General features: G+C 69.0%; 54 protein-coding genes, 1 tRNA gene and 6 pseudogenes (2 of these 61 running past the window's edge). 21 read left to right on the top strand and 40 right to left on the bottom strand.

The genetic code is table 11. The annotated features are described in order from the left end of the window. Window positions 1–530, top strand: the 3' portion of a protein-coding gene (locus tag OG470_RS05890) for a phosphatase PAP2 family protein (protein ID WP_328421533.1). Its footprint begins 67 nt before the window's first position; the window shows 530 of its 597 coding nt (coding positions 68–597); the start codon falls outside the window, past its left edge; it ends in the stop codon at window positions 528–530. A 356-nt stretch (window positions 531–886) separates the two neighbouring features. Here OG470_RS05890 and OG470_RS05895 read toward each other — a convergent pair whose 3' ends face one another. The 4 genes and pseudogenes from OG470_RS05895 to OG470_RS05910 all read right to left on the bottom strand — a co-directional run. Continuing rightward, window positions 887–1780, bottom strand: a complete 894-nt coding sequence (locus tag OG470_RS05895) for a HupE/UreJ family protein (RefSeq protein WP_328421535.1) — start codon at window positions 1778–1780, stop codon at window positions 887–889. Between the two features lie 146 nt (window positions 1781–1926). After that, entirely contained in the window at window positions 1927–2328 is a 402-nt protein-coding gene (locus OG470_RS05900; RefSeq protein WP_328421537.1) for a (2Fe-2S) ferredoxin domain-containing protein, read from the bottom strand. Beyond that, complete coding sequence (locus OG470_RS05905) at window positions 2325–3137, bottom strand: HAD-IC family P-type ATPase (RefSeq protein ID WP_328421539.1); 813 nt, start codon at window positions 3135–3137, stop codon at window positions 2325–2327. Before OG470_RS05905 ends, OG470_RS05900 begins: the two co-directional genes overlap by 4 nt. A gap of 172 nt (window positions 3138–3309) precedes the next feature. After that, window positions 3310–4026: pseudogene (locus tag OG470_RS05910) on the bottom strand (HAD-IC family P-type ATPase); the annotation flags it as partial. Between the two features lie 358 nt (window positions 4027–4384). Here OG470_RS05910 and OG470_RS05915 point away from each other — a divergent pair. Continuing rightward, a complete protein-coding gene (locus tag OG470_RS05915) occupies window positions 4385–4771 on the top strand; it encodes an ArsR/SmtB family transcription factor (RefSeq protein WP_442931050.1) in 387 nt (128 codons plus the stop codon). Window positions 4772–5090: 319 nt separating this feature from the next. Here OG470_RS05915 and OG470_RS05920 read toward each other — a convergent pair whose 3' ends face one another. The 4 genes from OG470_RS05920 to OG470_RS05935 form a co-directional block, all read right to left on the bottom strand. Then, a complete protein-coding gene (locus OG470_RS05920; protein WP_328421541.1) occupies window positions 5091–5765 on the bottom strand; it encodes a DUF305 domain-containing protein in 675 nt (224 codons plus the stop codon). Window positions 5766–5833: 68 nt separating this feature from the next. Continuing rightward, on the bottom strand, window positions 5834–6289 hold the full coding sequence (locus tag OG470_RS05925) for a hypothetical protein (RefSeq protein WP_328421543.1): 456 nt from the start codon (window positions 6287–6289) through the stop codon (window positions 5834–5836). Between the two features lie 147 nt (window positions 6290–6436). Next, window positions 6437–7012 carry a permease prefix domain 1-containing protein gene (locus tag OG470_RS05930; RefSeq protein WP_328421545.1) on the bottom strand — a complete coding sequence of 192 codons (576 nt, stop codon included), beginning with the start codon at window positions 7010–7012 and terminating at the stop codon, window positions 6437–6439. After that, window positions 6994–7332: a PadR family transcriptional regulator gene (locus OG470_RS05935; protein ID WP_442931051.1), complete on the bottom strand. Its 339-nt coding sequence runs from the start codon at window positions 7330–7332 to the stop codon at window positions 6994–6996. The genes OG470_RS05930 and OG470_RS05935 overlap by 19 nt, the downstream gene beginning before the upstream one ends. Here OG470_RS05935 and OG470_RS05940 point away from each other — a divergent pair. Then, on the top strand, window positions 7280–7621 hold the full coding sequence (locus OG470_RS05940; protein WP_328421547.1) for a hypothetical protein: 342 nt from the start codon (window positions 7280–7282) through the stop codon (window positions 7619–7621). The two genes, OG470_RS05935 and OG470_RS05940, sit on opposite strands and share 53 nt — an antisense overlap. A gap of 1146 nt (window positions 7622–8767) precedes the next feature. Continuing rightward, the gene (locus OG470_RS05945; protein WP_328421549.1) at window positions 8768–9433 is read left to right on the top strand and encodes a hypothetical protein; all 666 of its coding nucleotides are present in this window, start codon (window positions 8768–8770) and stop codon (window positions 9431–9433) included. A gap of 156 nt (window positions 9434–9589) precedes the next feature. Here the strand turns inward: OG470_RS05945 and OG470_RS05950 are convergent, their stop codons facing one another. Together OG470_RS05950 and OG470_RS05955 are read right to left on the bottom strand one after the other, a co-directional pair. Further along, window positions 9590–9727: a DUF4184 family protein gene (locus OG470_RS05950; protein WP_328421551.1), complete on the bottom strand. Its 138-nt coding sequence runs from the start codon at window positions 9725–9727 to the stop codon at window positions 9590–9592. A 97-nt stretch (window positions 9728–9824) separates the two neighbouring features. Then, window positions 9825–10544, bottom strand: a complete 720-nt coding sequence (locus OG470_RS05955) for a DUF4190 domain-containing protein (RefSeq protein ID WP_328421553.1) — start codon at window positions 10542–10544, stop codon at window positions 9825–9827. A 58-nt stretch (window positions 10545–10602) separates the two neighbouring features. Between OG470_RS05955 and OG470_RS05960 the strand changes: the two genes are divergently transcribed. Next, window positions 10603–11259, top strand: coding sequence for a hypothetical protein (locus OG470_RS05960; protein ID WP_328421555.1), 657 nt, complete (start codon window positions 10603–10605; stop codon window positions 11257–11259). Between the two features lie 39 nt (window positions 11260–11298). Here OG470_RS05960 and OG470_RS05965 read toward each other — a convergent pair whose 3' ends face one another. From OG470_RS05965 to OG470_RS05975, 3 genes are all read right to left on the bottom strand, one after another. Beyond that, window positions 11299–11886, bottom strand: coding sequence for a hypothetical protein (locus OG470_RS05965; RefSeq protein WP_328421557.1), 588 nt, complete (start codon window positions 11884–11886; stop codon window positions 11299–11301). A 381-nt stretch (window positions 11887–12267) separates the two neighbouring features. After that, the gene (locus OG470_RS05970; RefSeq protein ID WP_328421559.1) at window positions 12268–12726 is read right to left on the bottom strand and encodes a hypothetical protein; all 459 of its coding nucleotides are present in this window, start codon (window positions 12724–12726) and stop codon (window positions 12268–12270) included. Window positions 12727–12895: 169 nt separating this feature from the next. Beyond that, window positions 12896–13027, bottom strand: coding sequence for a hypothetical protein (locus OG470_RS05975; RefSeq protein ID WP_328421561.1), 132 nt, complete (start codon window positions 13025–13027; stop codon window positions 12896–12898). Between the two features lie 382 nt (window positions 13028–13409). On the opposite strand from OG470_RS05975, the gene OG470_RS05980 reads away from it, so the two are divergent. After that, a complete protein-coding gene (locus tag OG470_RS05980) occupies window positions 13410–13805 on the top strand; it encodes a hypothetical protein (RefSeq protein WP_328421563.1) in 396 nt (131 codons plus the stop codon). Between the two features lie 12 nt (window positions 13806–13817). On the opposite strand, the gene OG470_RS05985 is transcribed toward OG470_RS05980, so the two are convergent. From OG470_RS05985 to lepB, 5 genes are all read right to left on the bottom strand, one after another. Continuing rightward, complete coding sequence (locus tag OG470_RS05985) at window positions 13818–14273, bottom strand: hypothetical protein (protein WP_328421564.1); 456 nt, start codon at window positions 14271–14273, stop codon at window positions 13818–13820. A gap of 733 nt (window positions 14274–15006) precedes the next feature. Beyond that, window positions 15007–15870: a tyrosine-type recombinase/integrase gene (locus tag OG470_RS05990; RefSeq protein ID WP_328421566.1), complete on the bottom strand. Its 864-nt coding sequence runs from the start codon at window positions 15868–15870 to the stop codon at window positions 15007–15009. Window positions 15871–16012: 142 nt separating this feature from the next. Continuing rightward, the gene (locus tag OG470_RS05995) at window positions 16013–16582 is read right to left on the bottom strand and encodes a YcxB family protein (RefSeq protein ID WP_328421568.1); all 570 of its coding nucleotides are present in this window, start codon (window positions 16580–16582) and stop codon (window positions 16013–16015) included. Window positions 16583–16711: 129 nt separating this feature from the next. Next, window positions 16712–16969, bottom strand: coding sequence for a hypothetical protein (locus OG470_RS06000; RefSeq protein WP_328421570.1), 258 nt, complete (start codon window positions 16967–16969; stop codon window positions 16712–16714). A 233-nt stretch (window positions 16970–17202) separates the two neighbouring features. Further along, window positions 17203–17862, bottom strand: a complete 660-nt coding sequence (lepB, locus tag OG470_RS06005; protein ID WP_328421571.1) for a signal peptidase I — start codon at window positions 17860–17862, stop codon at window positions 17203–17205. 748 nt (window positions 17863–18610) lie between these two features. Between lepB and OG470_RS06010 the strand changes: the two are divergent. Next, window positions 18611–18983 (top strand): annotated as a pseudogene (locus OG470_RS06010) (IS6 family transposase); the annotation flags it as partial. A 234-nt stretch (window positions 18984–19217) separates the two neighbouring features. On the opposite strand, the gene OG470_RS06015 reads toward OG470_RS06010, so the two are convergent. Continuing rightward, the gene (locus OG470_RS06015; RefSeq protein WP_328421573.1) at window positions 19218–20735 is read right to left on the bottom strand and encodes a serine/threonine-protein kinase; all 1518 of its coding nucleotides are present in this window, start codon (window positions 20733–20735) and stop codon (window positions 19218–19220) included. A gap of 424 nt (window positions 20736–21159) precedes the next feature. Here OG470_RS06015 and OG470_RS06020 point away from each other — a divergent pair, with 424 nt between their 5' ends. After that, window positions 21160–21759 carry a hypothetical protein gene (locus tag OG470_RS06020; RefSeq protein WP_328421575.1) on the top strand — a complete coding sequence of 200 codons (600 nt, stop codon included), beginning with the start codon at window positions 21160–21162 and terminating at the stop codon, window positions 21757–21759. A gap of 95 nt (window positions 21760–21854) precedes the next feature. Here OG470_RS06020 and OG470_RS06025 read toward each other — a convergent pair whose 3' ends face one another. Both OG470_RS06025 and OG470_RS06030 read right to left on the bottom strand, forming a co-directional pair. Beyond that, window positions 21855–23495: a RecQ family ATP-dependent DNA helicase gene (locus tag OG470_RS06025; RefSeq protein WP_328421577.1), complete on the bottom strand. Its 1641-nt coding sequence runs from the start codon at window positions 23493–23495 to the stop codon at window positions 21855–21857. A gap of 350 nt (window positions 23496–23845) precedes the next feature. Next, window positions 23846–25063, bottom strand: a complete 1218-nt coding sequence (locus tag OG470_RS06030; protein WP_328421579.1) for an IniB N-terminal domain-containing protein — start codon at window positions 25061–25063, stop codon at window positions 23846–23848. 398 nt (window positions 25064–25461) lie between these two features. On the opposite strand from OG470_RS06030, the gene OG470_RS06035 reads away from it, so the two are divergent. Next, a complete protein-coding gene (locus OG470_RS06035; RefSeq protein ID WP_328421581.1) occupies window positions 25462–26685 on the top strand; it encodes a hypothetical protein in 1224 nt (407 codons plus the stop codon). 120 nt (window positions 26686–26805) lie between these two features. On the opposite strand, the gene OG470_RS06040 is transcribed toward OG470_RS06035, so the two are convergent. After that, entirely contained in the window at window positions 26806–27156 is a 351-nt protein-coding gene (locus OG470_RS06040; protein ID WP_328421583.1) for a histone-like nucleoid-structuring protein Lsr2, read from the bottom strand. A 530-nt stretch (window positions 27157–27686) separates the two neighbouring features. Here OG470_RS06040 and OG470_RS06045 point away from each other — a divergent pair. Further along, entirely contained in the window at window positions 27687–28010 is a 324-nt protein-coding gene (locus OG470_RS06045; RefSeq protein ID WP_328421584.1) for a hypothetical protein, read from the top strand. On the opposite strand, the gene OG470_RS06050 is transcribed toward OG470_RS06045, so the two are convergent. The 3 genes from OG470_RS06050 to OG470_RS06060 form a co-directional block, all read right to left on the bottom strand. Further along, window positions 27993–28316, bottom strand: coding sequence for an STAS domain-containing protein (locus OG470_RS06050; RefSeq protein WP_328421586.1), 324 nt, complete (start codon window positions 28314–28316; stop codon window positions 27993–27995). The two genes, OG470_RS06045 and OG470_RS06050, sit on opposite strands and share 18 nt — an antisense overlap. After that, the gene (locus tag OG470_RS06055; RefSeq protein WP_328421588.1) at window positions 28316–28834 is read right to left on the bottom strand and encodes an ATP-binding protein; all 519 of its coding nucleotides are present in this window, start codon (window positions 28832–28834) and stop codon (window positions 28316–28318) included. The genes OG470_RS06050 and OG470_RS06055 overlap by 1 nt, the downstream gene beginning before the upstream one ends. Window positions 28835–29170: 336 nt before the next feature. Then, on the bottom strand, window positions 29171–29668 hold the full coding sequence (locus OG470_RS06060; RefSeq protein ID WP_328421590.1) for a MarR family winged helix-turn-helix transcriptional regulator: 498 nt from the start codon (window positions 29666–29668) through the stop codon (window positions 29171–29173). A 176-nt stretch (window positions 29669–29844) separates the two neighbouring features. On the opposite strand from OG470_RS06060, the gene OG470_RS06065 reads away from it, so the two are divergent. Then, window positions 29845–30837, top strand: coding sequence for a quinone oxidoreductase family protein (locus OG470_RS06065; RefSeq protein ID WP_328421592.1), 993 nt, complete (start codon window positions 29845–29847; stop codon window positions 30835–30837). Between the two features lie 94 nt (window positions 30838–30931). After that, window positions 30932–31666 (top strand): SDR family oxidoreductase, encoded by a 735-nt coding sequence (locus OG470_RS06070; protein ID WP_328421594.1) that lies wholly within the window; start codon window positions 30932–30934, stop codon window positions 31664–31666. Window positions 31667–31739: 73 nt separating this feature from the next. On the opposite strand, the pseudogene OG470_RS06075 reads toward OG470_RS06070, so the two are convergent. Next, window positions 31740–31847: pseudogene (locus OG470_RS06075) on the bottom strand (phosphoenolpyruvate carboxylase); the annotation flags it as partial. 461 nt (window positions 31848–32308) lie between these two features. Between OG470_RS06075 and OG470_RS06080 the strand changes: the two are divergent. Together OG470_RS06080 and OG470_RS06085 are read left to right on the top strand one after the other, a co-directional pair. After that, window positions 32309–33028 (top strand): alpha/beta fold hydrolase, encoded by a 720-nt coding sequence (locus OG470_RS06080; protein WP_328421598.1) that lies wholly within the window; start codon window positions 32309–32311, stop codon window positions 33026–33028. A 112-nt stretch (window positions 33029–33140) separates the two neighbouring features. After that, complete coding sequence (locus OG470_RS06085) at window positions 33141–33749, top strand: hypothetical protein (protein WP_328421600.1); 609 nt, start codon at window positions 33141–33143, stop codon at window positions 33747–33749. 570 nt (window positions 33750–34319) lie between these two features. Here the strand turns inward: OG470_RS06085 and OG470_RS06090 are convergent. The 3 genes and pseudogenes from OG470_RS06090 to OG470_RS06100 all read right to left on the bottom strand — a co-directional run. Then, window positions 34320–34987 (bottom strand): annotated as a pseudogene (locus OG470_RS06090) (TRM11 family SAM-dependent methyltransferase); the annotation flags it as partial. After that, window positions 34971–35846 carry a hypothetical protein gene (locus OG470_RS06095; RefSeq protein WP_328421602.1) on the bottom strand — a complete coding sequence of 292 codons (876 nt, stop codon included), beginning with the start codon at window positions 35844–35846 and terminating at the stop codon, window positions 34971–34973. The gene OG470_RS06095 and the pseudogene OG470_RS06090, both read right to left, overlap by 17 nt. A 194-nt stretch (window positions 35847–36040) precedes the next feature. Continuing rightward, window positions 36041–36958, bottom strand: coding sequence for a cation diffusion facilitator family transporter (locus tag OG470_RS06100; RefSeq protein WP_328421604.1), 918 nt, complete (start codon window positions 36956–36958; stop codon window positions 36041–36043). A gap of 307 nt (window positions 36959–37265) precedes the next feature. Here OG470_RS06100 and OG470_RS06105 point away from each other — a divergent pair, with 307 nt between their 5' ends. Then, on the top strand, window positions 37266–37541 hold the full coding sequence (locus OG470_RS06105; protein ID WP_328426162.1) for an ArsR/SmtB family transcription factor: 276 nt from the start codon (window positions 37266–37268) through the stop codon (window positions 37539–37541). A 16-nt stretch (window positions 37542–37557) separates the two neighbouring features. On the opposite strand, the gene OG470_RS06110 is transcribed toward OG470_RS06105, so the two are convergent. From OG470_RS06110 to OG470_RS06125, 4 genes are all read right to left on the bottom strand, one after another. After that, window positions 37558–38589 carry a HupE/UreJ family protein gene (locus OG470_RS06110; RefSeq protein ID WP_328421606.1) on the bottom strand — a complete coding sequence of 344 codons (1032 nt, stop codon included), beginning with the start codon at window positions 38587–38589 and terminating at the stop codon, window positions 37558–37560. 314 nt (window positions 38590–38903) lie between these two features. Beyond that, a tRNA-Tyr gene (locus OG470_RS06115) sits at window positions 38904–38984 on the bottom strand. A 1211-nt stretch (window positions 38985–40195) separates the two neighbouring features. Then, window positions 40196–40675 carry an SUKH-4 family immunity protein gene (locus tag OG470_RS06120; RefSeq protein WP_328421608.1) on the bottom strand — a complete coding sequence of 160 codons (480 nt, stop codon included), beginning with the start codon at window positions 40673–40675 and terminating at the stop codon, window positions 40196–40198. A 314-nt stretch (window positions 40676–40989) separates the two neighbouring features. Then, a complete protein-coding gene (locus OG470_RS06125; RefSeq protein WP_328421610.1) occupies window positions 40990–41934 on the bottom strand; it encodes a TolB family protein in 945 nt (314 codons plus the stop codon). Window positions 41935–42203: 269 nt separating this feature from the next. Here OG470_RS06125 and OG470_RS06130 point away from each other — a divergent pair, with 269 nt between their 5' ends. After that, window positions 42204–42839: an SMI1/KNR4 family protein gene (locus OG470_RS06130; protein WP_328421612.1), complete on the top strand. Its 636-nt coding sequence runs from the start codon at window positions 42204–42206 to the stop codon at window positions 42837–42839. A gap of 343 nt (window positions 42840–43182) precedes the next feature. Here OG470_RS06130 and OG470_RS06135 read toward each other — a convergent pair whose 3' ends face one another. Beyond that, window positions 43183–43710: a hypothetical protein gene (locus OG470_RS06135; protein WP_328421614.1), complete on the bottom strand. Its 528-nt coding sequence runs from the start codon at window positions 43708–43710 to the stop codon at window positions 43183–43185. 369 nt (window positions 43711–44079) lie between these two features. On the opposite strand from OG470_RS06135, the gene OG470_RS06140 reads away from it, so the two are divergent. From OG470_RS06140 to OG470_RS06150, 3 genes are all read left to right on the top strand, one after another. Then, window positions 44080–44214, top strand: a complete 135-nt coding sequence (locus OG470_RS06140; protein ID WP_328421615.1) for a hypothetical protein — start codon at window positions 44080–44082, stop codon at window positions 44212–44214. Window positions 44215–44297: 83 nt separating this feature from the next. After that, window positions 44298–44450 carry a hypothetical protein gene (locus OG470_RS06145; protein WP_328421617.1) on the top strand — a complete coding sequence of 51 codons (153 nt, stop codon included), beginning with the start codon at window positions 44298–44300 and terminating at the stop codon, window positions 44448–44450. Between the two features lie 52 nt (window positions 44451–44502). Beyond that, window positions 44503–44829 (top strand): hypothetical protein, encoded by a 327-nt coding sequence (locus OG470_RS06150; RefSeq protein WP_328421619.1) that lies wholly within the window; start codon window positions 44503–44505, stop codon window positions 44827–44829. A gap of 900 nt (window positions 44830–45729) precedes the next feature. Here OG470_RS06150 and OG470_RS06155 read toward each other — a convergent pair. Next, window positions 45730–45972: pseudogene (locus OG470_RS06155) on the bottom strand (DEAD/DEAH box helicase); the annotation flags it as partial. A gap of 497 nt (window positions 45973–46469) precedes the next feature. Between OG470_RS06155 and OG470_RS06160 the strand changes: the two are divergent. Further along, window positions 46470–49640 carry a S8 family serine peptidase gene (locus OG470_RS06160; RefSeq protein ID WP_328421621.1) on the top strand — a complete coding sequence of 1057 codons (3171 nt, stop codon included), beginning with the start codon at window positions 46470–46472 and terminating at the stop codon, window positions 49638–49640. 252 nt (window positions 49641–49892) lie between these two features. On the opposite strand, the gene OG470_RS06165 is transcribed toward OG470_RS06160, so the two are convergent. The 5 genes and pseudogenes from OG470_RS06165 to OG470_RS06185 form a co-directional block, all read right to left on the bottom strand. Then, window positions 49893–50273, bottom strand: coding sequence for a helix-turn-helix domain-containing protein (locus OG470_RS06165; protein ID WP_328421623.1), 381 nt, complete (start codon window positions 50271–50273; stop codon window positions 49893–49895). Between the two features lie 208 nt (window positions 50274–50481). Further along, window positions 50482–51480, bottom strand: coding sequence for a TRM11 family SAM-dependent methyltransferase (locus tag OG470_RS06170; protein ID WP_442931053.1), 999 nt, complete (start codon window positions 51478–51480; stop codon window positions 50482–50484). Continuing rightward, window positions 51464–52339 carry a hypothetical protein gene (locus OG470_RS06175; protein WP_328421627.1) on the bottom strand — a complete coding sequence of 292 codons (876 nt, stop codon included), beginning with the start codon at window positions 52337–52339 and terminating at the stop codon, window positions 51464–51466. Before OG470_RS06175 ends, OG470_RS06170 begins: the two co-directional genes overlap by 17 nt. A gap of 279 nt (window positions 52340–52618) precedes the next feature. Then, window positions 52619–52834, bottom strand: a pseudogene (locus tag OG470_RS06180) (hypothetical protein); the annotation flags it as partial. A 199-nt stretch (window positions 52835–53033) separates the two neighbouring features. Then, the gene (locus OG470_RS06185) at window positions 53034–54377 is read right to left on the bottom strand and encodes an outer membrane protein assembly factor BamB family protein (protein ID WP_328421629.1); all 1344 of its coding nucleotides are present in this window, start codon (window positions 54375–54377) and stop codon (window positions 53034–53036) included. Window positions 54378–55022: 645 nt separating this feature from the next. Between OG470_RS06185 and OG470_RS06190 the strand changes: the two genes are divergently transcribed. After that, window positions 55023–55842: the 5' portion of a hypothetical protein gene (locus OG470_RS06190; protein ID WP_328421631.1), read on the top strand. 65 nt of this gene lie beyond the right edge of the window; only the first 820 of its 885 coding nucleotides appear in the window; it begins with the start codon at window positions 55023–55025; its stop codon lies beyond the right edge, outside the window.

Genomic DNA, 55842 nt, shown 5'->3' on the forward strand with positions numbered 1-55842 from the left:
TGGCCGACTACGCGAAGTACGGGGTGGTGCTCTTCGCCGCTTTGCTGCTGGCCGGCTGGTGGACCGCCCGCCAGCGCGGCACCGGCATGCTGGCGGCGGTGTGGGCTCCGGTCGGGATGCTGCTGGCCGTGGCGGTGAACCAGCCGATCGTGGCGGCCGTGCAGGAGCCCCGCCCGTACACCTCGCTACCCGGCATTTTGGTCCTGGCCGACCGCAGCGCGGACCCGTCGTTTCCGTCGGACCACGCCACCATGGCCGGAGCCGTCGCGGCCGGGCTGCTGCTGGTCAGCTGGCGGCTCGGCCTGCTGGCCGTGGCCGCCGCCGCGGTGATGGGCTTCGCCCGGGTGTACATCGGCGCGCACTACCCGTCCGACGTCCTGACCGGTTTCGCGCTCGGCGCCGTCGTGACCCTACTCGGCTACCTGATCGCCCGTCGCCCGCTGGCGGCGGGCCTGCGCCGTCTGGAACGCACCCCACTGCGACCCCTGCTCCGGCCCGCGGCCGGACCAGTCGCAACGATGCGGCCGTGACCGTGGGCCGGGTCCCTTACGGCCTAGTCGTCCACCAGGGCCACCTCGGCATCTTCCTGCACGCGGGGGCGGAGGGATTCGGCATACCCGCGCCGGGCGAGGCGGTGGATCATCCCGGGTGCCGGCTACGCCGCACGTGGCCACCTGTCCATCGTCGGGGTCGCTGTGGTGGCGTTCCTGGCCGCCGTCGGTCGTGACACCCTCGGGTTCCGGGTCGGCTGCACCGGTGGCCGACCGTTGCTCCTGAGCTACGGGCGGTACGTGCGGCTGACACCGGGCCGGCTGGATTGGATCGAGCCGTTCACACGCCGGAAAGATCATCGCGGTCGCCCGGCTTCGTCGAAGGCCGCGCCAGTTCAACGGGTCACCGCCGGGGCGCCAACGGGATGCCGTGGCACCGCCAGCTGGTAGTTGACGATCACGAACCCGTCGCCGATGAGATGCCCGAACGATGTCGCCGGAACGGTTTCGGCGGGTTCGAAGAAGTCCTTCACGGGGTGCCCGCCGCCGGCAGGGTAGGTTTCGGTGCGGTCGCGGACCTCGCATGCGCCGTACGCCTCGGGGGGCGTCTGGACGGGTCGCAGCGCTTGACCGCCGGAGGTAATCACCAGCACCGCTGCGGCCACCACACCAGCGGCGACGAGCACGGCGTGGGACAGGCGCGCATCACACAGCCGTGGGATGTAGTGGCGCAGGACGTCGCCGAGCATGAACATGCCAGCGATGGCGACGAGTTGCCCGATCTCCACCCCGATGTTGAAGGCCAGCACTCGGGGGATCGTCGCGTCGGAGGGCAGCCCGACCTCCTGCAGCCGGGTGGACAGGCCCAGCCCGTGGACGAGGCCGAAGCCAAGGACCGCGGCGGCGAACCAGGTCCAGGTCTTCGGTCGCCCGGTCAGGCCGACCACGCCGACGAACACCAGGCTCAAGGCGACGACGATGTCCACCAGCACCGGGTTGACGTGCCAGTCGGCGACAGTGGCGGTGAACAGGGTGACGCTGTGCCCGAGCGCGAACAGGGAGATCAGCTTCGCCGCCCGCCGCACCTGACCGGCGAGCAGCAGGATCCCGCCGACGAACAGCAGGTGGTCCCACCCGGCGAGCATGTGCTTGGTGCCCAGCCAGACGAACCCGCCGACGGTGTCACTCGACCCACCGACCCCGTGGGCCCACGCGCCGCCGGGCGCGGCCAGCACGACGGTGGCCATCACCGCGCCGACTGTCGCGATCCGGTGGCCTGCCGATGACATCGCTGATCCTCCTGAGCTCGTTGCGGTGGCGGGCAGCACGTCGCCGTGCCGAGCTGTGCCGGGCTGTTCCGCTGTTAGTCGCCCCGCCGGCCTGGATAGTTCCGGTCCACGACGACGTCCGGGCACGAGTCGCAGGTCGTTGCCGCCTACCGGTCGAATGCCTGCCTGGCCTTGTGTCGTGCGGTGACGAAGTGCAGGTCGAGGACGGGCGTCGGATCGGCTACGCCGGGCCCGCCGGCGCGTATCCACGTCACGAGGTCCTCGGTGGCCTCGGGGTCGGTGAGCAGGCCGAGCCACACGGGACGGGCACCGGCGGCCCGACCGGCGCCCCCTGGGCTGACGACCATGACGTTGGCGTGGGAGCACATGTCGAGGCAGTCGCTGACCCGGACGGTGGCGGTCCCGGCCAGCTCGCCGTGGAGCTGGGCGAGTTGCCCGGCGTGGTCGAACCCTGGTGTGACGGTAGTGTTTCCGCAGCAACAGCCCCGGCACACGGTCACCGTGCATGGGGTGGCCGCCAGCTTCGCCTGCCCGGCGCGGCGGCTCATCGGCCGTCCCTCGCTCGGCGCCAGGCCCGGGTGTGCAGGAGCCGCAGGCCGTTGAGACCGACGATGACGGTGGAGCCCTCGTGCCCGGCGACACCCAGCGGCAGCGGGAGATGGCCGAACAGGTCCCAGGCGACCAGCACGGCGATGAACGTGCCAGCGATGACAAGGTTGGCGCTCACCAGGCGGCGGGCGCGGCGGGACAGGGCGATGACGGCGGGCAGAGTTGACAGGTCATCGCGGACCAGGACCGCGTCGGCGGTCTGCAGGGCGAGGTCGGAGCCGTTGCGGCCCATCGCCACGCCGGTGTCGGCGGCGGCGAGGGCGGGGGCGTCGTTGACGCCGTCGCCGACCAGCAGGACTCGCCGACCGTCGCGCTGCAGGGCGCGTACCCGCTCGACCTTGTCGGCCGGGAGCAGGTTGGCGTGCACGTCGGTGATGCCGGCCTCGGCGGCGAGCCGGCCCGCCGCGCCGGGGTTGTCACCGGTGAGCAGCGCCGGCGTCGCGCCGGTCAGCGCGGCGAGGGCGGTGACAGTGGCCCGGGCGTGCGGGCGGACCCGGTCGGCCAGCGCGAGGACCCCGGCGGGCACGTCCTCCACGATCACTACCACCGCAGTACGCCCGGCCGCCTGCACGGTGTCGACCAGGGTCCTCCCCTGCGGGTGGATCGGCGCGAGTTCGTCGAGCAGCGCCGGGGAGCCGACCCGCACGCGCCGCCCCTCGACCGTGGCGGTGACGCCCCGGCCGGGCGTGGCGGTGAAGTCGTGGACCGCGGGGACGGTCAGTCCCCGGTCGCGGGCGGTGGCGAGCACGGCGGCGGCCAGGGGATGTTCGCTGGGGTGTTCGGCGGCGGCGGCCAGCCGTAGCAGGGTGTCCTGGTTGTGTCCGCTGCCGTTGATGAGGTGGATCTCCGCGATCCGGGGGGGTGCCCTCGGTGAGGGTGCCGGTCTTGTCGAACGCCACCACGTCGGTGTCGGCGAGCTGCTCCATGACCACGGCGGACTTGATCAGGACGCCGTGCCTCCCGGCGAGGGCGATGGCCGACAGCAGCGGGGGCATGGTGGCCAGTACCACCGCGCACGGCGACGCGACGATCATGAAGGTCATCGCCCGCAGCAGGGTCGGCTGCAGGGCCGCGCCGAACGCCAGCGGGACGGCGAACAGGGCCAGGGTCGCCACGACCACGGCGACGGAGTAGCGCTGTTCGACCCTTTCGATGAACAGTTGGGTGCGGGCCTTGGTCGCCGATGCCTCCTCGACGAGGGCGACGATGCGAGCGATCACCGATTCGGCGGACGGCCGGTGCACCTGGGCGAGCAGCGCGCCGGCACCGTTGACGGTGCCGGCGTACACCTCGTCCCCGGGGTGTTTGGCCACGGGCAGCGGCTCGCCGGTGATGCTGGCCTGGTCGACGTCGCTGGCTCCGTCGACGACCACCGCGTCGGCGCCGATCCGCTCGCCCGGCCGGACCCGGATCACCTGCCCGACGACCAGGTCCGCGGCGGCGATGGTGTCCTCGGTGCCGTCGTCGCGGACCCGGGTGGCCCGCTCGGGGGCGAGGTCGAGCAGCGCGCGGACCGAGTCGGCCGTGCGGGCCGTGGCGAACGCCTCCAGCGCGCCTGAGGTGGCGAAGATGACGATCAGCAGCGCGCCGTCGAAGGCCTGCCCGATGCCGACCGCGCCGAGCGCGGCCACGATCATCAGCAGGTCCACGTCCAGGGTCCTCCCGCGCAGCGCCCGCAGTCCGGCCAGCGCCGGCTCCCACCCGCCGGCCGCATAGCAGGCCAGGTACAACGTCCACCACAGCGGCGCCGGGGCATGCGCGAGCTGCGCGATGCCACCGACGGCGAACAGCACCGTCGCCGCCGCGGCCCAGCGCACCTCAGCGAGGACCCACAGCCGGGCACCCCACCGCCGAGGCGCGTTGGCTGCGGCGGTCGCGGGCTGAGCGGGAGTGGTGTCGGCCGTCAGGGTCACAACGAGCAACCATACCTGCGTGCCTTCGCAGATACACAATCAGCTAGGCAGACAGTCAGCGGGGGAAAGCTAGGCTAGACGGGTGCACACGTCGCTGCCGGACTTCCAGATGCCCAACGACGAGCAGGTCCACCTCGCCGCCGAGGGTTTCCGGCTGCTCGCCGACCCGACCCGCATCAAGATCCTCTGGGCGCTGCTGCAGGGCGAGTCGTCGGTCGCCTGCCTCGCCGACCTGGTGGGCGCTGCCCCCACCGCCGTCAGCCAACACCTGGCCAAGCTCCGCCTGGCCGGCCTGGTCCGCGGACGCAGGGAAGGCACCTTCGTCTACTACTCCGCCGCCGACGTCCACGTCCAGGCCCTGCTCGCCGAGGCCCTGTTCCACGCCGACCACACCGACCGCGACCTACCCGACCACGCCCGCGGTGACCTGCTCCCCCACACCCGTCCCGCCACACACCCGGCGACCTGAGCCGGAGCGCCAATGTCACTCGCCGGACGGCGTCAGGCCTATGGGATCGAGCAGCACCGCGATCGGATCACGGCCCCGAGCGACGGCCGGTTCCAGCAGGTGGCGAGCCCAGCAGCACCACATCCGGTTTGAGGCTGGTCTCCAGCATGTGCCGCAGGGTGTGGGCGATGAGTTCCTTTCGGCTGCTGACAGGACGGGGCTGAGGCGTCCTGGCTGATATCGGCGACGCTTCATGGCAGACCGAGGGATCCGCATGGCGCCTGGCGCACGGCGACGCCGGCCGGGCCCGACAAGGGTCCGGCCGGCGTCTCGTCGGCGGTTAGAGGCGGTCGAGGATCCTCTGCAGGGTTTGCACCTCGGCGGCCTGGTCCGCTTCGATCGTTGCGGCGAGGGCCTTGGCCTCGGCGTTGGAGCCGTCGGTCTGCTCAGTCTTGGCCATATCGATGGCACCCTTGTGATGGGCGATCATCATCTGGGCGAACAGCTTGTCGAATTCCGAACCCATGTCCGCCTTGAGTTTGTTCATCTGCTCCTCACTGGCCATGCCCGCCATCCCGGGAATGCCGGTTTCTGCCGCACTCATGCCTGGCATGGGCGTGCCCATGCCAGGCATGGCGTGGCCTTCCGGGGCGGCGGTGGGCTTGCCCCACCCGGTCAGCCAGCCAGTCATCGTCGAGATCTCCGGATCTTGCGCGGCCTTGATCTTCGCTGCGAGGTCCTTCAGCTCGGCATCGTTGGCACGGGTGGGCGCCAGGTCGGCCATCTCGACCGCTTGGCGGTGGTGCGGGATCATCATTTGGGCGAACATGACGTCGGCGTCGTTGACCGCGCCTGCGCTGGCGTGCGCCGACTCGGAGGCGGTGGCGTTCGGGCTGCGGCCCCCGTGGTCCATGCCGGCCATGTCGTCGTCGGTGCAGGCCGCAGTGGCCAGGAGCAGCGCGGACAGGGTGGCGCCGGTCAGCAGGGCACGACGCAGCACGATGGTGCGCTTCATGAGCAATGCCTTTCAGGTTGACGGTATGCGATGAAGGGTCAGCGGCCGGTCTGACCGGCCGGCGCTTCCTATATCCGCAGCACCGACACCGTGGCGACGTGCAAGCCGAGCAAAGGTACAGAGGGCCCGCGGCCACCACTGCGAATCGTTGGACGTGTCCGGGGAACAGGCCGGTCATTGAGGGATGTCGCGCGCAGCAGCGCCACCCACACGATCAGTCCGAGCGCGCCGAGCACCGCGAGACAGACCGAGAAGACGTCCAGATCCATGCCACCGGCTGGAGTCGGCTCGCCGATCCGCGCAATCAAGTGCTGCTCGTGAGAGCCGTCCTGGCCAGGATCACTGAGCGTGCCATGGGGCACGCTGCCCACCACGATCCCGTGGCCGCTCGCGGCCTGGTGACCGCCATCGCCATGGCCGAAGGTGTGCATTCCGGCGACGCCGAGGGCGAGCAGGACGAGCAGTAGTACCCGCGGCAGGCTGACCAGCCTGCCGCGAGTGCGACGCAACGCGGTCCTGTTCATCCCGATCCAGGATAGTAGGTGGCGTTAGCGTCGGCGGGCGGTCCCGGACGAGCCAGGCACGGCTCGCGGACGATGATCTTGCGGGTCCAGGCGCGTAACGGCAGGCTCAGGATGTCAGGTGGGGAATGTCGACCATGAGAGCGGCCGTCAGTGTCGGGGTGCTCTCGGTAGGGATCGCAGGGTCAGGCCGATGCGGGCCAGGCTGACCGGAACTGCCACGAGCATGGGCCACACCGGGGTTGGGGCGACGAGCAGAGCGGCGGCCACCATCGCCAGGTCCAGGGCGACAAGGCCGAGCCCGCCGGCGTCGCCGAGGCGGGCGCGGCGGTAGCTGCGCCGGCTGGTCGCCGAGAGGATCAACACGGCGACGACGGCCAGCAGCGCTAGGCCGAACACGACTGCGGCGGGAGCGGGAACCCGCCAACTCCAGGCGTCGGCGGCGACGAGGCTGGCGCCCCAGCAGGCACCGACAATCGGACCGGTGGCCAGCAGCACCCGGGCGGTGCGTCGGCTCGGGGACTGCGCGACGAACGCGTCGGTGATCTGGTCGACGCTGCCAAATTCGGCGATGGCGGCGCGGGCCGCGTCCGCCGGTGGCAGCCCGGCGGCGAGGTGGTGCTGCCAGGTCTCGGTCAGCCCGTCGGCGAGTTCGTAGACCGCGTCGGCTGGCAGGCGGCGGGCCAGGACGCCGAGGTGGGCATCGATCAACTGGTGGCTGGCCACGGTCTGGTCTCCAGCAGTGTGGTGATCGCGGTGGCGAACTCGCGCCAGTTGTTGCGGTCGGCGTGCAACCGCCGCGCGCCGGCCGGGGTGAGCTGGTAGGTGCGCCGGCGCCGGCCGTCCACGCTCGACCAGGACCCGGCGATCAGACCGGCGTTTTCCAGGCGGTGCAGGGCCGGGTAGATGGTGCCGGTGGGCAGGTCGAACCGGCCGGCGCTGCCCTCCCGCAGGGCTTCCTTGACCGCGTACCCGTGCCGCGGCGCCGTCTGGGTGGACAGTGACCGGGATGGCGCACGGGACGAGGGCGAGCCGGGCGCCGCCACCGGAAGCATCTACCACATCCTGCTCGAACCGCAGGCAGACGGACAACCAGGTGCCCGCGCCACCGTCAACCCTGACGGCACCTACGTCGCCCAGGCACGGCCGGGCACCTACCGGGTCCAGTTCGCCATACAGGACCCCTACCTCTACATCGACTCGGCCGACTCCGACCTGGTGTCGTACGACAACAACGCGGGTTACACCAAGTACGGCTACAGCGACTGGGTGACGCTCGCGGGTGGCGAGGAGGCCGTGGTCGACGCCGGCGTGGTCTCCAAGTACCTCTCCTGACACGCTCAGCAGCGGGCCCGGGCCCCGGGAATGATCGGGGCTCGGGCTAAGGAACAACGCATGCGGTCGCCGGGTTGGTCCACGGTCCCCGTATCGCAATTACTGAGTGCGCGGCACATGAGCAGCCTCTATACGGCAAGCACGACAGGCCGTTGCCGATTGCTGGCCGCCCACGTTCAGGCACGGCCTCGGCGGGCCACGCGCGGGCCCGCGCTGTCCTACCATGGGCTTCTGGCTGCTCTACCTGGTCCCCCGTCCGGGTAGAGCAGCTTGCGGGTTTCGACCGGCTCACTCGGTGGCCGTGGCATCGGCGTAGCAAAGGGCGAGGGGCGGGTGATCCGACCAGACCGTGTCGACGACGTGCTGGGTTTCGCTAGCGAGCTAGATTCAGCCCCCCGGCACTGGCCGCGCCGAGAGCGGCATGGCAAGGACTTTGGCTGCAGGTCGGCTGCCCAGGCGGCTACAGGAGCGATCCGCCGGCTTGAGGGGTCGAAAATCCGACCTCCGAGGAAATTCCAGAACCCTCATGCGCGCCCCCACCACCGGGCCTGGTCGGCGCTATCTGAGTGTGGCCGGAAGCGGTGCGGGCGGCGGCCATGAAGGCAGCGGCGCGTCGTTCCTTCGCGATCACCCAACCTGAGCGGGCTATCCGCTACGGCGACCCGCTCTAGGATGACCCGACTCCTCGACCCCCAGGCAACCACCACGACTCGGGGACGTGGGAGGTCATGGGGTTCTTCCTGCGGAAATCTTCCACCGGCGTCCGTGTGTCTAGCGCCGGTTGTGGCCGTCGTCAGCCGGTTAGAGCGGGTCCGACCGACGCGGAGGCCGGGCCCGTGTGGAGGGGCCGCCCCGAGCGCGTACGTCGGCGGGATGACGGGGACGCAGCGTCCGTCCAATCGAGGACAACCCCCAAATCTTCGACTCCGAGTTCGACGACGCGGTCATGGATCGGATTACCACGCTCGACCGGAGCCCGGCCGGTCGGCAGGGCGCCGACCCCGGGCACCTTCGGCTACCTGCCGGCCTGACGTAACGCGGCCAGGCGCGGCGACGCCGGTGAACTGGGGCCCCGGGCGGGCCCGGTCCACCTACGGAAGGAAACGCCCCGCGATGCGTCGCCCTGTTGTGCCGATCATTCTGTCGATGCTGGTCGTAGGCGGGCTCGCAGCCTGTGGCGCCGCGGAGCCGGCCGGGGAGCGGTGGCAGGCGGCGGCCCCCGCTTCGCCGACGGCCAAGCCGGCGCCGCCACCGCCTCGACCCGCGCCGAAGAACAAGGAGGAGGCGGGCCGGCAGGCGCGGCTCGCGCTCGCCGACCTGTCGACGTTTCGCCAGGAGACGGCGGAGCACACCAGCGAGAACTCCGACGATTGGCGGCTGCGTTCGCTCTGTCGCGACATCCTGCCCTCGGATCGACTCGCCTCCGCTGGTCGCGAACGCCGCTGGGTGAAGCCGCCGATCTGGATCCGCCAGCACGTCGTCGGCTACCTGACCGTGCCCGGCCGCAAGCTGATCGGCGAGCTGCGACCGGTGTTGAAGACGTGCTGGTCGTATCGGACGGGCGACGGCAGGACCTCAACTATCGTGCCCTGGACCCCAGCTGGGGTGCCGGCGAATCCGGACGTGGTGACCTTCTGCGAGACCCAGCAGACGGACGACGGCCCGCTCAGCCAGTGCACGATCATGATGGCGCGCGGTTCCTACGTGCTCAACCTGGACGCCTCCGACGGCGACGGGAACCTCAAGAAGTCCCAGGCGATGGTCGCCAAGCTCTATCCCCTCGTCACCGAGGCGTTCGTCAAGGCCACCTGACCGGGCATCCCGCGGCTGTTTCGGTGAGCCCAGCCGTGACGTGTCGCCACCGGGCGGCGAGGCCACCGACACCTGGGGCTGTCTGATCTTGATCTTGGGTGTAACCAGTCCGGCGCAACTCCTCCACCGTCGTCACAGCGTGATCTAACCAGCAGGTCAGGCCGCCTGCAGCGGCAGCGGCAGGTAGTAGGGCAGGTCGGGAACCATGCTCCCGAGCACGAGGGCCGACGGCGCCCGCCAGGCTGACCGCGCCAGCGGCAGCACGGCCGCGACGTGACCACCGGTGAACGGCACCTCGTCTCCCTCGCTCGGATGGCTCCTGGTGCACTGTCACCGCTGCCTGGCGATGCACGGGCCGGGCACAGCGGTGTGGCCCTGTCGCTCGGCGGGGTCAGCCGCGTAGGGAGCCGCTGCTCTTGCCGGCGGGATCCATCGCGACGCAGGTGACATTATGGTCGCCTCTCATCCACGCTCGCTGCGTCGGATAGAGAACGAAGAGTTCAAAGGATTCAAAGTCTGCCGTCGGGGCGTAGGACTCGAAACGGTCTTGGCAGCCCTGGTCCGCCTTCTCCAACACGTGCCCCTCGCCCGGCCAGTCCCTTCCGGGCAACGCGAAGGCGGCGAAGACCTCGCCCTCGTGTGGTTGCGCACAGGGAACCGCCGGCAGACTGAGAACGTTGTCGCTGTCTTCGAGGTCGTTGACACAGTCGCCCAGCCGCAACTGCCGGGCGCTCACCGAACCGCCGTCGGTCAGCTCGCCGGCGTCGTCGCGGTCGGCACCCGATGCGATGGCCACCACGATCAGTGCCGCCAGGCCCAGCATCCAGGCCCCAGACAGCGCCAGGCCGGCGATCGCCAGTCCTTTGCCGCGGTAGGGCCGGGTACGCATCTGGACGAGCGCGACGATGCCGAAGATCACGCTGAGCAGGACCCCACCAATGATCCCCAGCACCAGGGAGGCCACCGCGAAGCCGTTCATGCCCGGGTCGGGCATCACCGGCGGGTAGGGCTGGTACTGCGGATACGGCCGGTAAGGAGACCTCCCGTCGCCGGACGGCGCGGACGGGTAAGGCGCCAGCCCGGGTTGACCAGGCGGATCGAGTTGGGCCACGGCCGGGACCATATCAACGGTCTTGGGCCGGAGCAGACCCACTGGGGTGCACTTGAACGTGCTGCTCAAGCTCGGTCGACGTACCCTGCCGACTGGTTGGTGTGGGTATCGTCCGCCAGGTGATCTTCAGGAGAGCCCGTCATTGGCAGGGCTTGCCGTGACGTCGACATTGCGGTGGCCCGTGCTCGCACCGGCGGTCGCGGTCGGTCTGCTGGTGCTCGGCCTGGCGCTCAACGCCGCAACGATGATCTACGACCTTACGCATTGGGACGTGGTCTACTACGTGCCTCCAGCGGAGGCAGCCAACCGGAATGGTCTTGCCGACCTCGGCCTCGAAGTGTTCGACCAACTGGCCTCGGTTCTGTCCGGCCTGGCCGTGGCCGGCCTGCTGCTGTCGATGACGGGGCTCGTGCGCGGCAGGACGTGGGCACATGCAACGACCTGCGTCCTGACCGCCCCATTCGCTCTGTGCTGCGGCCTGGCGTTCATCAAGGGCCGGGGTTCCTTCGCGGGAAACCCAGACGACCCGAACAACATCACGCCTCGGCATACCTCGGCGCCAACCTGGGTCCTCGTTGGTGACGCAATGGGGCCGCTCCTGCTCGTGGGCGCGGCGATCATCGTCTTGATCCTGCTTTTTGTCCCCCCGGTCTACCGACGCTTCTACCCGTTCCGTCAGCAGCGCGACCCGCGAGGATTCCGCAATCACGGATAGCGAGGCGTAGCCGGGCTGCCACCGCCGGCATCTCTTTGGTCAGGAGAGCCGGCGGGAGTGGGCAGCGAGCAACGACCGCAGCGGTGCCAGGCCCGTCGCACCAAGCCCCCGCTTCGGCAGTACGAGCACGGCCCCACCGCGCCGCTCCGATGCAAGCAGGACGAACGACCTATCCGTCTCGACGTGCAGCGGGTACGGAGCCCAACTTGTCGTCGATTGTCCGGCGGCGCTGCTGAGATGCACCCCGGTGTCGGTAACCGTGGCCTGCATGGGCTGGGACAGCGCAGGATTGCCGCGCATGATCTGCCGAACATGAAGCCGGTAGATCCAGCGGGAGCCGCCGAAGAGCCGGCGCAGCAACAGGCTGAACCCAACGGTGACGGGCACCACCAGAACCAACACGACGACGGCACCTATCACAGCGGTGCCTGGCGCCCAATCCCCAGACACCGCAGAGGAAACGAAGATGACGGCGACCAGGCCGACCGTCAGGAGAGTGCTCAGCCACCGCAGATACCAGGGACGCGGAATGCTGCGGTTATGGGCCGCAAAGCCGTCGAGCAGGTCGTCCGAGGTGAGCGTGTAGTGCAGCTGCACGGGGTCGGCCGTGACGTTCTCCGAGGGCATGACGGAGAAGCCTACTCACCGGAAGGCACACCTGTCGCTTGGGCAGGATCCTGTCCGGAGCTTGGCGGATCTCCTCGTCCGGCAGTCGCCAGACTGTCCAGCCTTCCCGACGGGGACAAGGTGAAGCGCCTCACCAGCCGAACGACCTTGGCCCCGTCCGGGAAGGCTGGTAGCCCTTGTGGTGCCCGGCGAGGGAATCCGCCCAGCATCGCAGGCCGCGGTGGATGCGTTCCGGCACGAGTACAACACCGACCGGCCGCACCAGTCCCTGGAAATGGCGTTCCCTGCCGACCGGTCTCACACTGCTCCCCCGCGCTCCGTCGACCTTTTGCGGACTAGATCCGGATCGCTCGCGTCACAAAGATGGCCCGTGCTCTCGTCTTACCGGAGCGGATAAGGCCAAGCGTTGTCCCAGCTTGCCCAGATATCAGCGTCGTCGGCTGACTCGACACCCGTTGCCACCAACAGCGAGATGACAGCGACCAGGCGGGTGAAGACCACCGCCGAGGAGCCGTACAAGCCCTCGCCTATTCCTCTGATGACCAGACCCGTAGCAAGGTCGCGACCTGCGGCGTGAAGGGCCTCGGCGTACTCCGGCTCGGTCAGCCCGAGCGTGACTTGATCAGATGGAACGGACAGCGCAACGGGCATCGGAATGAGGTCAATCTGGACGCCCGGAGAGTCGGCAGCACGCGCCATTAGCAGGCCGTACGACGACGCGTGCCCCAGTCGGCCCCGGTACTCAACGTCGACGACGTCAACCTCGGCCGGCACCGGACCGTCGTCGCCAGTCCATGCGATCAGCATGAAAAACTCCCGCCGCCCAAACTCCCTGAGCATGGGCCGCACGGTAGTGGAATGTCATAAGCCTGGCGGCTCTGGGATTAGAAGAAGATCATGGCGGACTGGTAGGGAAGCCGCGGTGCTGGTCAGACCGTCCGCCGCTGTCGGGCAACGTCGGCGTTGGTTGGCGTCCTGGGCTGTACGGATGGCTTTACAGCCATGCCCGCTACAAGGCGGCCGCTCGCGGGCCCGTGAACTCGTCGCCCTGAGGGTCGTAGAGGACCAGGCCGTGCCGCTGCGTCAGGTCCAGGATGGCCTCGACTGCCTCCGTGCCGTGTGCCGACCAGGTGATGTTCATCGAGACGTGATCGATCCCACGGCGAGTGAGTAGACATCCATGGCGAGTCAGGGGGCAACGGCGGCTCGTCCGGATACCGCGTCCGGAGTTCCCGGTAGAAGGCGACGATCCGCTCATCGAGATCGCCGTCGCGGTGCTGTCCGCTGGTGCAGTGATCGAGCATGGCCCTGGCCTCCGGGCGGATCCTCCGGCGGCGGGCCGGTGCGGTGCGGACCGCCGCGCACCGCTGGGCTGCGGCGGCTCGCCGGTCTGATCGAGCGTAACGACTTGAACCAGCCACCCGCCGCGCCCGAGCGCACGATGCCGCCGGTGCAGCGCGACGACCAGCGCCGGCAGGCGCCGCACGCCGAACCGGCGGATGGTTGACGTGAGGGGATTCAGGATGAGTTTCCGCCGGTCCGACCGGCCCGCCGACCGCGCCGAGGCCGATCGGCTCCTGGATGGAGCGCGCGCCGCCGCGACAACGGGACCGAGCGTCGCCCCGACCGACCGGCTCGCCGGACTGCTCGCCGCAGCGGCATCCCCGGGTCGCCCGGAGGAGCTGGCCGGGGAGCAGGCCGCGCTGGCGGCATTCCGGGCGGCCCGCGCTGCCCCGGCGCCGGCAACCACCCGGGTCCCGGGCCGCCGCCGGCTCACCGCGGGCGCCCTGGCCTGCCTTTCCGTGTTCGAGCCGTACACGATGGGATACCAGGCCGGATGTGACCACGTGGTTGATCTGAGCGGGCTGGAACGCGAAGGCCGCTCCCAATCGACGGGAGCGGCCTTCCAGCCGGGATGAGCTGAGCAGATGTCAGACGGTCGGGGCGGGCGCGCGTCGCCGGCTGACCGTTCGCACCAGGATGATGACCCAGGCCACGGCCGCGATCACGCTCGCGAGGACGAACCCCGTCAGCAGCAGCCAGGTGGACCCACCCGCCGTGGCGAAGACGCCGTTGCGTGCACCGGTGTCGCGCACCGGGACGGTGTCGCCTGCCGCCAGCCCGTCGGGCTCGTCGTAGAGGATGACGTCGGTCCGCTGGCCACCATTCTCGGTAGCGGCGAAGTCGCCGTACCAGGTGCAGCTGCGCCGCCCACAGTCCTCGCGGACCGCGGTGAAGGTGCCCGGCGTACCCTGGCCGGCCTTCGCCTGCCATGCCGGAACCAGATCGAATGCGCCGAACATCAGCCCCGCGATGGCGATGACGGGCAGGCCGATCCAGACGAAAATCTTGGTCCGCCACTCGCTGATCTTGTTGGAGGTAGCCATGAGGGCGGAGGCTAGCGGGTCCCGTGGGAGCCGCGCTACCCCGAATGGCGCCCGGCGAGACCGTGCCCTCCGCGGGTTGCAGGCCTGCGCCGACGCTGCTAGGTGGATGTTGCCGTCTTACGAGATTAAGTTGGTGACCTGACGACCCGGACCTACTGATCTCCGTCCCCATCCGCAACGGCCTGCGCTGAGCCGACCCCGACGGCCCCGGGAAGCCGGCATCCAGCTGCGGATCGGTGTTACCTCTCGGGGCCCCGGGTAGACGCAGGGCGCCCCCGCCATGAACACGAACCGCGCCGTGGCCGAAAGCGGTAGCGGGGTGAGGGGGTGCAGGGAACGACTCATCGCATCCCGAGGAGGAAAGATGAGCACGCAGGCTGCATCCACCAGGCAACAGCAACCCACGGCACCATCACAGCCCTCAGCCGACCGGCCGAGGCTCACGACGCGTGCCGGCCCGCCAGCGAGCGCCTCGCCGACATGCCAGAGTTCAGGACGACCGAGACGATCGGGACCAGGACCACGATCACGGCGCGCCGGGGCCAGCCGTCTTCAGGCGGAAGTCAGCAGCGAGTCAGCAAAGGCTGCACCACGTGACGACGACGGGTAGGAGGAGCGGCAACGACGCCGAGCGTGAGCGCGTAGGACGACACCTGTTGACACTTACTGGCTACCGCGATCAGGCTCCCCCGACGGGGGTCGTCCCTTTCTCCTGGAAACGCTCCACCGCTGGTCACAGGTCGTCTCCCGTGCTGTCAGACAGGCCCTCGCTGGGCGGTTTGACCCCTGGAGTCAGCAGATCGTCAGCAGGCAGCGCAAAGGCATCCAAGATCCGAGCGGCATAGTCGGCCGGAGTGTGCGTATAACGATTGAGCGTCGTGGACGCCTGCTCGTGTCCCATGACCCGCTGCACCAGGTTGATCGGTACGCCGTCAGTGACCAGCCAGGTGGCGTAGGCGTGCCGCAGATCGTGGAAGCGCATCCCGCCGACGGCCTTGGCCGCCACGCACGCGACCGCCTCCCGCTCGGTGGTGAACTCGGCCGACCACTCGACGCCGTCTCGGTCTGGCCACACGGCGCGGTACCGATGCGGGCCGGTGTTGAGAACCCGGCCTAGCAGTCCGGCCCGGACCAGCGAGGGCAGCCAGACCCGTCGGCGAAAGTTCGACCGGCGCAGCGGGCGGCCGATCCGGTCGCGGAAGACGAGGGTTCGCGGCTCCGGATCTCCGGTCTCGGTCCGCAGCTGGCGCAGCGCGGAGACCAGGAAACTCGGCAGAGGCACGGTTCGGACGCCAGCACGGCTCTTTGGATACGGGCGGAGGAGGATGCCGCCGTGGGTCTCCTCGGCAACCTGGACCACGCGCAGCAGCGCACGATCGAGGTCGACGGACGACCAGGCCAACCCGGTGCACTCACCCCGGCGCAGACCCGCGCCGCCAGCGGTGGAGACGACCGCCCGGTGGCGGGCCGGCACGGCCCGGAGCAGCTTGCCGAAGAAGTCCTCCCGGCTGATCGTGACCGCCTTCACATCTCGCGACCGGTCGCACGGGAGCTTCACTCCCTCTGCGGGGTTGGTAGCGATCAGCCGAGCCTGCATGCGGTTGAGCGCTACCCACCAGCGACCGTTGTCCCGCGGGAGCGCGGGTCCTGGGGCGGGCTGCTCGGGTGCTTCGCGGACCGGTTCGCTCGGGTGGAGCCGCGCAGGTGCGCGGGTGTTCCTGAACGGGCTGGGCTGGTAATCAAGCGCGACGGTGGCAGTGGGTCTCGAGCAACGACCGTAGCCCCGCGGGATCGCCGGTCACGAGGCCGCGCTTAGGCAGCACGAGTACCGCTGCACCAAGCCGCTCAGACGCGCGCAGAACGAACGACCGGTCCGTCTCGACATACCGCAGGTATTGGGACCACGCGGCCGTTTCGCTCCGGCTTGCGCTGATGAGACGTAACCCGGTGTCATCCACGGTGGCTCGGATGGACTCGGACAGCCAGGGATTCCCGCGCATGATCAGGCGTACCTGCCAGCGATAGAGCCAGCGGGCGGCGACCAGGAGCCGAAACAGCAGCAGGCCGAGCCCGATGCCGACGAGAGCCACCATGGCGAGGGCTGCGACGTCAGCCGCCGACATGGCCCGGGAGCCGTCAGAAGAGATGAGCCCAGGGAGGAGCCCGACGAGCGCGGCGACGATCAGTACCGGGACCAGCCAAGGACGCCGGACGTGGCGCCGGTGGGCGACGAAGCCGTCGAGCCAGTCGTCCTTGGTGAGGGTGTAGCTGAGTTCGACCGGGCCGACGGTGACCTGCTCGGATGACATGGGAGGGCAGTGTATTCCCGGCGTCCCGTCCGTCTGGCGGATGGGTATGCCTGGTCGGCCGACAACTGTGCCCTCGCGTTCGACGCTACTCAGTTAAGGAACCGTCGATGGTGCGCCCGATCGACCTGGCTAGTGGATCTGGCGACGGTCGGACTCCTGGCGAACCGCCGCCGTGAGATTCCGCCAGGTGCCGGCCGACGTCTTCATCATCCGGTCGACCATCGCCCGGGCAGATGCCTCGTCGGTGAAGTCGTACGACACCCCCTGCCCTCCATCACCGCCGAGGCGGCCACGGACCCGCCCGAGCCGACCGTCCGACAGCAGCCAGATGTCGCGCCGGGCCATGCAGCCCCAGCTCCCGTTCCACCAGCGACCACGTATCGCCACTACCAGGACCCTACTCGAACACGCGTACGAACCAGCTGGCTGCCGGCGTGGCATGCCGGCGATGTCGGGCTCCATTAGATGGGTGACGGATCGGTGTCAGATGTTGGGTGACAGTCCCCGGCCTCTCCGCGCTTCGGGGTCCACAGTGCGTGCTGACGTGCCGCGGATCGGCGAGACATGTGATCATCGACGCGGTGGGCATTGGCAATCCAGACACCGCCCCGGCTGTGTGCTCAGCGCTTGACGACGCCGATCACGTTTTCCACCGGCACTGGGCCGTTGTGCGAGGAGTCGTTGGCCGCCTCTCGGTAGTCGCCGAGGAGGTAAAGCTTGCCCGCGGGAACGGTGGTGGACTCGAACGCCGCTGGGGCCCCGAAGGCCGGTTCAGTGACGTAGGGCTCGTCCTGGGGGGTGCCGTTACGGATGATCCGGCCCTGAGCGTTGCAGCAGGCGATGGTGTCACCGGGCACCGCCACCACTCGTAAGATTCGTGGCGTTCCATCCGGATTCCAGCCGTGGCTGTCCGGTGGATCGAACACCACAATGTCGCCCGTGCGCGGTTGGTAGTCGCCCGACTCCACCACCTTGGCGGTGACAACCGAACCTTCCGTGATCGTTGGCTCCATGGTGGGGGAGTTGACCTCGTAGCGCTTGTTCCGGGCACCATCGCCGAGCGTCCCGCAGGCGGTCAGCGAAACGACGAGTCCGACCAGGACGACCATCTTCCGCACGCCTGGATCATGCCAGGCCGCTTCGCGCCAAGCGATGTCGGCGCTGGCCCTGCTGCAGTTGGAGCGGTCGGCTGCGCAGAGTGTGGCTCGCTGCGCGGCCACCACCGTCACGGTCAGTGCCGGTAGAGCAACCGCATCATGGAACAGATCAAGTGAAGCCAACGTGTAACCCCGTTGGTGTCCCAGGCCTCGTAGGCCGCCTGCATCAACGCGTACTGGATGTCGGTCTCCACTGGTCGCCCTTCCCTGGTTGGCGTCGAGGGTCGTGCAGCAGGCTCCTCGCAGTTCGCCCGTGCCCGGGACTTCGCTGCGAGGTAGGCGTGCAGGAGCCGGGCATGGGCCGAACAGCCGATCCGCTCTGTCGTCCAGCGTGCATGCTGTGGGCCGCGCGACCGACCGTCCTCGGCCCGAAAAGGTGACCGTCACGGATTGATGACTGATAGCAGAGCTCCTCGGGTTGTGCCTGGTCCGGACGGTCGTTGATCCTGTCGGGCTGCCCAGTTCCCGCCGGCGAGCGGGAACCGACACTCAACCAAGGGGTTCTATGCGCACGCTCAGAATTCTCGGCGCCGCGGTCGGCGCGTTCGTTCTCTCGTCCCTGGCTCTGGCCGGTTCCGCCCAGGCCGCGCGCGAGGGGTAGACGTATCGATGCCCCGCCAGGGCAGGGCGAGCGGTGGCGGCTCCGTCCCATCGGCGATCACGGCAACGGGTACGGCTGCCCATCCGGCCCCGACCACCGGTCCGGCCCCGACCAGGACGCCACCCCCGGCCACCGCACCGGCGCAAACGACCGGACCGGAACCGACAATCGAGACACCCTCGCCGGAGCCCTCCATGCTCAACCTCTGCCTGGGCCCCCTACGGCTACCGCTAGTGGACCCGCTCCTCTGTCCACCAGCCAGTCCCTGAGGTGCGCAGCTACTTCGCCTGCGTCACCTATCCCTCATGCAACAACCGCTGGCCCCCGAAGTCGGCGTTCGTCGGGTTCCGGTTCCCGGCAGAGGTGATCGTCGTCGCGCTGCTGTGGTACCAGCGGTACAACCTCTCCTACCGCGACGTTGAAGAGCTGCTGGTCGAGCGTGGTGTGCAGGTCGACCACGTCACGGTCTACCTGTGGGTGCAGCGGTTCACGCCGCTGCTGGCCGACGCCGCGCGGTTTTGCCGGCACTCACAAGGTGACAGGTGGCTCGTCGACGAAACCTACGTCAAGGTCCAAGGGGGTCTGGCGGTACGTATACCGGGCGATCGACCAACACGGGCAGGTCATCGACGTACTCGTCTCGGGGACCTCGTCGGGGGCCTTTCATGCCTCCAACGGCCTGGCCGCCCAATGCCCGGCATTCGGACCAGGCTGAAACGGAATCTGCCGCGGCGCCGCCATAAGGGGACCGGTGTCGCCGAGCCGGTCTCCGGCCGGGGTGGCGGCCCTGGTTGTGCTGGATCTGTGTCCGTAGATCTTCACCCCGCAAGCCGCCGTCAGGCTATCCGGGCATCACATGGACCTGGCCCGGTCACACCTACACCAGCCTGGCGTCGATCCGGTCCACGTGGCCGGTCAGCGTCTCGTGCCCGGGCTTGGTGAGCTTGCCGCCTTTGTACAGGTCGTCGAGCTTGTCCCGCAGCTTCTTACTCTCCTCCTGCGCCCGGCCGGTGTCCCCCTCGGCGATCTGGCGGGCGATCGCATCGACCTTGCTGTGCAGGTCCTTGGCAGCATCCGGGTTGAGTTGTCCCGTCTGCACCTGATGCTGGATCGCCAACCGCATCGCCACGATGGGATCGGTGGGGGTCGTGGTCGTGGTTGGACGGGGCGATGTGCTCGTCGGGGATGGCGCCACCTGATCGCTTGTCGACGCCCGCGTCCGCGGGGCTTTCGTCGTGGGCGCGGCTGTCGTAGGTACGACTACGACCGCCGGCTCAACAAGCGGCGCGGAGGGGGTCGGCGTCGCTACGGCCTGCGCGGCCGGCCGCGATCGATCGGAGTTCAGCCAGGCAATCGCTGCGACGGCGAGAAGAACGGCAGCGACGACTGCAGCCGCCATCCCGGCGGGGCCGCGACGACGGCGCTGTTTCGCTGGCGGAGCCGCGCGATCTGCCCGCGACACATCCGGGACACCGGCAGGTGGTCCGCCCGCAGCGACCACCGCCATGTTGGGCATGGTCACGGGACCGGCCGCGCCCGGCAATCCCGGGACGGTTACCGCCGACGCACCCAGGTCCGGCGTGCCCAACAAAGCCGCGAACCGCACCCGCACCTGTCTGGCGTCAGACGGACGGTCGGCCGGCTTCTTCGCCAGCAACTCGGCCGCCAGGGCATCGAGGTCGAGCGGGATGCCGTCGCGGCGGGCGCTCAGCGGCGTGGGCGGCTGATTGCGGTGCTGGTGGAGGACGCTTAGCGGATCGCCGGTAAAGGGCGGAGCCCCGGCGAGCAGGGCATAGACAGTGCAGCCCAATGCATACAGGTCCGCTCGGGCGTCGAGCGGGGCGGCGCTGGCCTGCTCCGGTGCCATGTAAGCGGTGGTCCCGAGGACAGTCGCCGCGCCGGTGAGGGTGTTCTGCCCAGCGTGCGGCAGACGGGCGATACCGAAGTCGCAGATCTTCACCACGCCGGTCGGCGTAAGGATCAGGTTCCCCGGCTTGATGTCACGGTGGATCACGCCCGCGGTGTGTGCGGCGCTGAGCCCGTCACAGGTCTGAACCGCGATCGTCAGCGCCTGGGCGAGCGGTAACGGGCCCTCAGCCAACAGCGCCGAGACGCTGCGGCCCTCCACCAGTTCCATGACGAGATAGGGATCCCCATCGTCGGTGCCGAAGTCGTACACGCCGACGACGTTGGGGTGCGCCAACCTCGCCGCCGAACGCGCCTCGCGGTCGAAGCGCTCCAGCGCCATAGGTTCGGTGAGGCCGGCCCCGGCCAGCACCTTGATCGCCACTGGTCGGTCCAGCCGCAGGTCCCGGCCATGCCACACGGCGGCCATGCCACCGCTGCCCAGCAACCGCTCGGGCTGGTACCGACCACCCAACACACGTCTCAGCACAGCGTAACCTTTCCGCTCCCGCCCGCCGCTCCACCGCTTCAAGAGCGCTCTGCAGTGCAACGAACCATCGGATTAAGAGGACGCCGGCCGCGCCTTGGTCAACCTTCGCCACCTCGGCAGCCGTCCCCTGCTGGCTTGGCTCGCCGTGCTGTTCTGGAGCCGGCTTTCGGGTCAACGGACCCTTGCCTGGCTGACCGTCTGCCGATGCCTGGCCCGAGACTACGAACGCCACCCCGAAGTCTCCGCAGCGACCCGCCGAATCACCCGCGACCGACCCGCACGCCGTCAAGCCCGCCGCACTCACCTGGACCTGATCAACACCCTCGCAGAGCCGGTGGGGAATTTCGTGAGCATTGCCACAACTCCTTCCCTTCCGACAGATCGGACTCGTTACGGTCAGCCCCTGGAGATCAGGAGGCGCACGATGTTGGTGAAGCGAGGCAGGACCCGTCGTTCGGCCAAGATGGCCGCGGCGATGGCAGCGGTATTGATCGCGGGCTCGGCCTGCGGCGGTGAGGGGCAGCAGGCGGATGCTGGGGTTGCCTGGGAAGCGCCAACGTCGAGCGCGCCGCAAATCAGCGCACCGGCTCGGCTCGCGGAGATCACCTCGGCTTGCAAGCTGCTGCCCGCCGCAGTAACCGTGAAGGTGCTCGGCGGGTCCGCCGATACGAAGCTGAGCGCCGAGGAACAGCCGGTCGACGAGACCGAGGCGAGGCGCAGGTACTCCTGTGCCTACGGCCGCGACGGCCAGGAAGCATTTTCCTTCATTGTGCAGGTCAGCCCGGATCGGGCCGACACTGCGCGAGAGTCGATCGACGCCATCGCCAACGCGAGCGGCGCGAAGACGACCAGGATCGAAGATCTGGGCACGGACGCCGTTACCTATGAGAGCGACGGCGCTCGGGTGCTGGCCGTCGCCGTGCCCTACGAGAAGGAGCTGCGACTGCTGTTGTTCACCGGCCCAACGATCGTGCCGCAAAGCAAGTTCACCGAACTCGCCCAGCACGTCATCCCCCAGATCTGAGTGCCAGGGCACCGTCGGACAGGACACACATCTCAGGCTGACGCCTGTCTTGCCGCACGAGCCGAGCCGGGGACCAGGGCTGCCCGGGTGGTGTTTCAGCGGTTATTCGCCTCGACCGCCAGCAGGCCCTGCGACTGCACGACGGAGACCGACAGGGTCTTGTAGCCGACATCGTCGAAGAGCACGGTCATGCGGTCGTTCTCGTACCCGAGGACCATGCCTGATCCCCATTTGGCGTGACGCACGGTGCTGTGGAGTGGGTACGGCCCATCATCCGGTAGCACGTCTGAGGTGCCGCCGTGGCAGTTGTCGCAGTGCCCGCAGGGTCGGCTCATCTGCTCTCCGAAGTAACCCAGTAGCGACTGCATGCGGCAACCCCGACTCTCGGCGAAGCGGCGCATCATGTCGGTGCGGGAACGCTGCCCAGCCTGATAGCGGCCGTACTCGGTCAGTGCCTCCCGAGCCGCCTGATCGGGCAGGGGCGCGTATCGAGCGACGCTCAGTTCGCCCGTAGGCTCCGTCGTCACCGCGCCGACCTGCTCAAGCAGAGCGATGTGGCTGGCGACCTTGCGCTGGCCAAGACCGGTGACCTTTGCCAGCGCGGTGCGCGTCACCGAGCCGCTGTGCAGGACCGCTGCGACAGCCCGCAGCTCTTCCAGCGCGGGTGCGCCACCGGTGAAGAATCGTTGCAGGGCGACGTCCTCGGCTCGAAAGAGCAGCAACGCCTGTGCTGGCTCACCGTCGCGCCCTGCACGCCCGATCTCCTGCAAGTAGCTGTCCGGTGAGTCGGGCAGCGCAACGTGCGCCACCCACCGGATGTTCCGCTTGTCGATGCCCATGCCGAACGCCGACGTGGCGACCATGATCGACACCCGGTCAGCAAGGAAATCGTCGTGGCGGCGGTGACGCACGCCGGCCGCCATGCCGCCGTGATAGGCCTGCGCGGAGAAACCCGCGTCGGACAGCCGCTCGGCGAGTTCCTCGGCGGCACGGCGAGTCGGCACATACACGATGCCGGGCGGGTCGCCCGCCTTAAGCATGGCGAGCAGCTTGCGCCAGCGCTGGTCCTCACTGGGGCAGTGCGTAGCCGCGACGAAGAGATTCGGACGGTCCAACCCGGATAGAACGAGCCGCGGCTTACGCATGCCGAGCCGCGCGGTGATGTCGTCGCGCACAGGCGGCGATGCCGTGGCGGTCAGCGCCACAACCGGGGGGCGGCCCAAGCCGCGGATCAGATGGCCGATAGCGAGATAATCAGGGCGGAAATCGTGCCCCCACGACGAGATGCAGTGCGCCTCGTCAACCGCCACCAACGCCGGATGTAGCGCGCGGACCTCGGCCAGCCGCTGCGGCGAACTGAGCTGTTCCGGCGTGATGAACAAGAACTTCGCGGCGCCCGAACGCAGCTCGGCCAGCGCTGCCGCCTGTTTGCTCGGGCTCTCCGCGGAGCTGATCCGGACCGCCCGCAACGCCGGATCACGCCGCTCGTTGAGGTTGCCGATCTGGTCCTGCTGCAACGCCAGCAGCGGTGAGATCACCACCGTGGGGCCGCGCAGCAGCGTGGCAGGGACCTGGTACACCGCAGATTTCCCGCCCCCAGTGGGCAGCACGACGAGCGCGTCTCGGCCCGCCAGCAGCGCACGCATCGCGCGCAACTGCGTAGCGCGCAGCTTCTGCCAGCCGAAGTGTCTACGGGCCGCGCGGCGTAGCCGCAGCGAGCGAAAGATCAGCATCATCGCCGGGCATGCTAACCAACGACAAAGATGGACCTGGATCACCCCAAGGCGTTCGCAGGCCTCGTCCTCGGCGACGCCGCCGGGCCAGAAATGCCCTCCCCGGCCAGTTCGCGTCCCGCGCCGAACGCCGACAGCGGCTCCTCGGCTGAGAGTTCCGCGAAACAAGAGGCCCGTTCCGGGCTAGGGCGCGGCCTCCTGCGTTCCGGGCTCAACCGGGTCCGGCGGCAGGTGACGCTGACGCAACTCAACGAGGCGGAACAAGATCGAGGCGGAGGCCAGGAACCGCGCGATGGAACGCGATCCCGGCCTCCGCATGAGGCAGGGGCCCCCAGCTCCAAGCAAGCCTCCGGTCAGGCCCCCAGGAGCCCACCATCCACGCTGGTGTACGCGTCGCCGTGTACACCAAGGTCCCCCGAGACGCTGCCAATGCCGTGCACCGTGCCACCCAGGTCACCCGCCGCCCCGCTGACCCCCAACCCACCAACAGCGCCGTCCAGCGTGCCGCCAACATCACCGGTCACACCGCCAGCCAGGCCGGTCACGCCGTGCACCGTGCCACCCAGGTCACCCGCCACCCCGCTGACCCCCAACCCACCAACAGCGCCGTCCAGCGTGCCGCCAACATCACCGGTCACACCGCCAGCCAGGCCGGTCACGCCGTGCACCGTGCCACCCAGGTCACCCGCCACCCCGCTGACCCCCAACCCACCAACAGCGCCGTCCAGCGTGCCGCCAACATCACCGGTCACACCGCCAGCCAGGCCGGTCACGCCGTGCACCGTGCCACCCAGGTCACCCGCCACCCCGCTGACCCCCAACCCACCAACAGCGCCGTCCAGCGTGCCGCCAACATCACCGGTCACACCGCCAGCCAGGCCGGTCACGCCGTGCACCGTGCCACCCAGGTCACCCGCCACCCCGCTGACCCCCAACCCACCAACAGCGCCGTCCAGCGTGCCGCCAACATCACCGGTCACACCGCCAGCCAGGCCGGTGACGCCGAGCCCATCGACCGTGCTGTCGAGGGTGCCGCCGAGGTCGCCGGTTACGCCGCCAGCCAGGGCGGTAACGCCAGACACGGTGCCGCCCAGGCCGCCGGTCACGCCGCTGCCGCCGAGTCCACCGACGGTGTTGTCCAGGGTGCCGGTCACGCCGTTGAGCCCGAGCCCGTCGACGGTGGCGCCTGCGGTGACACCGAGGCTGTCGCCGGCGAGCAGGGACGTGACGCCCTGTACTGGAAGGTAGTCGGCGACCAGCGGAACGGTGTCCTGCACGTCGGCCGGGGTCGCATCGTGGAGGCCCGCGTTGTCCAGCGCGGCCTGCGGGTCTGCCTCGTACGCCGCTCGGGCGTCGAGGTTCGTAAGCAGTCCGAATGCGAAGTCCTGCAGGCTCTGCGGCGACACCATGTCAGTGGTTACACCCATGTCGGGGGTTGGCCCCGCGCTGGCGGTGGAATCCACGCTGGTGGTCGCGCTCGTGTCGGCTGCTACCTCGCTGTTGCCGGTCCAGTCGGCGGCGGAGGTCGAGTTCACGTCGGCGGTCGATGTGGTGCTAGTGCTTGCACTCATGTTGCCGCTCTCCTCGATGGGTGTTGTTAGGACGTGGCAGACAAGATCGTCCGGGCCCGCGATCGACAGTAGGTCGAAAGGGCGGTATCGGGCATCGGGGGTGCACCCCCGCCTTATCCGGCCGCGTTAGGGCACGGGTGCCGTTTGGCGTTAGGGGGTTTACGGGGCCGGGCGTCAAAACCCCCAAGCGTTGGCGCCTGGCTGGCTCGTCGGAGTCGCGCCGCGTGGTCGCGCTTGATCACTGCGCGCGTCTTCCGGATCTTGTTGCGCTGGTCGGGGCCAACAAGCTGCGGGCGGCCTATCGGCTGTTCGCAGGATGCTCTGGGTGGACTTTTGGCCGATGGCGGGTAAGGTCAGCTAGCTGTCCGCACCTGTGCTCCCCGAGGAGGCCGGCGACCGTGGCCGAGAGATCGACTTCTCGTTCCGCCGATGGGGCTGCCCGACATCACGACGATCCGGCGAGTGTCATAGACAGCTGGATCTCTCGACAGTCATGGTTGGAAGCAGGCGATTCCGACTCGTCCTACGAGCGGCAGGAAGCTGCCGTGCCATGGCGTGACGGCGTGTCGGACCAAGATGGGGAGGCGTACGAACCTGCGGAGGCCTACCAGGAGCACGAAGGGCAACACGCGAGGCACCGGACGCAGCCGCAGTACGAGGACGAAGCTGAGCAGTACGACGGGGCCTACGCTCAGCACGAGCACGAATACCCTTCGTTCGACTCACCGGTCGATCCCGAACCCGCGTACTACCAGCCCGACCAGACCTATATGTACGACGCGCACGACCAGGCCTACCGGGAGGAACGCCGGGCCCAGGACCGGTACGGACCGGGCGATGCCAGTTCGGTCCATGAGGACGCGTACGGCGCGCAGCAGGAGAGGTACGCCCAATCCGAGGCGGGCTACGCCCACGAGGAGTACCCCCACGACGATTACGCCAGCCGCAACCAGTACCGCCACGAGGAGCCGGGCGCGCGGAACCCCGAGGCGCCCGAGTTGCGGCCACGGACGAAGCACAACCGGGACGTTGATGCCCGCCCACGGCCGGCCAGCCGGCGGCGGCGCTGGCTGATCCCGGTCGGCGTACTCGCGCTGGGGGCGCTTGTCTGCGCTCTGGCGTTCATGTGGGGGTCAGGCCGGCCGCCGGAAGACGGGCTGCCGCTGTCGGCGGCCACCACCCCGCCGTACCCATCTGAGCAGCCGGATCCCCTCCTGGAGATACCGTCAACGCCGCCCGATTCCGCGGCCCCGCGCAACGCCTCTACCACGCCCAGCGCCACACCGTCGGAAACCCGTTCCGCCACGCCCAGCGCCACACCGTCGGTCACGCCTTCCACCCCGAAGCCCACCGTGGCCACGCCGACACCGACCCAGAACGCAGGGCCGGTCCTGCTCGGCCCATCGAGCAGCCGCGGGGTGGCGAACATGGTCCAGCGGTACTGCGATCGGCACACCGGGGGCTCAGCGGACTCCCGCAACGACGGCCGTTGGCAATGTACGAGGCTTCTCTCCGCGTCGATCGTCGACATGGACGTCGCCTGCCGCGACACGTATGAGTCGGGCGCCTACGCCCGGACATCCAACCCCGACGATCCGTATGCCTGGCGGTGCTACCGCTGATCACCCGCGCTCCGAGACTGATACCCGATCTTGTCCGGCAGCGGTCATGACTGGACGGATCAGCGGACCTGACGGAAGGCAGGCACGGGACCTGTGGGACCGGCGAGCCTCGCCCGCTTGTCAGCGATTGCGGTATGCCTCCAGAACCGACGTCGGGATGCGTCCCCGTTCGGAGACCTCGTAGCCGTTCTGGGCGGCCCATTCACGGATCGCGGCGGTCCGCGCCCGGTCGGTCGCCCTGGAAGTCGCGGGGCTCGCCGACCATTGCGCGGATCGGCGGGCGTCGACACCGCCTCGACCGATCCGCCGGCCAGCGGAGATATAGTTGTCGAGGGCCTTGCGAAGGGTACCGATGTTCTCGTCCGACAGGTCGATGGCGTATGAAACGCCGTCCAGGCTGAACTCGACCGTACGGTCCGCGTTCCCCCCATCGATGTCGTCTGTCAACACCGTGATCACTTTGCGAGCCATGACAATTACTCCTCGCGACGACATGTGGTGGGTGCGGCTCAATTCAAGCAACAAGAAACAGTATGTGCCCCTGCCGGCGGGGTCGGAGGTGGGGTGTTCAAATGGAACCGAATCCGGTGGATTGAAGCCGGGAGGCAACCCAGCCCCGCCCCTTTGGAGGCCATCTCCCGGCCGGGCACTTCAACCCCGGTTTGCCGGCCGCGCTGAGTGACCGCCCAACTCTCTCTCCTTCAGGAACAACGGAGGGACCGGTCCCACGCGTTCACTTGTCGAACGCGAGCGGTTGTACCAGGCAGTTCTGCGAGATGGGGCTCCCTTCTGGTTCAAGGAAGGCTTCCGCGTTGGGTGCTCAAGCGGGGCCCGGCCCGTTGGCGCCGAGGCAACTCAACGAGGGCGACAACGCCAATGCGGAGGCCAGGAACGGCACGATAGAACGCGATCCCGGCCTCCGCATGAAGCAGAGGTGCAGCTCGAGCGGGCCTTCGGTCAGGCCCCAGGAGCCCGCCTTCCACGCTGGCGCACGCGTCGCCGTGAACACCGACGTCGCCAGCGGCATTGCCAATGCCGTGCACGGCGCCGCCCGAATCGCCGGTCACGCCAGCGACGCCGAGACCGCCGGCGGTGCCGTCCAGCGTGCCGCCAACCTCACCGCTCACGCCGCCAGTCGGGCCGGTGACACCGCGCACCGTTCCGCCCAGGTCGCCAACGTCACGGGCCACGCCGCCAGCCAGGCCGGCGACACCATCTACCCTGCCACCCAGGTCGCCGGTGACGCCGAGCCCACCAACAGCGAGCGGGTCCCGTGGGTGCCCGCGGAGTATGGGTGGGGCCCCTGGTCAGCTACTGCCGAGTGAGAGGACGTCCAGAACGCCGGTGATACCCAGGCCCCGTCGGGCGTTGCTACTGGGAGTGGTGACGACAAGCTGTCTGCCTGCCGCCTTCGCCTTGTTCCTGGCCGCGACGAGTGCACCGATAACGGTCGAGTCGATGAACTGGACTGCCTCCATGTCGACATCCACACGGTGCGTGCCATGGATCGTCTCGTCGAGGAGATCCAGGAGCTGCGCGGCCCCGTTGACGTCGATTTCTCCGAACAGCAGGATCGCGCTGCGGCCCGGCTCAACGCGAACCTTATGCTGCCAGCTTGGCTGGGGGTTCATTACTCGGGTGCCTCCCCAGGGCGGATGGGACCGTCGCTATGCGTTGCTCCCGATGCGGACCAGATCTCGGTGCCGCTCAGTGGTTCCAGGCATACGGTGATCGTAGCCGTCAGCCCGTCGGGTCGGCGGGTAAGGATGAGCCCGTCGGTCAGCTGGCGAGCCAGCCACAGTCCACGACCGCCCGCGGCATCGACCGCCGGGAGCCGCACCGGAAGGTTGTCAGCCGGTGCACCCTGATCGCTGATCTCGCAAAGCAGGACGTCTTCCTCACGGCGCAGATCGAGGTGTCCGCGGCCGCCGCCGTGGCGTACCGCATTCGTAACCAGTTCGTGCACGGCGAGCACAAAGTCGAAGCCTGGATCGCCGACCAGCCCCGCGGCAGCGACCTTTCCCTCGACCGCATGACGCAGCGCGGTGACGGTCGTCGCGGTGAAGTGCTGTGACATCAGCACAGTGATTGGGCGACGGGGCTCCCGGGCCGGACGGACCGACTCGGGTGTCCCCCCGTCGTCGCTCATGCTGGCAGGCTACCGACCCTGGACACATCCGCGACCCTTGCTCGCCGACAAGTATCCGCAGCTCGCGCCACACCCTGGCTTCTCAACTAGCCTGCGGTGGGCTCGGGCCGACGACGCACCTGCCCTACGGCACCGACCTCGAATACCGCAGGCGACCTCGCCCCTCACGTTGCGGCTATTGGCGTCTGGGCCCACTTCCACCCTGCCGGGGCTCCGCTGTCGTTATGCCAGCCCCGGAACGGGCGTGGGCGTAGGCGGCCCAGGTGTTGACGTGCGACCGTGAGCGCCGACTGCCGAAGCGCCACAGGCACGTGTGCCCAGAGCAGCGCGAGTTGGCTAACGGCTGACGCTGCGCTCGGGGTCCGGCTCGTGCGCTGTGAGGTTGTCTTCCAGTTGGTGCACGATGCGGAGCGCTTCGCGTTGTTCGTCCGGGGTCATCTCGCCGACCGTACGGCGTTCGAAGTCCGCCCAGATGCGTTCGACCTGGGAACGGAGGACGAGGCTGGCCGGGGTGGGCTCGACGCGGGTGGCGCGGCGGTCGTCGGGGTCCGGCACGCGGCGTACGTAGCCGGCACGTTCGAGGCGCTGCACGGTGCGGGTCATGCTGGCCGAGTCGGTGTCGAACTCGTCGGCGAGGTCGGTCTGGCGCTGCGGCCCTGACTCCCACAGTCGCATCATCAGCACTTCCTGGCCGGGGTGGAGCCCGACCTCGCGGAGCAGTTGGCCGACGAGTTTCTTGTGGGCCCGGGCCAGCCGGAAGATCGCGTGGCTGATCGGCCCGCCCGCGGCGGCGCCGGGCCGCCGCCGCTCGATCGGCACATCGTCTGCGTTCATGCCCACCAGATTACCTGTCCGGGTCAATGTGCCCCTGCTCACCTGTGGTTGCAGGAACATCTTGCAGGCAAGAAACCTTTACCTGTCTAGGACGGCTAATTCAGGCGGTCCGCGCGTCGTCACCGATGACGTTGCCGTGAAGCACCTCGAGGAGTTGTGTCGTGAAAGCTATCCAGATGACCGAGCAGGGCGGGCCCGGTGTGTTGCGCCTGGTGGACCTGCCCGACCCGGTTCCCGGTCCCGGTCAGGTACTTATCCGCGTCGAGGCGGCCGCGGTCAACTTCTCGGACGTGATGCGTCGCCGCGGCGACGTCTATCCCGTCCCGACCCCTAGTCCTTTCGTCCCCGGTGCGGAGGTCGCCGGCACCGTCGCTGCCCTCGGCGAGGGCGTCGACAACTTCGAGATCGGAACGCCGGTCTTCGGCACGGTCGGGACCGATGGGTCCGGCGGTTACGCGGAGCTCGCCCTTGCCTACTCCGGGGGCCTGATCCCCGTGCCGGCCGGCCTCGAGCTGGACGCGGCTGCGGGCATCGTCGTCTCCGGACTGGCGGCCGCGGTGATCCTTGGCGAGGTTGCCCGCCTCTCGCCCGGGGAGACGGTATTCGTACCGGCCGCGGCCGGTGGAGTCGGCAGTTACGCTGTACAGATCGCCAAACTCATGGGCGCGGGGACGATCATTGCCGGGGCCAGCACGTCCGCCAAGCGGGACATCGCGCTGCAGTTCGGCGCCGACCACGCCGTCGACTACACCGCGCCGGGTTGGACCGATCAGGTTCTGGAGCTCACCGGTGGCCGCGGCGTCGATGTCGCATTGGAGATGACCGGCCCGGCGCACCTGAACGAGACCTTGAAGATCCTCGCGCCGTTCGCACGGCTCGTCGTTTACGGCTCGGTCTCCGGCACCGTGGACGGTCTGGACGCCAGGGCCCTGCAGCCATTGCTCTACGACCCCGCGCCCAGCCAGATCCTCACCGGGTTCAATCTCGGCGTTTGGTTCGAGCATCGCCTCCCCGACGCGGCGGCCGCGCTGGAGCGGCTGGTCGGCTGGATCTCCACCGGACAGGTCACCCCGCCGGCGGTGCAGGCATTGCCGCTAAGCGCTGCTGCGGAGGCCCACCGGTTGCTAGAAGACGGCGTCACGACCGGGAAGCTTGTGCTCAAGCCATGACGACCGTGGAAAAGGCTCCGTCGATCGAACGGGTGGCGGTCGACACCGGTGGCTCAGGGGCGATCGGATCAGCGATTTGGATGGAGAGATAGTCATGGCACTGCAGGGCAAGGTCGCGTTGGTGACAGGAGCGTCCAGGGGAATCGGCAAGGCCATCGCCGAACGCCTCGCCGGGGACGGGGCCAGCGTGATCGTCAACTACTTCCCCTCTGAGCGTCAGGCCGCGGAGGAAGTGGTACGAGGCATCGTGCGACGCGGTGGAACCGCGGTCGCCGCGTCTGCCGACATTGCCGATGCCGGGCAGTTGCGAGGCCTGTTCGACCTGGCGGAGCAGCGGTTCGGACACCTGGACATCGTGATACTCAATGCCGCCAAAGTGACCCACGGCACGATCATCGACACCTCCGACGAACAGTTCGACGCGGTCTTCGCCACCAATGCGCGAGCCGGTTTCATCGCGCTCCGCGAGGCCGCCATCCGGGTCCCGGACGGCGGACGGATCGTGGCGATATCCGCCGGACTGACTCGCATGCCGCGCGCCGGAACCGGCGTCTACGCGGCGAGCAAGGCGGCCGTCGACCATCTGGTCCGCGTGTTGGCGCACGAGGTGGGCGCCCGCGGCATCACCGTCAACAGTGTCCTACCTGGCCCCGTCCTCACCCAGGCGCTGCCCACCGATCAGCAATTCATCGACGCGGAGGTCGCCCAGACCCCGCTGGCCCGCGTCGGCCAGCCGGAAGACATCGCCGACGTGGTCAGTTTCCTGGTGTCGGAGGAAGCCCGCTGGGTCACCGGGCAGACGATCGGCGCCGGCGGCGGAATGTTCTGATCTGCCGCGCCCCGGACGCGCCCGACCGCTCCCTGGGGGCGGTCAGGCGCGGCGGACCGGTGGGGCGCGGGGATCAGCCGGTGTTGCGCATGCCTGCGGCGATGCCGTTGACCGTGGTCAGCAGCACCCGCTCCAAGGCCTGGCTGTCCCCGCTCGGTACTCCAACGTCACTTCGCTGCGGCATTCAGCGTGGCGTGGGTATGAAGACGGCCACCGCCGGGAAGCGGGGCGGCGGCGGCATGGCGGCTCCTTCCAGGGCGCTGAGAGGCGCTCAGATTACGCGAAAGGCTCGCCCCAGCCGGCCGTCGTGCGGGCAGAGCTGGACTCCTTCGTCCCGAACGCGGTTACGGAACATCGTTCGATGACATCCCATGTCGTCTTGCCCTGCGGAGCATGGCCCTCTGCCGCCTTGGGTGGTCTGGTCTCGGCCGTCGCTGGTCGTCTCGCTGCCTCCTCGGCGCCTCTCCCTATTGGTTCTCGCTGGCCGGACCGAGCACGTTTACGCCTAGGCCGACTTGGTACTCGCATCTTGACTGCACCTGGTCAGGGTGGCGGGCACAGTCAACGTGCGGATGTCGCCCGTCGCCCGCAGGCCAGCATGGACAGAAACGACCACTCAGCCCAGTAGGGAAGGAACTCACCATGAATGGCCGACCGAACATCGTCCTCGTCCACGGTGCGTGGGCCGACGGCTCTTGCTGGAGCGGCGTTATCGAGCGCCTACAGGCCGATGGCTACCACGTGACGGCCCCGCAGTTCCCCATGACCTCGACGGCCGATGATGTCGCCCGGCTACGCCAAGTCCTGAACTTGCAGGACGGCCCGACGATCGTGGTCGGGCACTCTTACGGCGGCCAGATCATGACCGCCCTCGGCACCGACGCGCCGAACGTCGCCGGGCTGGTGTACATCGCGGCCTTCGGGCTCGACAACGGGGAGTCGCTCGCCGACTTACTGTCGCAGGGACCCACACCGCCGGCGCTGGCGCACCTGTTCACCGACAAGCAGGGCTTCATGTGGCAGCCGCAGGACGATTTCGTCCAGCACTTCGCGGCCGACGTCGACCCGGTCCGGGCTAAGGTGATGCACTGCGTACAGCAGCCCATTGCCGGCTCAGCCTTCAACGATGCGATGGGCGTCCCGGCCTGGAAGTCGCTGCCGTCCTGGTACCTGGTCGCCACCCAGGACCAGGCTATCCCGCCGGACGCGCAGCGCATGTTCGCCAGCCGCATGGGCGCGACCACCATCGAAGTCCCTGCCAGCCACGTCCCGATGGTTTCTCAGCCCGACGAAGCGGCGCAGCTCATCAAGGCGGCAGCCGAAACCCGGACCGCGATGCCGGCGGGTCATACAGGCAGATGACAAGAGCCACAAGCAGCGGTGGAGGCCCGCTGTGTGGCCGCATACCGATCGTTGGCACCGCTGCTGCCAGTTCCTGTGGTTCGCGGCGGGCCACCAGCGCCGGAGGTGCGGTATGGACGAGGATGCGCGCGAGCAGGGGCTGCTCACCGCCCTAACCACGGAGCATTTCGTGCTCCAGACCTCCCGCAGCGCCACGATCACCGAATCCGTTGGGCGAGCGACCGTGTTCCTGTCACTGCTCTCCGCCTCACTGATCGGGCTCGGCTTCGTCTCCAGCAGCGGCCAACTGATCAAGCCGTACCTCGGCGGGGTGCTGCCGACCCTGGTGATCACTGGCCTGCTCACCTTCGGCCGGCTAGTTCAAAACACGGTGGAGAACTCGCTGAACCTCAAGCGCATCCAGCGCATCCGCGCCTACTACCACCGCCAGCTCGCCGGCGAGCACGACTTCTTCGCCGACGCGGTCACCGGCGGGGGCGACGTGCAGGCAATCTCGGCGGCGGTGGGCAGCAGGCCGGCTCGCTGGCAACTGCTGCTGACCACGGCAGCGATGGTGGGCGCGGTCAACGCACTGCTGATCGGCCTGGGCGCCGCCCTGCTGACCGGGGTGCTGGGCGAATCCCCCGCGCTGGCGATCGCGCTCGGGGTGGCGGTGGCACTGGTCGCCTTCGCCGCACAACTCGCGTACATCAAACGGGCCTCGATCTGGCTGACCGGCTGACCGCCGGTGGGCCGAGCACCCCGCTAAAGCTGCGCAGCCTTGGCGTCGTCTACAGCCGTTGGTCCTTGGTGGTCTACCCCTAACGGCCTGGACCTGGTTCTCGTCAACGACGAGCGGAGACCTCCGGCACGGCGAGGTTGACGGAGAGGATCCTGCTCATGGGCTGGAACCTAACGGCTGTCAGGAGTACGCGCTGCGGCATTTTTCCGGTGCATGGGCCGCGGTAGCGGGCCCATGCAGCCTACGACCGGCGCTGCTCCCACGGTTCCGCCGCTGCGCGCAGCGTCGTCGTGCGCGGGCAACCCGCGCCAGCGAGTTGACGACCTTCACCCTGGCCGGGAACCGGCCGCCTCACATACAGATCCGCCGCAGTGCGCCACCAGCATCAACGCCGAGGTGAAGCAGTACCTCCTGGACAACGAAGTAGCCCGCTTCCTGGCCGAAACCGGCATCGCCACGCCTCACCATGTTCACCGGGAACTCCCGGATCCGCGAGAGCGTCACGCTGACGACGCACCCTTGGGTTCCTGCTGAAACCCGTGAGTTCCTCTGAACTCGCGGAGAACAGGCAAGGATCTGGGTGAACCCGTCGGTGAGGCCGGTGAGGTCGCGGTAGGCGAGGTTGCCTCGGTCGGTGCCGTCGTTGTAGGCGTTGTCGAACTTCGCCACCCCGTCTGCGCCTGGTCGCACCAGGCCGTGGACGGTCGGCCCGTAGGGCGGCGAGGTCACGACGAGGGCGACCTGTCCGGCGAGGGCGGCGGGGACAGGGACAGGATGCGGGTCGCGTCGCCGCGCATCACCGCCGCCCGGCCGGTCGCCCCTTGGCCCTGGGCGTGGGTGATGTTGGCGTCGGCGATGTTCGACCAGCGGGACTCGTATTCCACACCGATGGCGTCGCGGCCGGCGTGGATGGCCTCGACGAGGGTGGTGCCGATCCCGCACATCGGGTCGAGCACCAGATCCCCGGGCTGGGTGTAGGCGTGCACGGCGTGAGCGGCGATCGCGGGAAGCATCCGTGCCGGGTGCTTGACTGACTCGGGCACGTAGCGTCCGCGGCGCTGCACGGGTCCGGTGCGCTGGGCGGTCGCCCACACCGACAGGCGCTCCGGCCCGGCCATGTCCGAGTGCCGTCCCTCGTACTCCTGGCGAGCGTCGTAGGCGCGGTTGCTGCCGCCAGCGTTCTCCGGCCGGGCCGGCTCGTCTGGACTGGTGATGGGGTGCTCAGCCACGGCCGTCACCGCCCTCGCGCCGTCGCCGCTGCGGCGGGGTTGCCGGTGGGGGGCTGAACACCAGCAGGTCGGCGTGGACACGGTGGTGCGTGAGGGTCCACGGCTGCCCGGCGGTCTCGTGGGCGAGGGCGAGCAGTTCGGCGTCGGTGACGTGGTAGACGAAGGTGTCCGCGTCGGTATCGGCGGTGACCGCGACGATGTGCTGCAGGTAGCCCAGCCCGACGTTCGCCGCCGCGGTGGCGAGAGGGCTGAAGTCCTCCGGCGTCGCGATGGTGCCGGCGGGGACCGCGACGATGAGCACGAGGCACCCGCCAGGGCGCAGTAGCCGGGCGCCGGCGGTCAGCAGGCACGCCAGGCGTACCCGGTTCGTGGCCTCGTCCGCGTCGAGGGGCCAGGAGGCGACCAGAAGGCCGGTCGGCTGCGGCGAGCCACCTGGGTCGGGCGGGTCGGTGAGGTCGTCGCCGAACCAGGCGCTCGCCTCCGGCACGTCACCGTCGTCAGACTGCTGCTGGGCGGACGGGTGGGGCTCGGCCGGCTCGCTCTCGGGGCCGATGAGGAGGCTGGGCCCGTCGGTGAACCAGCTGGGGTGGTGCCGGCGCTGCCCGGCGAGGCAGGCGGTGGACAGGGCGTGGTCGTCGGTGCAGTCGACGACTGTGTCGCCGGGCCGGCTGTAGGCGGACACGAGGCGGTAGGCCAGGCGGACGCCGAGGGTGCGGCCGGTGTCGGCGGAGGTGCGGGCGGTGCGCCACACGGTGATCGGGACCGGCGGGACGCCGGCCACGAGGTCGGTCAGGGTCGGGTCGGCGGCGGAGTGGTCCGGGTCGACGGGGCGGGTAGGGTCGTGGTGTTGCGGCGTGTGCTCGTTCATGTGGTGTCGGCTCCGCGCCGCGCGGGCAAGTGCGCTGACACCCTTAAACCCGTGTTTGTGTGCTCTGGCGAACGCACCCCGTTCTCACAGCGGCTCACAGCCGCTCACAACCTCGGCGACACGAGCACCCAGCCCCGGCTTGTTGAACCGCCCCGGCAGCGCTGGGAAGCCAGCGGATGATTCGGCGGGGACAGTCAGCTCGGGCGTTGGCGGCGTTGGTGCGACAGGTCCGTGTGATGGTGCCCGCCGGGGTGGCTGTCCGGATCGGTGTGGACGGTGGCGCTGGTCAGCCTAGGTACGGCGTGGGTGAGTTGGTGTTCGGCGTCGGCGGCGATCTCGTGGGCGGCGATGAGGCTGAGGTGGGCGTCGACGACTAGGTCGGCCTCGGCGTGGAGGCGGTGGCCGATCCATCGCAGCCGGACTGCTGTGACGTCGCGGACGCCGCCGATTTCCCGGAGTGTCGTCTCGGCTTGGTCGACGATGGCGGGGTCGACGGCGTCCATGAGGCGTCGGTAGACCTGGCGGGCGGCATCGTTGAGGACGAAGGTGATGGCGACGGCGATGACCAGGCCGATGGCGGGGTCGGCCCAGTGCCAGCCGAGTGCGGCGCCGCCGGCGGCGGCGAGGACGGCGAGGGAGGTGTAGCCGTCGGTGCGGGCGTGCAGGCCGTCGGCGATCAGGGCGGCGGAGCCGATGCGGCGGCCGACGCGGATGCGGTAGCGGGCCACCAGCTCGTTGCCGGCGAACCCGGCGAGGCCGGCTGCGGCGACCCACGGCAGGTGGGTCACCTCGGCCGGGTGCAGCAGCCGCGTGGCGGCGGTCCAGGCCGCAGCCACAGCGGAGGCGGCGATCACGCCGACGATGACGATGCCGGCGAGGTCTTCGGCACGGCCGTAGCCGTAGGTATAGGCCCGGGTGGCAGCCCGGCGGCCGAGCAGGAACGCGATGCCGAGGGGCACGGCGGTCAGGGCGTCGGCGACGTTGTGCAGGGTGTCACCGAGCAGTGCGACCGACCCGGACAGCACGACGATGACGGCCTGGGCGATTGCCGTGATCCCGAGGCCGAGCAGCGAGATCCACAGGGCGCGTAGCCCTTCCCGGGAGGACTCCAAGGCGGGATCGATCGACTCGCGGGAGTCGTGCGAGTGCGGCGTGACCGCATGACGCAGCCCGTGCCACAAGGAGGCGAGGCGACCCCCGCCGCTGTGGTGATGGTCGTGCCCGTGTGAATCGCCAGGCCCGTCGTGTCCGTGCTCGTGGTCGCGCACTGGTTCCCCCTACCCCGTTCGGCACGGAAGATCCGGGCCGACCTGCCGCGGGCGATAATATGTGCTCATGTGCGCACGCGACAACGTTGCAGGTGCCAGTGAGCTGCAACAACGCCTCCCTGCCGATAGCCAGGTGGAGGCGGCGACGGAGATGTTGCGGATGCTGGGCGACGGAACCAGGCTGCGGTTGATGTGGCTGCTCGTCGAAGGGGAGCACGACGTGACCGCGCTGGTGGCGGCACTGGGAGTGGCGCGACCGGCAGTGTCACAGCACCTCGGCAAGCTGCGGCTGGCCGGGCTGGTGAAGGTGCGTCGGGACGGCCGCCGCGCCCTCTACACCGCGCGGGGCGGGCATGTTCGTCGGCTCGTGACCGAGGTCATCCACGCGGCCTCGCACCGGGTGGCCGGCATCCCCGAGCACGACTGAACGCGTGCGGAGGTGTCTACTCGACGGGCTTGGAGCGGGAATCGGCGAACCAGTCGCGGGTGAACTGACGGACGGCGTCGACGTCCAGGGTGTCGCAGGCGATGGTGCGGTAGGCGTGGACCGCCTTGACCGCCTCTGTCTGGCCAGGGGCGGGGCCGCCGACGACGAGGCCGGCGGCGGGGTCGGTGACGAAGGCCCGCACCTGGGCGAGCTGCTCGGCGGGCAGGTCCGGTCGGTAGTTGACGATCACGAAGCCGTCGCCGATGACGTGCCCGAACGAGGTTGCAGGCACTGTCTCCTCGGGCTCGAAGAAGTCTTTGACCGGGTGCCCACCGCCGGCCGGGAAGGTCTCGGTGCGATTGCGGACCTCGCAACTACCCGCCTCCTGGGCGCTTGCCTGGATCGGTCGCAGCAGCGCCTCACCACCAGAGGTGATAACCAGGACCGTAGCGGCGACCACGCCAGCCGCGATCAGCGCGCCATGCGACAACCGCACATCCCGTAGCCGGGGATAGTAGTGAAGCAGGACGTCTCCGATCATGCACATGACCCAGATCGCGATGAGCTGCCCGATCTCGACGCCCAGGTTGAACGCCAGCACCCGAGGGATCAGCCCGTCCGACGGCAGGCCCACGTCCTGCAACCGGGTAGCCAGGCCCAGCCCATGCACCAGGCCGAAGGCCAGCACCGCGGCGCCGAACCACACCCAGTTCTTCGGCCGGCCCCGCAGCCCCACCACGCCGACGAAGACCAGGCTCAACGCGACCACGACGTCGACAAGGACCGGGTTGACGTGCCAGTCGGCGACCGTGGCGGTGAACAGGGTGACGCTGTGCCCGAGCGCGAACAGCGAGATCAGCTTGGCCGCCCGCCGGATCTCACCGGCGAGCAGCAGAATGCCACCCACGAAGAGCAGATGATCCCAGCCGGCGAGCATGTGCTTCGTGCCCAGCCAGACGAACCCGCCGACCGTGTCGCTCGACCCACCGACGCCATGTGCCCACGCCGCTCCCGGCAACACGAGCACCATGCCCACCAAGGCGGACACAATCACCGCACCTCGTCGCACCGCAGCTGGCATCCGGAGTGTCTCCACTTCCCGAGCATCAGCAGGCCGGGAGCCTGCCACGTCTACTGGTAGTCGCTGCGTGGCCGCTATCAGTTCCCTCAGGACGCCACGGGAGATTTGCTCGGCATCGGGGACTTGGTTGTCCAGTTTCCCAACGCTTGAGCCAGGCGACCGATCCTCCCCCCGATACGCCCCCGGACCCTGAGCGACGGCGGGTAATGGCTGGACTCAGCGGGACCAAACAAGATCGGCCCCCGACCGCATCTCTGCTGGTCAGGGGCCGTCTTCACACCTGGTGGCGGGTAGAGGATTCGAACCTCTGAAGCTTTCGCGACGGATTTACAGTCCGTTGCAGCTGAGCGGGCAAGCTCGCCTTGCATCGCGCGGCGTCAACTCCAAGTCTCGTTGCTGCCCGCCGTGAATGTAACGGCGCCCTGCACGAGCGCGGTGGACAGCTCGCCCCCGCCTACACGCTGAGCATAGTGGCATCAAGATCGACCAAGCCTTATCCAAGCGGACGGTGACGGACAGGCTCGGACGTACGACACGCTCGTCGTAGGAGCACCATTGGAGCACCAATGCGTTCACCGGTGACGAACGGCAAAGGCGCCTGACCTCTGTTTTAGCAGGTCAGGCGCCTTTTGATCTTGTGCGCCCGAAGGGACTCGAACCCCTAACCTTCTGATCCGTAGACGGATGGCTATCTATGCGTTAAGGGGTCGGCCCGACGATCCCGCCCCAGTCAAGCTCCGTTCGGGCGCGTCCCGTGGAAGACCAGCAGGCGCGGGCAAAGCGTTCCTCGGGAACGATGGCCTCGAACTGCCCTGGATGAGACGCAAGTCCAGTCAGGTGCTGGCCCGTCCACGCCAGTTCGCCGACGTCGGATCAACATTCGAGCACCAAAGGATCCCAAGCTCCCGCCTACCTCGCCGGGTGCGCTACCTGCGGGTCCACGGCGGCGATCGCGCGGCAGATCATGTCGAGTACCCACCAGCGCGGGGCGTACGGGTGGCAGCCTTACCGCTCCCAACGTGCTCCCGGTCCCCACCCCAGAACCCGGCAACGCCTGCTCAGCTACCGCAGGAACCGGTCCACCCTGACATGCGGATCCGCGCCGCCGGCCAGCGCCTGCCCGACTGCCACTTCATCACGGGCCTTCGCGGCCTCGATGAAGCGTTGATCAGCATCGTGATTGATTGGTTGTCATCGTTGAAACTGTTGGATGCTCGTAGCCGTCGACACGCTGCCACGTTGCCAGCGAATGAGGCGGTAGGGCCAGGTGCGCAGCGAGGTGCGCTGCCCGTCGTAGCGGTCCCGGGCGTGCACGCCTGCACAACGTCCTACGTCACGTCTTCTGCCTCGTCTACCAAGCTTAGGTTCCGGTAGGAAGTGCACCACCAGCTCACTCCAGAACGTGGTGATCGCCGCAGCGAAGTCCGTCCGAGGGTGACGGTCAAACGCGGTCCCCTCGTTCATGCTGCCCGGCCACCTGTAGGCACATCTTTCCGACGATATGCCTGCATCCCGCTAGAGCAAAGAGGTCGGCCTCCACTCTTACACTGAGTAGACGCCGACCTAGCCAACCCTAGCCCATTTCCACCATTTCCTCGGTGATCGCGGACCACCAAGCACCCTCTCTAGTGGCCGGCTCATCGACCGCGACGAGCTCACGCCTGACCGCCTCGGCCCGTTCACGGTAAGCCCGCCCGCTTTCTGTCTCTGCGAGGGCGGCCATCCCTGCCATGTATCTGAGGAAGACAACGAAGTTACCGATGTCGCTGTTCATGAAGGTGACTTCCGGAGCACTGTTCTCGACCGGGACGACCGACCATACCGATCCATTGGCGAGGTCGATCTGAACCTCACAGACCCCGTGCCACGCCCGGCCGATTGGCAGGCGTCGGGGCTCCGCCGATACGCTCATCGCTTCGATCGGATAAGCGTGGAAGAAAACATCCACCTCCCGCGGCAGTTCCACGTCGAGCAGCCCGGAAGCACCAGGCGCCACGACCCCGCCAAAGATCTGGCGCAGGTCGGATTCCGAGTAACGAATCAGGTTCGGCATCCTCTACCACCTCCCGCACCCGCTTCGCGGGCTTCTTCGCGACCCCGGCCGGGTGCGGTGTCCGGGCTCCCGACAGCCCGGGCACCGCCACTCCGGTGCTTTCTCGGACGGACACACCAGCCGGAGGCTGAGCCCCGCGTATTCGGCGGGACAAGGACCCCCTCGGATACGACGAAGAGTTCGCCACGCAGGACGCGTTGACCAGCGAATTGTTGATGGGGTCCGAGTCTCCAATTTGCGGGCCCTAGCGCGACGCTAGCGCGGCCTTCTCCAGAGCCCTCAGACACGCCGCCAGCACCAGGCCTTGTCGGTGTTCATCTGAGCGCGTGGCCAGAAGCAGTGCGGAACTTTAGATGCCTGAGCTTCTCCACGTACACGAGCCACTTCCCGTCAGGCGAAAAGCTCGGGTGATACGCCTCCTCGTCGTCGACGATCCTTGTCTTCTCCCCGGTCCCGACGTCGACCGACCAGACCCCGGCCTTGTCCTCGGGCGACCCGACGGCGGCAATCACCGACCGACGGTCTGGCGACACCGCCAGGTCGGCAATGCCCGGAATTTCGGTGAGGATCCTGACCGAGCCCGACTTCACGTTCCACTCCGTCAGGCGCCAGGTGAAGTCCTCCAGATCCTCACCGACGCCCCTCGGCAACCTGCCGAGGGAATCCGGTGCCGCCATGAAGAACAGCCGATCCTCCACAGCTGCCGGCGACCGCACCAGCGCCACCGATCGGCAGTTGGAGTCGCCACCACTGACGTTGAAGGTCTTCCCCTCGACCGTCACCGAAGACGGGAAGTCTCTCACCGTGCCGTCGATGACAGGCTGGATTCCAAAGCCGCACCTACGGGGCACCTCCACATACCCGCTGTCACCGTTGACGAGTACCGCGCCGCCGAGGAAGGGCAGTGATGCCCGAGGCTCGAGCTTCTCGTCGTTCGCGGTGTAGCTGAGCAGCTCCGTACGGCCGCCACCGTCACACTCAACCCCCAGCCCGACGTCGCTTCCGGCGCCCCCGAAGAGGAAGCTGAAATGCGCCTTCGCGCAGACGGGTGCCAGTGCGTCACGGCCCAGGACGAGTTCCTCATTTCCCTCGTCGTGCCGCTGCCGCCACACTTCGGCGCCTTCCGAGGACACCTCTCGCAGGTAGTAGACCCAACCGTCGGCGGCCCAGACCGGATGGAACACGGACACCGGCTCCGCGAGCGCCGCGATCCGGCCACACCCGCCGAGCATGATCACGGCCAGCACGACGACCGGCATGACCGCCGTACGCACCGCACGCCCACCCGGTCTTCCGGCGCTCATCTGCCTCATTCTGCCTCGCATGTCACCCCCGCAATCCGATCCGCTGGTTTGAACCGTGCCGCCAGGATGTCCGACGACCGCGGAGCAAGGCGGAAGATCGACGCGCCAGACGCCATCGGCATTGGCTCCCAATGTCGGCTTGAAATCGTCCAGGCGGCTCGTCAAGGTCGCTCTGTCAGTCTCGATCATTAGGATCGCGCCACGACCAAGGAGGGGTAGAAGTCTTGACTGCTACTCACGTCGATGCGCTCACCAAGATCATGCCGCCGAAATACGGCGCCGACGAAGAAGTGGATTGGGACGCCGTCGAGGCGCAGTTGGGTGCGCGTCTACCGGCCGACTATTGCGCCTTCATGGCTGTCTACGGCGGTGGAACCATCGGCAACGGGCTAAGCATCCTGCTACCGCTGCCCGTCGACTCGGTGTGGGGCGGTGGGACGATCGCTGGCGAGACTCCGAACTTGCGCCACTACTGGGAAGAGGAGGGCGGGGTAGCAGGGACAGGGCTTGGGGTGGATGCCGTACTGGCCTGGGGCGTTGGCTGCAGCAACCCCGACCTACTGGGCTGGCTGATGACCGGCTCGGATCCCGACCAGTGGCCGGTGGTGGTGTGGCGACGCCACGTGTCATGGGGCGAGCCGAGCTTCGCGCTTTTTGAATGCAGGATGGCGGAGTTTGTCAGGCGACTGTTGCTTGCCGAGTTTGACAAGTGCCCGCTCAGCGATGTTTCCCTGTGGGGCCGCATCGAGCCTTTCGTGCACTGGCGTGAACAGGACCGTCGCTTCCTAGCCGGCCTCGATCCCATCACGGGCGAGCCCGACCCCTACGCAGACATGTTCCAAAGCTGGAACCGACCGTAACCGTGCAGCACGACCTGCTCCGAAAGTCCCATCACGCGGTTTAGGAAGTGTGGACACGGCCGGTAGTCGCGCCTCACTGACCTGGCCTGACCTGCGCCGCCATGCCGGCCGCCACGTCCAGGAGCTGACCGCCGTTGACCCTCGGCTCCCCTCCCAACGGGCAGGCGACGGGCACGCCTGGTCGGACGGAACGTGAGCTTGGGAATTGGACAAGATGGCTCCGACGTGCGGTGTTTCCCCTCATCGACATGGTCTCCGGTGGCCTGGTTTGACCCCTGATGACACCGGCTCGTGGCCCGTGGATGGCCCAAGCCGCTGCCTGATCCGTAGCTGGGTCACCCCGTCAGCTGTGGCAGTGAAAGTCCTCTCCACCGGGCAGAAAGCTGATGTCGATGTCAATCTCGCCGTAGGTGTGTGGACCTGGCGGAACACGCCCATACCCAAGGAGTAGACGGACCTGTTGCCCGTTCGTCACGCGGTCAGTGCAGAACAGATTCCCCGATCCTGGCACCGGCGCGATCCTCCAATGACCTTCCGTCAACAAGGTGCGGTAGTGGTCAATGACCGGTTCCATCGATGTGCCCGGCGGCAAGCTGATGTCCGCCGAAACGCGCCCCCAATCGTCGCTTTCACCCCCGCACGGGGCCTGATCGATGCGGTCGAGGGTGGTGCCGGATGGAGGAGAGGTCAGCACCCGGTCTCGTGCCAACTGCTCGGCCAACCGGTGATCGGCATCCGTGCACTCGATCGCCCGTGCGCCCGGGCTCTCGATCGGCTCGCCCAGTTGCTGGACGGCGAGGCCACACAGCACCAGAACACCGACCAGCACCGTGCCGACTACGGCGATGCGGGCAAAGACTTGCTGGGGCATCCGCCGAGGGTAGAACAGGTATACCGTCGGGCGGTCCTGGAGGATCTCCTCGTCGGGCAGTCGTAGACCGTTCAGCCTCCCCAGACGGGGACAAGGTGGAGCGCCTTACGACCCGGCGGCCGACCTGGACCTGTACGTGCTCAATTGCACGTCCGGGACCTGTGTGGAGGCCGGGCGGAGCGCCGACGGCGACTCCGAGGAGTCGGTCACACTCGCCAACCCGGCGCCGGGCGCCTGGAAGGTGCGCGTCGAGGGATTCGCCGTGCCCGCGGGCTCGACCACCTTCAACTACGTTGACGTCTTCACCAACCCGGCCTTCGGGTCGGTGGCGGTGACCGACGCCACCGCGCCGCGCCCCAGCGGCATGTCGTGGGAGGTACCCGGCTCGGTGACCGCAAGGTCGCCCCGGAGATCGGCCGGGTGCTCTATGGCACCGTCCAGGTGCGGACCGACACGAACATCCTCATCGGCAGCGGCGACATCGTCGTGGAGAAGGTCAACTGACAGGTCCCACACAACGACAGGAGGCCCGTCCCGGTTCCGGACCGGGCCTCCTGCGTTTGGGGCTCAGGCGGGGCGGGCCGCAGTTGGCGCTGGCGCTGAGCAACAACCCGGCCGGGCCGGAGTTCCTGACCGAAAGCCAGCGCAGCGTGTTCATCACACAGGGAGGGCTCCGCGGCCTTACGTCGCGGCTGGCGTTGCAGCGCTACGGCGGCGGCACCCTGAAGGGTGCCATCTGACGGTCGGGGCTGTGGCCTGGGGCGAAGTCTTCCTGGCAGGCTGTCGGTCATAGTGGTTCGCACACTGGCGTTTCTGATCGTCCGGCGGGTTTTTGATCTGGTCGGGCTGGGTCCGACACCGGATGCCAAGGATGTGGAGCTCGCCGTGCTGCGGCACCAGTTGATGGTGTTATGCCGCCAGGTCGCGCGGCCGCGCTCCGCGTCCACCGACAGGATGGTTCTGGCCACGCTGGCGAAGCTGCTGCCGCGTCAGCCCTCTACCCGCGCGATTGGAGTCGGCCGCCGCCCGCGGGCGTCCGTCGCGATCGTCACTCAATTGGTCACCCGCCCGAACGTCGGCTGTCGTCGGCTCGCGTCGCGTCCTGACCCGGGCGGCTAGACGGACGACTCTTCTTCTGGCCAACACGGCTTAGCAGGATGAGAAGTGGGCCGCCGACGAACAGCGTGAGGCAGCAGCACAGGCTCCTAAGCGGGACGCCTGGATCGACGGTGGAGGGTTCCATTCGAAGCACCCTAGCCAAGATCAGGCGATGTTCGGTGTCCCCGCCTGGCGTTGGCCTCGATCCTGATGCCACTTGGCGTTGAACTGTCGCCGGACCACCGGCCTATAGGCGAAGGGTCCCGATCCGGGCTCTGAGCTGCGGGAACAGTTGGCGCTGGCGGTCATCATTGGTCGCCCTCGGTCTGCCTTGACGGCCTGATGACGGCCTGGACCTGGTCCTCATCGTCGGTGCGCGGCGGCAGCTCGACACCACCTCCGACTCCTCGTTTGTAAGTTCTGGGCAACCTTCCGACTGCGTCCACCCGCGGCCGGCCCGCCCCGTCCGGCCCTCCGGGAGCACGTGATCGTGCGCCGTCGTCCGTCATCGTTGCTACAGGCGCTGCTACACCCTGCATCCGGCGGGCCAGCAGTACACCAACTACAGATAAGGGGACCCCGGCCGGCCTGGCATTCGGGCCGGCCACGCCTTCTTACCTGGGTAAACGTCGTCACAAGTGGTCGTCAATGGTCGCTCACGATCAGCCTCTGACGGCCTGGCGACGGCCTGGATTCGCCGCCACTACTCCCCCGCGCGCTACGTCCCACCGCGGCGCGAGCGCTCGTCGTGCAGACGCCAGCCGGCGTCGGTCACGTCTACGGCGAGCCGCACAGCAAACGACAGGGTCTCGACGTTCGCTGTGATTCGCATGCCCACCAGGCCGGGCGCAGCACCCGGGATCTCCTCCCGGCTGACCACGTTGAGCGTCGCCCAGAGATCGCCGTGGGCGATGGCGCTGCCTCGCGCACCGGCGGCGATGCCGTGGCGGTCAGCGCCACAACCGGCGGGCGGCCCAAGCCGCGGATCAGATGGCCGATAGCGAGATAGTCAGGGCGGAAATCGTGCCCCCACGACGAGATGCAGTGCGCCTCGTCAACCGCCACCAACGCCGGGTGTAGCGCGCGGACCTCGGCCAGCCGCTGCGGCGAACTGAGCTGTTCCGGCGTGATGAACAAGAACTTCGCGGCGCCCGAACGCAGCTCTCACTGAGCAGCGAGCCGGATTCGGTCGATCGCAGCTTCCCACCAAGGAGATACGCCGTCACCACGCCGAACGAGCGAGACGCCGCCGTCCGCTGTGGGCTCATGAACGAGGACCCATCACGCCGCGTAGGTGCGGCGTAGGGGACGCGAGGCTCATCCTCCGCTGGCAACGGCGCAGGAGCCTGTTCCCGATGCCCGGGGTGCGATCCTGCCGTTCGTCCGGCCCAGGTGACCGAGCGGCTGGTCGGTTGTGGCTGATCGACGCCCGGCTATGTCCGTTTTGGTTGCCGCCGGGCAATTATCCACGTCACTGTTACGTGGCGGCCCGTTCGATGTAACGGACCCGTCATATCGGTCGCTGGTCCAGTGACGGCGGCGTCAGCGACGCCCCGCCCCTGCCGGGCACCCGCCCTCCCCTCGCTCTCCCCTCGGAGGAAGAGACGTTGAGTAGAACCCCCATCAGACGCGGTCGGACATCTGCCGCGATCCTCGCGTCGGTGCTGACCGCCGGGGCCCTGACCGTGGCGTCCGTCGGCAGCCCCGCCAACGCCGAGCCGTCCACCGCAGTCCTGAAGGGCGGCGCTACCGGCTGGACCCCTACTGACCAGGAGCGGTTGACCGAGGCCCGGTCCGCTGGCGACAAGGACGTCACCGTGCTGGTCGGGGCCGCGGACGGTCAGGCCGCAGCGGTGGCCGCCGGCCTCGCCGACCTTGGCGCGGCCGTCGCCTACCGCGACGATGACCTCGGCTACCTGCGCGCCGACGTGGCCGTCGATCGGGCCGACCGGATCCCGCAGCTCAGCGGCGTGCAGACCGTGGAGATCGACGCAGCCGTCCCGGTGCCCGACCCGAGCCCGGACGCGTCCCAGGCGCCGGCCCCCCAGCCCGCGCCCGGTGCCAACACCCCGGCCGCCAACCCGTACATGCCGATCGGCGACATGGGGGCGGCGCAGTTCGTGGCCGAGCACCCCACGCTCGACGGTCGCGGCGTCACCGTGGGCATCATGGACACGGGCGTCGACCTGGCGCACCCGGCGCTGCAGACGACGACAACCGATGAGCGGAAGGTCGTCGACTGGGTCACGGCGACCTCCCCGACCGCGGACGGCGATCCGACCTGGATCAGCATGGCGAAGAACGTCTCCGGGCCCAGCTTCGCCGTGGACGGCCGCACCTGGACCGCGCCGGGCTCCGGCTCCTACCGTTTCGGCGTCTTCAACGAGCGGGTCGCCGCTCTCGGCGGCGAGGTGGGCAACGACGTCAACCGCGACGGCAACCCCGCCGGCAGCAGTGGCCTTTTCGGCGTGCTCTGGGACGGCGACAAGACCGTCTGGGTTGACACCAACCAGAACGGCTCGTTCGCGGACCAGACCCCGATGGCTGACTACAAGGTCCGCTACGACGTCGGCAAGTTCGGCACGGACAACCCGGCGACCCCGATCGCCGAGTCGATGCCGTTCGTCGTGCAGGTCGACGGCAAGGGCAAGTTCGTCAACATCGGCATCGTCTCCGGTGCGCACGGCTCGCACGTTGCCGGCATCACCGCCGGCAACGGCCTGTTCGGTGGGGCGATGACCGGCGCCGCTCCGGGCGCCAAGGTGGTCTCCGTCCGGGTCTGCATGTTCGTCGGCGGCTGCACCTCGCACGCCCTCACGGAGGGCATGATCTACGCCGCCAAGCAGGCGAACGTGGACGTCATCAACATGTCGATCGGCGGGCTTCCCTCGTTGAACGACGGCAACAACACGCGGGCGCTGCTCTACAACCGCCTCATCGAGCAGTACAACGTGCAGATGTTCATCTCGGCCGGGAACAGCGGGCCGGGCACCAACACGGTCGGCGACCCGTCGGTGGCCGACAAGGTGATGAGCGTCGGGTCGTACATCACCGACGCCACCTGGCGGGCCAATTACGGCTCCAGCTCGCCGTACGAGGACAACCTGCACTACTACAGCTCGCGCGGGCCCCGCGAAGACGGCGGTTTCAAACCCAGCGTCGTCGCCCCCGGTTCGGCCATCTCGACCATCCCCACCTGGCAGCCGGGCGGGCCGGTCCCCGGCACGTACACACTGCCGCCGGGCTACGCGATGTTCAACGGCACCTCGATGGCCTCGCCACAGGCCGCGGGCGCCGGGGCGCTGCTCGTCGGCGCTGCCAAGGCGCAGGGCTTCCAGCGCCAGCCAGCTCAGATCCGGCAGGCCATGACGTCGTCCGCCCGCTTCCTCGACGACATCGGGGCGTACGAGCAGGGTGCCGGCCTGATCGACGTGAAGGCGGCGTACGACCTGCTGCGCAAGAACATCAAGACGGTCGACATCACCTCCTCCGTGCCGGTGCACACCGTCCTCTCCGGATTCCTCGCGAAGCCCGGCGTCGGCGTCGGCATCTACGACCGCGAGGGCGTCACGGTGGGCAAGGAGTACTCCCGCACCTACACCTTCACCCGCACCAGCGGTGGGTCGAAGGCGATCACCTACCACCTGTCCTGGGTGGGCAACGACGGCACGTTCTCGACCGGCACGTCAGTGGCCCTGCCGCTGAACAAGCCGGTCACCGTCACCGTGACGGTCAACCCGGCGACCCCTGGGGCGCACTCGGCGATCCTGCGGCTGGACGACCCGGCGACCACCGGTGTCGACTACCAGACGATGAACATGGTGATCGCGCCGTACACCTTCCGGGCTGCCGACAACCACCAGGTGGCCATCACCGGCAAGGTCGGGCGCAACCAGTCGCTGCGCTACTACCTGCAGGTTCCGGCGGGCACCCCGGCGCTGAAGGTGGACTTCACCGGCCCGTCGGGTCAGCCGGGCACCGGTCAGGCGCGGTTCCTGCGCTACCACCCGTACGGTGTGGCAATCGACGACAACGCGTCCACGTCCTGCTTCGTCCCGACCGCGGGCGCCTGCGCCACCGGCTCGCCGAACAGCCGTACGACCTCAAACCCGCTGGCTGGCGTCTGGGAGGTCACCGTGGACGGTCGGCGCACCTCGGACGCGGAGTGGACGGCGTTCACGCTGACCGCCTCGGTCCTCGGCGCGACGGTCTCCCCCAACCCAGACGTGATCGCCTCCGCCACGGCCGAGTCGCCGGTGTCCCGGTCGTACTCGCTGACCAGCACGCTCGGCTCGTTCACCGGCCGGGCCGTCGGCGGCACGCTGGGCAGCGCCCGGCAGGGTCCGTTCACCATCGGCAACCAAGGGAGCCAGGAGTACGACCTGACCGTAACCCCGGGCTCGTCCCAGCTGCGAGCCACCATCGGCGGCACCTCCGACCCGGGCGCCGACCTGGACCTGTACGTTCTCAACTGCACGTCCGGGACCTGCGTGGAAGCCGGCCTGAGCGCCGACGGCGACTCCGAGGAGTCTGTGACGATCACCAACCCGGCGCCGGGCGCCTGGAAGGTACGCGTTGACGGCTACTCGGTGCCGTCCGGCTCGACCAGCTACAACTACATCGACGTCTTCACCAACCCGGCCTTCGGCACGGTGGCGGTGACCGACGCCAACGCGCCGCGCCCCAGCGGCGCCTCATGGACGGTGCCCGGTTCGGTAACTGCGAAGGCCGCCCCGGCCAACGGTCGGGTGCTCTACGGCACCGTGCAGGTCCGGACCGACACGAACATCCTGATTGGCAGCGGTGACGTCGTGGTGCGGAGCGTCGCCTGACGGTTCCGCCAGACAGGAGGCCCGTCCCCGGTCCGGGGGCGGGCCTCCTGCGTTCGGGGCTCAGGCGGGACGGGCCCCAGTTGGCGTGTTGCGCGGCGTTCAAGATGAACACGAAGGCGGCACTGAAGATGAGCATGAATGGGCGATGGTTCGTGCTCATGGTGACGTCCTGGTGCTCACACTGCCGGTGATGTCCGTCGATGGATGTTGTCAGACCACGGACACACTGCTCCGCTGAACCCGGCTTGTTGATCACGTTGGGGTGAGCAGTCGCCCAGCCGTGAACACACCGATGAGCGCCCATACCCCGGCGTGTCGGGCGAAGCGGCGCCGCCAGGCGACCACGGCCGCGGCGAGCCCGGCTAGCGCGTCACCCAGTTCGGTGGGCTGCACGTCGAGGCCGGCCAGGGAGTCCGGGTCGAGCGAGGCTGCGCGCTCGACGCCGCAGCGACGCAGCCAGCTCAGGTGCGGGCCGCGGACGGCGCGCAGCCAGCGGCGCACGGTGGCCGGCGGGCGGCCAAGCTCGGTGGCGATACGCCGCCAGCCGCGACCCTGGGCCTTGGCCAGCAGTGCCGCGCCGATGACCTCGGTGGCGACGGCACGCCGGGGCAGCAGCGAACCAGGCAGCAGCACCTAGGTGGCCCGGCAAGCGGCGCACCGGGCCCGGCGGGGCCGTACCGCCTGGGTCGACCCGTCGAGCTGGCGCACCCGTCGGTCGCCGCATGCGACCAGGGCCGCAGCACGCCACCTCAGCGTGCGCAGGCCAGCACCCCAGCGGCCAGGTCGTCCTCGACCCGGTGCGGTTCGGCCACGATGATCACCCCCGGTGTGGCCGGTTCGCTCATTCGCCGCCCGCCCGTTGCTCACTGGCGGGCTGGGTCTTGGCGAACACGAGGACGTCCTCGTGTGCGATGAGGTGCATCGGGGTGCCCGCGGTGCGGGCCCGGCGGACCTGCTGGAGCTGGAAGAAGCTGGGCCGGGCGACGAGGTGCCCGTCGCGGACGGCCGCCAGGAGGGCGACGCACCGGTCCACCGGGGTCAGGCCGGCGCGGATCCCCGCGCCGATGACCGCCGACGGCAGGTCGACCAGCTGGCCGTGCTTGCGCCACGGCCGGGCGGTGACCACGACGACGCCGCCGGGGCGCAGCAGGGTGTAACAGCCGGCCAAGATCTGGGCGAACCCGTCGGCGAGGCCGGTGAGGTCGCGGTAGGCGAGGTTGCCTCGGTCGGTGCCGTCGTTGTAGGCGTTGTCGAACTTCGCCACCCCGTCCGCGCCGGGGCGGACCAGGCCATGGACGGTCGGCCCGTACGGCGGCGAGGTCACCACGAGGGCGACCTGCCCGACGAGGGCGGCGGGAACGAGGGACAGGATGCGGGTCGCGTCGCCGCGCATCACCGCCGCCCGGCCGGTCGCCCCTTGGCCCTGGGCGTGGGTGATGTTGGCGTCAGCGATGTCGGACCAGCGGGACTCGTACTCCACACCGATGGCGTCGCGGCCGGCGTGGATGGCCTCGACGAGGGTGGTGCCGATGCCGCACATCGGGTCGAGAACCAGGTCCCCGGGGTTGGTGTAGGCGGCGACGGCATGGGCGGCGATCGCCGGCAGCATCCGGGCCGGGTGCTTCACCGACTCGGGAACATAGCGGCCCCGCCGCTGCACCGGCCCGGTGCTCTGGGCGGTCACCCACACCGACAGGCCCTCTGGCCCGGTCGTCGCCGGGTGGTGGCCGTCGTACTCCCGGCGGCGATCCTCGTGGGCGCGGTGCCTGCCGCCGGCGCCCTCCGGCCGGACCGGCTCATCCGGTCCGTGGGTGGTGAGGTGCTCAGCCACGTCCGTCACCGCCCTCGCGGCTCCGCCGCCGCTGCGGCGGGGTGACCGGTGCGGGGCTGAACACCAGCAGGTCGGCGTGGACGCGGTGGTGCGTGAGCGGCCACTGCTGCCCGGCCATATCGTGGGCGAGGGCGAGGAGTTCTGCGTCGGTGACGTGGTACACAAAGGTGTCGGCGTCGGTGTCGGCGGTGACCGCGACGATGTGCTGCAGATACCCCAGCCCGACGTTCGCCGCTGCGGCGGCGAGAGGGCCGAAGTCCTCCGGCGTCGCGATGGTGCCGGCGGGGACCGCGACGATGAGCACGAGGCACCCGCCAGGGCGCAGCAGCCGGGCGCCCGCGGTCAGCAGGCACGCCAGGCGTACCCGGTTCGTGGCCTCGTTGGCATCGAGGGGCCAGGAGGCGACCAGCAGGCCGGTCGCCTGCGGCGACCCAGTGGGGTCGGCCGGGTCGGTGAGGTCGTCACCGAACCAGGCGCTCACCTCCGGCACGTCGTCGAACTGCTGCTGCTCGTCAGAGGGGTTGGGCTCGGCCGGTTCGCTGGCCGGACCGATGAGGAGGTTCGGTCCGTCGGTGAACCAGCCGGGGTGGTGCCGGCGCCGCCCGGCGAGGCAGGCGGTGGACAGGGCGTGGTCGTCGGTGCAGTCGACGACAGTGTCGCCGGGCCGGCTGTAGGCGGACACGAGGCGGTAGGCCAAGCGGGCGCCCACATTGCGGCCTGCGTCGGCGGAGGTGCGGGCGGTGCGCCACACGGTGATCGGCACCGGAGTGTAGCCGGCCACGAGATCGGTCAGGGTCGGGTCGGTGCCGGAGCGGTCTGGGTCGACGGGGCGGGCGGGGGCCTGGTGCTGCGGCGTGTGCTCGCTCATGTGGTGTCGGCTCCGCGCCGCGCGGGCAGTGCGCTGACACCCTCAAACCCGTGTTTGTGTGCTCTCGCGAACGCCCCCCGTTCTCACAACGGCTCACAGCCGCTCACAACCAGCGCGAAATGAGGTGCTTAGGCCCGATGTCTCGCCTCACGACCTCGTGGTTGCCCCGCTTCACAGCGGAACGGTGTCGCCGATGCGGCGCCATTGGGTCAGGGTCCGCCAGCCGAAGGCGAGCAGCAGGCCCAGCAGGTAGAGCAGCAGCGCGAGCCAAGCCACGGGTTACGCCGTCTGGTCGGTGCAGCAGCCATCGGTGCAGCCCGAGCCTTGGCCGGTGGCTGCGTCGACGGCAGGCAGGGATGCGCAGTCGTCGCAGTGTTCACCGCGCCAAGCTTCAACGCCTTCCTTGACCGCGACCCCGGCGATGACGAGCGCGGCGATCGGGTCGGCCCACGACCAGCCCCAGACGGCGTTGAGGACCAGGCCGACGAGCAGCACAGGATCGTCCGGCGCGGAGGAAACGTCGCGGGCGCCACGCTGGGACCGTGGGAGGCCTGGCCGTGTTCCCTGACCGAACTGATACCCGGCGCGGCGCGAGCGGCCACCGCCGGAAATCCCGCGATGCTCCCTGGCAGTTCCCACTGGGCCAGCGCTCCTGACGACGGCGCTTTTCCGCCCTGCCAATCACACGGCGTTCCTAGGTGGCGACGAGCAGCGCCGGGCGGGCATCCCGGGGCAGCCTCCATTTGGCGTTCCGGTCCGTGAAGTCGAAGTTGGACCTGTCGATCACCACGTAGCCGTCCGTGGCGTACACGTGAAAGGACCGGTGAGCGCCGGCGGGCAGTTGAACGTGGGACTGAGCCTGCCCCGTGCGCTGGTCGAGTCGTGACAACTCGTCGCGGTCGGTGACGACGTACACGCTGGTCCGGTCCGCGGTGACGTCGCTGACGGTACCGGCGAAGGATCGCTGCCATACGGGGGAGCCATCGAGGCGGGACACGGCGCGGACGGTGTCGCGGACCGAGAGGTACTCAAGCGTCAGGTCACCGACGTCAACGGCGATCCAGTCGTGGGGCCACACTGCGGTTATCGAACCGTCCTGGTGGATGCGCCAGCTTCCGCCGTCGTTGCTGACGTGGAAGCCGTCGCACATGGACTGCGCCACCACACAACCGGAGGGCTCAACGATCCATGATCGGTTCGCAGCGGGCGAGCCGGCCGTGGGTTGCCACGTGGTCAGCTCGCGTCCGGATTCGGCGTCGTACAGTTGCACCTGCTTCGGCCGGTCACACGCCAGGACCACCGCGACCACGGTCGGTCCGGTCCAGTTCACTCCGGAACATCCGGGCAGGTCGACCTGCCACAGCCGCCGCCCGGTCGCGGGTTCGAACGCGTCGAGGGAATGTTCGCCGGAGCTGACGAGCACGGGGGCATGCTGCCGGGTCTCGGTGGCGAACAGCTCAATCAGGCTGTCACCGTAGACGGTCGCGACGCCGGTCGGACCGCCGCTGTAGCTGTCGCCGCCGATGTCCCGCTCGACCGTGGCACGCCACGTGATCGTGCCGGTTCGCCCGTCCACTCCAGCCAGAGCTCCGTCGGACCACTTCACCACGACCATCGGCGCGTTCGCTCCGTGTGCCGGAATCGCGACCACTCCGGTGACGTCCGCCGGAAACCGGTGGTACGACCAGAACGGCGGATGCCCATCCGCCGCGGTCAACGGTTCGGCCCACACATCGTGCTCGGTGGCGAAGACCCGCAACCGCCGTTCGACTATCAACGGTGCGGCACGCAGCGCGGCGACCACCCCGGACCGGGGAGAGGCGACCGCGTCCGGATAACGGGCGGTTGCCGCCGTGTGCCATTCGCCCGGCTTGACCATGAAATAGGTGCCAACCCCGCACGATGCGACGAGCACCAGCACGATGGCCGGCACCGCCCAGACCCACCATCGGACAGCACGGCCACGCCGTACCTCGCCGGCCATGCCCCGCCCCCGTGAACGCACACCTGATACTGCCACTTCCGGCCGGACAGCCATGACCCGTCGCCGCCGCCCTCGCGGCGCGGGATCCACTTGTCGAACTGCGCCCGCACTAGCTGGACGTGCTGGGCACGGCGGCTGGCTCCGGCGTCGACCGTTCAGCCGCCAGGCGCCTGATCAGTCGATTGACCACCGGTCATCGTCGCCGGCCGTGTCATGACACCGTCCCCGATGACATCGGGCTGACGCGCCCCGGTGACGGCACTGTCGTCAAAGCGGTCGACGCCGCAATGACATCAACGGCGTCCGGTGTGACATTGCGGTCTGCGACCGTGCCACCGACCGGACGCTAGTCGTTGTGAGCGCTCGCGAGCGGCTGTGAGTGTCATCGCCTGCGTTGTCATCGGCCGTCACGAATCGGGCGGACACCTCGCCCGCGAGGGCGCGGAGAGTCGATGCCATGGCGGGTAGCGGTGTCACAGTGCAGCTCAGGGGCTGTGTCATATACCGCTCTCAACGATCACAGTCGATGTCAGGGAATCGGGTCGGGATCGTGCCATCGATCGGCGCGGCGGTGTCAGGGGCGGCGCAACCTGCGCTGTGAGGGCCTTGTGAGTCGCTCGTGTCGTAATCGGCGCCTGCCTGGTGCCGTGACACCACGACGGCGCCAATCGACGATCTTGTTGCCGTGGGGAGAGTGACATGACCGCCTCTGACATCGACTGGCCCGACTCGCCGTTGGACGCCGCCGACGCCGCGTTCGCGGCACTGACCTGCGACCCCGCACCGATGACACTCGACCTTGACACGGTCGACCCCGGCACCGGCCTGCCCGGCGATGTCATGACACTGCCGGCGCTACGGGACTGGCTCCTCGCGCACCCGCGCGCCTACACCGCGCGCGACGAGGTGTGGCGGGAGTTGATCCGCCGCGCCCGCCTCGACGGGCCGGCGTGGGTCGTCGCCGCGGTCGGCATGGCGATGCCGGCGCTGCGCCGCTATGCCAGTCACCTGAGCGCCGGCTACGGCGGCGATCCGGACGACATCGGCGCGGAGGTCCTCACCGGCTTCCTGGCCGCGCTGCGCGACCGGGTCGACCTGGCCCGCGACGCCCCCTACGCGGCGCTGTGCCGGGCGGCGTTTCGGGCCGGCTACGCCCTGCGCCAACAGGCCGGCGAGTACACGTCGGTGGACAACGTCGACCACGTCACCGGTCCCCGCACCCCCACCGTGCCCTACGGGCACCCGGACCTGCTCGTCCAACGGGCCGTCGGCCTGGGCATCCTCGACCGCGAGGACGAGCAGCCCTACATCGACATCCGGCTCGGGCGGCGGGCGATCGAACCGGTCGCCGCCCGCCTCGGCATCACCGTCGACGCGTTGCGCATGCGGCTGGGACGCATCGACACCCGCCTCGCCGACGCCCTCGCCAAAGGGCTGCTCACCGGCGTGACCAGCCAGCAGACGGCTGACGAACTCGCCTATCAAGCCGTGCACCGCTTGGCCACCCGTACTGGCCTTG

This window comes from Micromonospora sp. NBC_00389 (assembly GCF_036059255.1).
Classification (GTDB): domain Bacteria; phylum Actinomycetota; class Actinomycetes; order Mycobacteriales; family Micromonosporaceae; genus Micromonospora.

Excerpts from the sequence above, each read along its gene's own strand:
- OG470_RS05995 (WP_328421568.1), bottom strand. The coding sequence starts at position 16,582 with ATGTCATCCGAGCAGGTCACCGTCGGCCCGGTCGAACTCAGCTACACC.
- OG470_RS05980 (WP_328421563.1), top strand. The coding sequence starts at position 13,410 with ATGAGTTTCCGCCGGTCCGACCGGCCCGCCGACCGCGCCGAGGCCGAT.
- OG470_RS05945 (WP_328421549.1), top strand. The coding sequence starts at position 8,768 with ATGCTGGTCGTAGGCGGGCTCGCAGCCTGTGGCGCCGCGGAGCCGGCC.
- OG470_RS06060 (WP_328421590.1), bottom strand. The coding sequence starts at position 29,668 with ATGAACGCAGACGATGTGCCGATCGAGCGGCGGCGGCCCGGCGCCGCC.
- OG470_RS06025 (WP_328421577.1), bottom strand. The coding sequence starts at position 23,495 with ATGATGCTGATCTTTCGCTCGCTGCGGCTACGCCGCGCGGCCCGTAGA.
- OG470_RS05985 (WP_328421564.1), bottom strand. The coding sequence starts at position 14,273 with ATGGCTACCTCCAACAAGATCAGCGAGTGGCGGACCAAGATTTTCGTC.
- OG470_RS06040 (WP_328421583.1), bottom strand. The coding sequence starts at position 27,156 with ATGGCTCGCAAAGTGATCACGGTGTTGACAGACGACATCGATGGGGGG.
- OG470_RS05895 (WP_328421535.1), bottom strand. The coding sequence starts at position 1,780 with ATGTCATCGGCAGGCCACCGGATCGCGACAGTCGGCGCGGTGATGGCC.
- OG470_RS06065 (WP_328421592.1), top strand. The coding sequence starts at position 29,845 with ATGACCGAGCAGGGCGGGCCCGGTGTGTTGCGCCTGGTGGACCTGCCC.
- OG470_RS06095 (WP_328421602.1), bottom strand. The coding sequence starts at position 35,846 with ATGAACGAGCACACGCCGCAACACCACGACCCTACCCGCCCCGTCGAC.
- OG470_RS06085 (WP_328421600.1), top strand. The coding sequence starts at position 33,141 with ATGGACGAGGATGCGCGCGAGCAGGGGCTGCTCACCGCCCTAACCACG.
- OG470_RS05970 (WP_328421559.1), bottom strand. The coding sequence starts at position 12,726 with ATGCTCAGGGAGTTTGGGCGGCGGGAGTTTTTCATGCTGATCGCATGG.
- OG470_RS06050 (WP_328421586.1), bottom strand. The coding sequence starts at position 28,316 with ATGAACCCCCAGCCAAGCTGGCAGCATAAGGTTCGCGTTGAGCCGGGC.
- OG470_RS06105 (WP_328426162.1), top strand. The coding sequence starts at position 37,266 with ATGTTGCGGATGCTGGGCGACGGAACCAGGCTGCGGTTGATGTGGCTG.
- OG470_RS06080 (WP_328421598.1), top strand. The coding sequence starts at position 32,309 with ATGAATGGCCGACCGAACATCGTCCTCGTCCACGGTGCGTGGGCCGAC.
- OG470_RS06120 (WP_328421608.1), bottom strand. The coding sequence starts at position 40,675 with ATGCCGAACCTGATTCGTTACTCGGAATCCGACCTGCGCCAGATCTTT.
- OG470_RS06055 (WP_328421588.1), bottom strand. The coding sequence starts at position 28,834 with ATGAGCGACGACGGGGGGACACCCGAGTCGGTCCGTCCGGCCCGGGAG.
- OG470_RS06175 (WP_328421627.1), bottom strand. The coding sequence starts at position 52,339 with ATGAGCGAGCACACGCCGCAGCACCAGGCCCCCGCCCGCCCCGTCGAC.
- OG470_RS05990 (WP_328421566.1), bottom strand. The coding sequence starts at position 15,870 with ATGCAGGCTCGGCTGATCGCTACCAACCCCGCAGAGGGAGTGAAGCTC.
- OG470_RS06030 (WP_328421579.1), bottom strand. The coding sequence starts at position 25,063 with ATGAGTGCAAGCACTAGCACCACATCGACCGCCGACGTGAACTCGACC.
- OG470_RS05920 (WP_328421541.1), bottom strand. The coding sequence starts at position 5,765 with ATGAAGCGCACCATCGTGCTGCGTCGTGCCCTGCTGACCGGCGCCACC.
- OG470_RS05965 (WP_328421557.1), bottom strand. The coding sequence starts at position 11,886 with ATGCCCTCGGAGAACGTCACGGCCGACCCCGTGCAGCTGCACTACACG.
- OG470_RS06135 (WP_328421614.1), bottom strand. The coding sequence starts at position 43,710 with ATGCCCCAGCAAGTCTTTGCCCGCATCGCCGTAGTCGGCACGGTGCTG.
- OG470_RS06070 (WP_328421594.1), top strand. The coding sequence starts at position 30,932 with ATGGCACTGCAGGGCAAGGTCGCGTTGGTGACAGGAGCGTCCAGGGGA.
- OG470_RS06020 (WP_328421575.1), top strand. The coding sequence starts at position 21,160 with ATGTTGGTGAAGCGAGGCAGGACCCGTCGTTCGGCCAAGATGGCCGCG.
- OG470_RS05925 (WP_328421543.1), bottom strand. The coding sequence starts at position 6,289 with ATGAACAGGACCGCGTTGCGTCGCACTCGCGGCAGGCTGGTCAGCCTG.
- OG470_RS06185 (WP_328421629.1), bottom strand. The coding sequence starts at position 54,377 with ATGGCTGTCCGGCCGGAAGTGGCAGTATCAGGTGTGCGTTCACGGGGG.
- OG470_RS05900 (WP_328421537.1), bottom strand. The coding sequence starts at position 2,328 with ATGAGCCGCCGCGCCGGGCAGGCGAAGCTGGCGGCCACCCCATGCACG.
- OG470_RS05975 (WP_328421561.1), bottom strand. The coding sequence starts at position 13,027 with ATGAACATCACCTGGTCGGCACACGGCACGGAGGCAGTCGAGGCCATC.
- OG470_RS06125 (WP_328421610.1), bottom strand. The coding sequence starts at position 41,934 with ATGCCGGTCGTCGTGCTGGCCGTGATCATGCTCGGCGGGTGTGGCCGG.